Below are 55,115 nucleotides of genomic sequence, written 5' to 3' on the forward strand. Positions count from 1 at the left end.
GAACTGGAAGAGGCCATCGCGGCGGCCAACAGCCTGCCCACCGCCTTCCAGGCCAGCATCTTCGGCAACGACCTGCAGGCGGCGCTCCTCGCCGCCGAGCGGCTGGACGCCTCGGCCGTGATGGTGAACGACCACACGGCCTTCCGCACGGACTGGATGCCCTTCGCGGGGCGCCGCGAGTCGGGCCTCGGCATCGGCGGCATTCCCTGGACGATGCAGGACATGAGCAGCCAGAAGATGGTGGTGTTCCGGACGCGATAACCGTGTGCTGTCCCGCCATTTCCGCGGCCGCGTTCTTGCGGCGCGAGCATCACAATGACGCGCTCCCCCGGCGAACTCATGATGAAGATCCACACCATCTGCGCGTTTGTCCTGGCCGTCGCCCTGAGCGCGATCGCCCATCCGGCGCCCGCCCAGGAGGGCGGCTTCCCGAGCCGGCCGATCCGGCTGATCCTGCCCTTCGCACCCGGCGCCGCGGCCGATGCCGTCGCGCGCATCCTGGCCGAGCAGATGTCCGACCGGCTGCACCAGCCGGTGGTCGTCGACAACCGCGCGGGCGCCGGCGGCGCGCTGGGCGCCGAGGCCATCGCGGCCGCCGCGCCCGACGGCTACACCATCGGCATCGCGGCCGTGTCGACACACGTGGTGGGCCCCGGCTGCAATCCGCACCTCAGATACGACCCGGTCCGGAGCTTCACTCCGATCGCGATGGTGGCCGACATGCCCACCATCCTGGTCGGCCGCCCGGGACTGGCGGCGGACTTCGCCGCCTTTCGGGAAGCGGCACGCAACCGGGGTGCCCCCCACAACTACGGCATCCCCGGCAACTGCACGCTCGGGCATCTGGTGTTGGAGCATCTCAACCACGCCCTGGACGGGACACTGGTCGCCGTGCCCTACCGGGGCTCCGCGGCGACCGCCGCCGACATGGTGGCCGGCCGGGTGGACTTCATGAGCGACAGCCCGGCGCTGCTCGGCCCCTACATCGAGGCCGGCCGGATGCAGCCGCTGGCGGTGGCCTGGCCCGCGCGCCTGCCCGGCCTGCCGGACGTGCCGACCTACACCGAACTCGGCCTGCCGGCCCTGAACATCACGATCTGGTACGGCCTGGTCGGGCCGGCCGGCCTGCCGCGCACGGTGCTCGCGAAATACGAGGAGGCTGTCGCCCAGTGCATGGCCGATCCGGCGCTGCGGTCGCGCTTCGAGAAGGCCGGCGTCACGCCGGTGCAGCAGTCGACTCCGCAGGCCTTCGACGCCTTCCTGCGCGAACGCTACCGCCGCGAGTCGCAGTTCATCCGCGAGCGGCGGATGTCCAGCAGCAATTGAAATCAGAGCCTGAGAGTTTTCTTGGCATGGGCCAAAGACTCTCGGGCTCTCAGGCGGCTCGCGAGACGCGCAGGCGTGACGCGAGCTGGCTGGCCCGGACCATGTCGGCAGTAGCGAAGCCCTCGCTGAACTGCAGGATCACCGGATCGAGCAGCTGCGCGGCCTCCTCTTGCCGGCCGAGCTCGACGCACAGCTCGGCGAGGCTGGTCGCCGAGCGCAGGGTCCAGGCAAGCGCACCCTGGCGCCGGGCCATGTCCATCGCCTGCCGATGGCACTGTTCGGCCTCGCCGAGGGCCGCGCTGCCGCCCGTTGCGCGCAGAAGCTCGCCCTTCAGGCGCAAGGCCTCGGGCAGGTACCAGCGTTCACCGGTATGTCCGCACCATGCGAGCGCCTCGTCGACGACGGCATGCGCCTGCGGGCGCCGGCCGGCCAGCATCCATCCCCGCGCCAGGGCGCACAGGTAGAAGGAGCGTCGCAGCAGGAAGCCCGTGGCCTCCAGGCGGCCCTGCGCATCGGCCATCCGGTCCGCACCTTCTGCGTCGCCGCGCTCGGCCATCAGCATGCCTTCCAGGAAGTCGGCGCGCGAGCGCCAGACCTCCAGGGCATTGCGCTCCAGGTGCTCCCGCAGCTGGCGCAGATGGCGCCCGGCCGCGGCGAGATCGCCCATGCAGAAGGCGATCGGCAAGGCGGTGTTGCCCAACGCGCTGCAGAGGGACAGTGGATGGTGCGACTCGCGAGCGTCCTCCAGCGCCAGGGCGGCCATGCCTTCGGCCTGCTCGGCATGCCCCTGCAGCCACAGCACGTTCGCCAGGGTGCCCCGCGCCGCGCCGCGCTGGTCGAACTGGAAGCGCAGGATGTGCGACTGCCGTGCCGGCCCCGCGTAGCGCGGCAGGGCCTGCTCGAGGCGCTGCCGCGCGCTGGGGTGGCGGCCGAAGTAGTGCAGCACGGTGGCGATCAGCCGCTCGGCGCTGAGCTGGTCGACGCTGTCGCCGTGGCGCCGCGCCACGGTCCGCAACCGGCGCAGGTAGCCGAGCGCCGCGCGGTAGTTGCCGGCGAAGACCAGGTACACCGGCAGTGCCCACAGCATCCGCAACTGGTAGCGGACGTCGCCGGCGCCGTCGGCGATGGCCAGCGCTTCCTTCAGCAGAACTTCGGCCTTCGGCTGCGGGCCCTGGGTGTAGAGCAGTGCCGGCCCGAGGGCCGCGCACAGCTTCATGCGGCCCGTCGCTTCCAGCGGAGGGCCCTGCCGCTCGGAGGCCAGGGCCCGCTCGACGTTCAAGCGGCACTCGTCGAGCAGGGAGAGCTGGGTCCACAGCGGAATGGCCGCGATCGTGAGCTGGATGCCGAGTTCGACCCGGCCCTCGACCGAAAAGGCCCAGGCCAGCGCGCTGCGGACGTCGTCGATGTGCCGTCCATGGTCATCGGCCCAGTCGGCGCTGCGCCGCCGGTCGGATTCGAGCTCCGCACCGGCGAGCACGTCCAGCAGGTGCTGTGCGTGGCGCCGGCGCAGGTCGGTCAGCTCGCCGCTTTCGGAGAGCTTCTGCGCCGCGTAGGCGCGCATGGTGTCCAGCAGCCGGTAGCGGACGGCGGCGCCGCTCACGTCGGCAGAGACGAGTGACTTGGCGACCAGGCCTTCGAGGGCGAGCGCCATGTCGGCATCGCCGCCGGCCACCGCCTCGGCCGAGGCCAGGGTGAAGGTGCCGGCGAAGACCGAGAGCCGGCGCAGCACCGTGCGCTCGCCTTCCTGCAGCAGCTCGTGGCTCCAGTCGAGCGCCGCGGCCAGGCTGCGGTGCCGGGAGGAGGCGCCGCGCCGGTCCAGCGCGAGGAGACGGAAGCGGTTGTCCAGCAGGGCCGACAGCTCCCGGAGCGTGAACGCATCGGCCCGCGTGGCGGTCAGCTCGATGGCCAGCGGGATGCCTTCGAGCTTCCTGCAGATGTCGGCCACCAGCGGGGCCTCGGCGTCCGACATGCTGAAGCTCTCCAGGCAGGCCGAGGCGCGCTCGACGAAAAGCTCCACCGCCGGGAAGGCCAGTGCATCGCTGGCCGTCAGGCCATCCGATGGCGGCGGAGCGCCCAGCGCCGCGAGGCGGTGCACCGTCTCCGCGCGCGCGCGCAGCGGCTCGCGGGTGGTCGTGAGCACCAGGACGCCGGGCGCCGCGGCCAGGATCTGCTCGATCCATGCGGCGGTGGCGTGCAGCACGTGCTCGCAGCTGTCCAGCACGATCAGCATGCGGCGGTCGCGCAGCGCGCCGAGGAGGATGGGCAGCGCGTCCCGGGAATGGATCGCCACGCCGAGCGCCTTGGCGATGGCCACGGGCACGAAGCGCGCGTCGAGCAGGGGCGCGAGGTCGACGAAGTGCGCGCCGTGCTCGCAGGTCGCGCTCAGGGCCTCTGCCACCGCGACGGCAACGGTGGTCTTGCCGATGCCGCCCGGCCCCACGATGGACACGAAGCGTCGCTGCGGCAGCATGGCGGCCAGGGCCGACACGACCTCGCCGCGGCCGAACACGCGGGCCGCCCCATAGGGCAGGTTGCATTCGCCCGGTGCCAGCCCGTGCGCGCCGCTCTCGCCTGCATCCATGCGCAGGACCGGCGCCACGAAACGGTAGCCGCGCCCCGGGATGTTGACCACGTAGCGCTGGCCCCCCCGGCCGTCGCCCAGCGCGCGCCGCAGGGCCGCCACGGTGACCTTGAGGTTGCTCTCCTCGACGACCGTGCGCGGCCAGGCGCGCGCCATCAGCTCCTTCTTGGGCACCAGCTCGCCGGGACGCTCGACCAGCGCGTTCAAAATCTCCAGCGCCCGGCTGCCCACGCGCACCGGTGCGCTGCCCTCCAGCAGCAACTGCTGCGCAGGCAGGAGGCGAAAGGGGCCGAACAGGTAGGCCTGTTCGACAGGACCGCTCGACGGCTCGGCCATGTCCGCTGCATCCCCGGGGAGTGGTGATTCACACAGGCCGCCGATGATGCCATGCGGGGGCCGGCGGAGCGAGCGCGAATCGCGGCCCGCGCACGCCGAAGCGAACCTCCAGGGCAGGCGGACGCCGGCGCCTCCGCCCATGCCCTCAGTTGGCCGACATCTTGCGCTCGCGGATGAACTGCGATTCCTTGCGGAAGCGTTCGCCCAGGTAAGCGCCGAACTGCCGCGACGACGAGTTCTGCACCGCCACCATGCCCACCTTCTCGAAGCGCGCCTGCAGCGCCGGGTCCGCCATGCCCTGGGCGACGGCGGCCTCGTACTTCGCGAGCACCGCGCCCGGCAGGCCGGCCGGCCCGACCAGGCCGTACCAGATCGTGATGTTCAAGGCCGGCAGGCCCAGTTCGGCGTAGGTCGGCACGTCTTTCAGGCCCGGCAGACGCGTCGGCCAGGCCACGGCGAGCGGCTTCATCCTGCCCGCGTCGATGTAGGGCCTGAGCAGTGCCGCGCTGTCGCTCATGAAGTCCAGCGTGCCGGCCACCAGGTCGGTCGCGGCCGGGGCCGAGCCGCGGTAGGGCACGTGCACCAGGTGGCCGCCCAGTTCCTGGTTGATGTGCTCCAGCACCACGTGGCCGAGCGAGCAGTTGCCGGGCGTGCCGTAGTTGCTCGCATCGCCACGCTTGCGCGCGGCATCGCGGAAAGCATTGAAATCGGCGGCGAGCCCCGGCCGGCCGACCAGGATGTTGGGCATGTCGGCCACCATCGCGATGGGCGTGAAGCTCCTGACCGGGTCGTACCTGAGGTTCGGGTTGCAGGACGGGTTGACCACGTGCGTCGACACCGAGGCGACGCCGATGGTGTAGCCGTCGGGCGCCGCGGCGGCGACGGCCTCGGCGCCGACCGCGCCACCGGCGCCCGCCCTGTTGTCGACGATCACGGGCTGCCGCAGCTTGTGCGAGAGCTGGTCCGCCACGATGCGCGCCACGATGTCTGCAGGGCCGCCGGGCGCGAAGGGCACGATCATCTTGATCGGCTTGGTCGGAAAGTCGCGTTCCTGCGCCAGCGCGGGGCATGCGGCGATGCACAGCGCCATCGCCAGGGCGCTCCATGTCTTGATCTTCATCTTCATGTCTCCATCAATTCGAACGAGGGGCCGCCGCGCTGCCGGGAACGGCGAACTCGGCCAGCAGGTGCGAGAGCACGTCGAAGTGCGCTGGCCATGGGGTGCCACGCCATGCAGGCAGCATGTAGCTGCCGGCCGTGAGGCCGAGCGCGCGCGCCTCGCCGGCCCGGTCGAGCACCTCGCGCGGCAGCTGGTCGGCGTCGCGCCAGCGGGCGATGCCCATCTCCCTGCACAGGTCGACCAGGCCGAAATGCACGCCGCCGACACCCTCCACGCGCGCGATCTGCGGCACCTCGCGCATCAGGCTGAGCGATTCGATCATCGCGACGATGCGCGCCGATGGCGCCTGCGCGCGCAGGCCCCGGGCCAGCGCTTCCACCTCGACCGCGTCGGCGCAGCCCGGCACGAGGAAGCGACCCACGCCGTGCCTGGCGAGTTGGCGCATCAGGGGCAGTTGGTCGGCCGGCACCCGGGCCACCAGTTCCGCGCCCCGCGCCTGCACGAAGCCGATGGCCCAGCCGATGGTGTCGTCGGACAGCAGGCCGCCTTCCAGGTCGAGCTGGAAGGTCTTCCAGCCCCGGCCCATCAGCTGGTCGATGAGCTTCGGCGCCCAGGCGACCGGGTTGATCCATTGCTCGGGCATGGCGCTCAGTGGTTGCTGGTCGAATACCTGGCCAGGCCCACCGGCCGGCCGGCCTGCGGGTCGATGCCCTGGCGGCCATGCGCGTTCTCGTAGACCAGCATCTCCTTCTTCATCGGGCGCGAGGGAAAGTCCTGCAGCCACAGGCGGTAGAGCATCCGGCCCTGGGCCGGGTCGGGATGGTTCTCGAAGGAGGTGCGGGCATGCAGCAGCTCGTAGTTGTTCATCCACAGAATGTCGCCGGGCTCGAGCTGGAACTCCGCCCGCACCTCGGGCCGGTTGGCCACCTCGTCGAAGAAGTCCAGCGCCTCGAGCTCGCGCTCCGTCAGCGGCACCTGCAGGTCGCGCTTGGCGACCTCGATGATCTCGCGCACGTAGCGGCAGCTGACCAGGCCCTGCACCTCGGAGAAAACGGGCACGTCGTAGGGCGTGATCTCGTCGGCACCCGGAGCCGCCTCGCCGCGGCGGTGGTAGGGGAAGCCGCGCACCAGGACTTCCAGCAGGTCGGGCCGCTCGCGCCGGATGATCGAATGGATCCGGAGGGCGCTGGCCAGCGCGCTCTCGCCGCCCGAGACGGCCTTGCGCACGCACAGGAGCGCGATGATCTCGGCCGAATCGGTGTGCAGCTCCAGCTGCCGGTCGCTGGTGTAGCCGCGCGCGCTCTTGCGGTCGCGCACCGCGACGTGGCCCAGCACGTCGCCGCCGGAGCTCTGCGACACGGCATTGCCGAAATGCATGCCCAGGCCGAAGTAGATGATCTCGAGGTCGGCATCGCTGTAGGGGCCGACCGGCAGGCCCTGCATCAGCACCGCGCCGTCGCCGCCGCGCAGGCGCTGCAGGGTCTGGGCGAGCTCGGCGTCGAGTGCGGGGGTGGAGAAGTCCTCGCGCGTGACCTGGTCGAAGCGGCGGCCCTGGGCCTTGACGCGCGCCAGGCATCCGGCGATGTCGCGCAGCGCTGCTTCACTGAGCCGCTGGCCGAAGCGCTCGCGGCTGAAGTCGGCGGCGCCCCAGCCGTCCGGGTGCTTTTTCTGCGACCATCCGATCGAGGAATTCTTCTCCAGCAACAACGTCATCTGCATCTCCTGAGTGGGTTGAGTTCGTTGCAGGCATTGGACGAATTCGCCTCGAAGTCGGTCAATCCATCCTTTTTCACACCCCCATTCCTGCCGGAAATGAAGGTCTCGAACAAGCGCCGCCTGCCGCCGATCGCGAACATCGAGGCCTTCCTGAGCGTGATGCGGCTGCGCAGCATCACGGCGGCGTCGGAGGATCTGTTCCTCACGCAGGGCGCGGTGAGCAAGCAGGTGCAGGAACTCGAGAAGTTCGTGGGCTCGCGCCTGTTCAACCGCAGTCCGCAGGGCCTGCAGCCCACCGCCTTCGGGCAGGCCTTGTACGAGCGGCTGTCGCCGCTGGTCGGCGCGCTGGCGGACGCCTTCGTCGAAGCGCGCGCGCAGACGCGCAGCATGCTCAACATCTCGGTGCCGCCAAGCTTCGGCATGGAGATCCTGGCGCCGCACCTGGGCGCGTTTCTCGAGGCCCATCCCTCGCACCAGGTCAACCTGATCACGCGGGTGGGCGATGTGGACCTGGACGCAGAAGGCCTCGATGCGGCCGTGATCTCCGGCACCAGCCGCTCGAATGCCTACGCCTCGGAGCGGCTGTTCACGCCGGCGCTCTATCCCTACGTCGCGCCGTCGCTGCTGGCGGCGGGCGCCCCGCCCGGGCCCGAGACGCTCATGCAATGCAAGCTGATCGGCGTCGCCAACATGGCCGATGCCTGGCCCGCGTACTTCGCCTCGCTCGGGCTGGCCTTCTCGCCCGAGCGGGTGGCGAGCATCCATTCGCTGCTGAGCACCAGCGCGCAGGCCGTGATCAGCGGCTACGGCGTCGCGCTGCTGCCCAAGTACGTGGCCGACCAGCACGTGCGGGCCGGCACCATCGTGCGCGTCAGCGAGCAGCCCTACATGGGGACGAAGCCCTACCACCTGCTCGCGCGCAGGCAGGTGGCCACGAGCGAGGACTTCCGGCAGTTCCACGACTGGCTGGTCGGGCTGCTCGAAGGCATGGGCTACGCGCCCTGACGGCCTTCGCTTTCAACCCGAGAGCTTGTCGAGCAGGCTGTACCACGCCACGCCCGCCGCCACGTAGAAGCGCTGCAGGCCGTGCAGCGGAATGGGCTGGATCGGCGTGATCGGGAACGCACAGGGCTGGGCGCGATCGCCGCAGAGCAGTGCCGCCAGGTCACGGCCCATGGCGGTGGCCAGCGCGATGCCCCGGCCGTTGTAGCCCAGGGCCATCGTGATGCCGGGCGCGGGCTGGTGCAGGTGCGGCATGAAGTCGCGCGTCACCGCGATCCGGCCGGCCCATCGGTAGTCGAAGCGGGTGCCGCGCAGCTGTGGGAACAGCAGCTCGACCGCGCGCTCCAGGTGCGCGAAGTCGGCCGCACCGCGCGGGTCGGCGAAGTGGCCGCGTCCGCCGAGCAGCAGCCGGCCCTGCGCATCCTTGCGGAAGTACAGCAGCAGACGCTGCGAGGTCGCGGCCGCCTCGCCGCCCGGCAGGATGTTCTCGCCCAGCGCGCCCAGCGGCGGCGTCGCGACGATGGCGCTGTTGGCCGCGAGCACGGTCCTCGCCAGGCCCGGCCACAGGCCGTCCGTGTAGCCGTTGGTGGCCAGCACCACCTGTTGCGCATGGACCGCGGCGCCGCCGGCGGTGCGGGCCGTCCAGTGCGCACCCTGGCGGTCGAGCTTCGTCACCGGCGTATCGCCGTGAAGGGCGGCACCCGCCGCCTGCGCCGCGGCCGCGAGCCCGCGCGCGAAGGACAGCGGCTGCAGGGTGCCCGCACGGCCGTCGAGCCAGCCACCCTCGAAGGCGCCGGTGCCGACGCGGGCGGCCGCCGCCGCCTTGTCGAGCAGCTCGACGCGCACGCCGCGCCGCGCCCATTGCGAGGCCCTCGCGTGCATGGCCTCGACGGCGCGTTCGGAGTAGCCGAGCTGGAGCCAGCCCGCCCGCTGCGGATGGCAGTCGATGCGGTGGCGGTCGATGAGGTCGAACACCAGGTCCGCCGAGCGCGACACGGCATCGATCAGCGGCTCGGCGCGCGCGGCGCCGTAGAGGCGCACGAGTTCGTCCGGGTCGTGCTTGAGCGTGGGATTGACCTGCCCGCCGTTGCGGCCCGAGGCACCCCAGCCCGGCTGCCGCGCGTCGAGCACGCAGACCGAGGCGCCGCGCTGCGCCAGGTGCAGGGCGGTGGACAGGCCGGTGTAGCCGGCGCCGATCACCAGCACGTCGGCCTTCACCGACCCTGCCAGCACGGGCGCGTGCGTCCCGGGGATCGCAGTCGCGGCCCACAACGACGGCACGCCTTGCCGCGGCGACGCCGTGTCGGCGCGCAGCCGTGGGCGGATCTGCAGGCCCTCGTCCGTGGGCCCGCCGCCAGCCGGGATCCCGATCACGCCGCCGTCTCCGTGACGACCGTGGCAGCGCCGCCGCGGGCTTGCGCATGACGGCGCATTCGCCGCGCCAGGTCCGCGGCCGCACCGGCCAGGCCGTTGCGCATGAACAGCACGACGACGATGAACAGGAGGCCCATGGCCACCGTCACCGAGTCGTTCAGGGTTCGGAACCAGGCGATGCCGGTCAGATCGCCGATCCAGGCGCCGATGTCGCCCAGCTTGCTTTCGAGCGTGACGATGACCAGCGCGCCGATCACCGGCCCGGCATGGCTGCCGAGGCCGCCGACCAGCGTCATCAGGATGACCGTGCCGGACATGGACCAGTGCACGTCGGTCAGCGTCTCGAAGCCGAGCACCAGCACCTTCAGCGAGCCCGCCAGCCCCGAGAAGGCGGCCGACAGCACGAAGGCCAGCAGCTTGAAGCGGTCGGTGTCGTAGCCCAGCGAGATCGCGCGGGGCTCGTTCTCCTTGATGGCGTTGAGGATCTCGCCGAAGGGCGAGTGCACCACGCGCACGATCAGCGCGAAGGCGGCCACGACGATGGCCAGCACCGTGTAGTAGAGCACTCGATCGTCGTCGAGCGGGAGGATGCCGAACAGGCTGCCGCGCGGGATGCCCTGCAGGCCGTCCTCACCGCCGGTGAAGCGCGCCTGCAGGAAGACGAAGTACAGCATCTGCGCGAGCGCCAGCGTGATCATGGCGAAGTAGATGCCCTCGCGCCGGATCGCGAGCAGGCCCATGCCCAGGCCGAGCAGCGCGCCGGTGGCGGTGCCCAGCACCAGGCCGAGCTCGGGCGTCACGCCCCAGGCCTTCATGGCATGCCCGGCCACGTAGCCGGCGCCGCCGAAGAGCGCCGCATGGCCGAAGGACAGGAGCCCGGCATGCCCCACGAGAAGATTGAAGGCGCTGGCGAAGAGCGCGAAGCACATCACCTTCATCACGAACACCGGGTAGGCACCCGCGAACGGCGCCAGCGCGAGCGCGGCGACGGCCAGGGTGGCCAGAAGCCTGTTGTTGTTCATCGTCCTCGCTCCTACTTCTTTCTGCCGAACAAGCCTGCCGGACGCAGCAGCAGGACGATGGCCATGACCACGAACACCACCGTCGAAGAGGCCTCCGGGTAGTACACCTTCGTCAGCGCCTCGATGACGCCCAGCGACAGGCCGGTGACGATCGAGCCCGCGATGGAGCCCATGCCGCCGATGACCACCACCGCGAACACCACGATGATCAGGTTCTGCCCCATCAACGGCGAGACCTGGATGACGGGTGCGGCCAGAACGCCCGCGAAGGCCGCAAGGGCCACTCCCGCCGCATAGGTCAGCGTGATCATCAAAGGCACGTTGACGCCGAAGGCCATGACCAGGCGCGGGTTCTCCGTGCCGGCGCGCAGGTAGGCTCCGAGCCGCGTGCGCTCGATCAGGTACCAGGTGCCCAGGCATGCAGCCAGCGACGCGCCCACCACCCAGGCCCGGTACGCGGGCAGCGCCATGAAGCCCAGCGGCACGGCGCCGCCCAGCCCCTCCGGCGTCGGGTACGGCAGGCCGGAGACGCCGTAGCGGGCTCGCAGCAGGCCTTCGACGACCATCGTGATGCCGAGCGTGAGCAGCAGGCCGTAGAGATGGTCGAGCTGGTAGACGAAGCGCAGCATGCCCCGTTCGAGCGCGGCGCCGATCAGGCCGACGCACAAGGGCGCCAGGGCCAGCATCCACCAGTAGCCGAGCCCGAGTTCTTCGAGCCCGATCCAGGTCAGCACCGCGCCCAGCATGAACATGGCGCCGTGGGCGAAATTGACGACGTTGAGCAGGCCGAAGATGACCGCCAGCCCCAGGCTCAGCGTCGCATAGAAAGAACCGTTGACCAGCCCGAGCAGCAGCTGCGACAGCAAAGCCGGCGACGACACGCCGAAGAAAGTCATGATGGTGAGTCCCCCTCAGATGCCGAGAAGCGTGTCGAGCTCGGGCTTGTTGGCGGCCAGGTCGCGCGCCTCGAAGTGCTTGACGATCGTGCCGTGCTCCATCACGTAGAAGCGGTCGGCGAGCGGCGCCGCGAAGCGGAAGTTCTGCTCCACCATCACGACGGTGTAGCCGCGCTGCTTGAGCATGAGGATCATCCGCGCGAGCGCCTGCACGATGACCGGCGCCAGGCCTTCCGAGATCTCGTCGAGCAGCAGCAGGTTGGCGCCGGTGCGCAGGATGCGCGCGACGGCCAGCATCTGCTGCTCGCCGCCCGACAGCCGCGTGCCCTGGCTGTGGCGGCGCTCGGCGAGGTTGGGGAACAGTTCGTAGATCTCTTCCACGCTCATGCCAGCACCGCCGGCCTTGAGCACCGGCGGAAGCAGCAGGTTTTCCTCGCACGACAGGCTGGAGAAGATGCCGCGCTCCTCGGGGCAGTAGCCGACGCCCAGTGGCGCGATGCGATGCACCGGCAGGTGCACCACCTCGTGGCCGTGGATGCGCACCGATCCCTTGCGCGCACCGGTCAGGCCCATGATGGCGCGCAGCGTCGTCGTGCGCCCTGCCCCGTTGCGGCCCAGGAGCGTGACCACCTCGCCGCGGTTCACCCGCAGATCGACGTCGTGCAGGATGTGCGACTCGCCGTACCAGGCCTGCAGCCTGGAAAGCTCGAGCGCAGGCGCCTGCGCGTTGGCCGCGGTGATGGCGGGCGGCGTGGCGGGCCTCTCAATGCGCATGGTCGAGTCCCGTCTCCACCGAGCCCATGTAGGCCTCGATGACGCGCGGATCGCTGGACACCGCCGCGTACGGTCCCTCGGCGAGGATCGCTCCGCGCTGCAGGACGGTGATGCAGTCGGCGATGGTCGACACCACGCCCATGTTGTGTTCGACCAGCAGGGTCGTGCGGCCTGCCGACACCTTCTTGATCAGCTGCGCGACTCTTTCCACGTCCTCGTGGCCCATGCCCTGCGTCGGCTCGTCGAGCAGCATGACCTCGGGCTCCATGGCCAGCGTGGTCGCGATCTCCAGCGCGCGCTTGCGGCCGTAGGGCAGCTCGACGGTGGGCACCTGTGCGAACTCGGCCAGGCCCACCTGGTCGAGCAGCGCCATCGCACGCTCGTCGAGCACCGACAGCGAGCGGGCGCTGCGCCAGAAGTGCATCGACTGCCCCAGCCGGCGCTGCAGCCCGATGCGGACGTTGTGCATGGCCGTGAGATGCGGAAAGACGGCGGAGATCTGGAACGAGCGCACCATGCCCATGCGGGCGACGCGGGCCGGCTTCGCCCGCGTGATGTCGACGCCGTTGAAGCGGATCGATCCCGCGCTGGGCGCCAGGAACTTCGTCAGCAGGTTGAAGCAGGTGGTCTTGCCCGCGCCGTTGGGACCGATCAGCGCATGGATCGATCCCCGGCGCACGCGCAGGTCGACCTGGTCGACGGCCTTGAAGCCGGCGAAGGCCTTGGTCAGGCCCTCGGTGACCAGGACGTGGTCGGAGTCAGGGGTCATGGGAGTGCTGCTTCGTGGGCCGGCGCTGCGATGCTCAGCGCGATGCGGTCTTGAAGACCTTGCACTGGCTGTCCTTCTGCGGCAGGAAGACCTCCTCGCCCGGCAGCGTCTTCTCGAGCGCGTAGAGATCCCACGGCCCTTTCGACTCCTGCGGCGTCTTCACACGGAAGTAGTAGTAGTCGTGGATCATGCGGCCGTCGGCGCGCAGCTTCGCGTTGCGCACCACGTCGTCCTTGATCGGGATCTCGTGCATCTTCCTGACGACGGTCCTGGCGTCGTCGGACTTGGTGGCCGCCACGGCCTTGAGGTAGTGGTAAACCGACGAGTACACGCCCGCATGGGTCAGCGAGGGCGGGCCCTTCTTGTAGACGTCCATGAAGCGCTTGCCGAAGCGGCGCGTGCCGTCGTCGATGTCCCAGTAGAAGCTCTCGGGAAAGCGCAGGCCCTTGGCCTGGTCGAGGCCGACGCCCTTGATCTCGTACACGGTCGGGAAGAAGGCTGCGAGCGACTGCGCATTGCCCAGTTGGAACTCCTTGGCCGACTTGATGGCGTTGGCCGAATCGGCGCCCGAGTTGACGAAGGCGACGACGTCCGCCTTGGACTGCTGCGCGGCGATGACCTGGGACGACATGTCGCTGCTGTTGAGCGGATGCTTGGCCTCCCCCAGCACCTTGGCGCCCAGGGCCTCCAGCTGCTTGCGGGCCTCGGCCGCGGCGGCGTTGCCATAGGCGTAGTCGACGGTGACGAAGTACCAGGACTGGCCCGGCTTGGCGATGCCCTTCACCGCCGCGGCGGTCTGGGAATAGGTGTCCCACATCCATTGCACCGAGCGCTCGGGCTGGCAGTCCTCGCTGGTCAGGCGCACCGGCCCACCGGCGAAGAGGGCCGCCTTGTCCTTCTGCACCGCGAGGTTCTGCATGGCCAGGGCCACGGCGGAGTTCACCATGTCCGCATAGGCGTCGACCTTGTTGACGTCGGCCCACTCGCGCGCCTTGGCCAGCGCGAGGTCGGTCTTGTTCTGGTGGTCGGCCGACAGCAGCTCGATCTTGAGGCCCTTGCATTCGTTGGCCAGGCAGTCGTCGATGGCGAGCTGCGCCGCGACCACCGAGCCCTGCCCGGAGAACTGCGAGAAGGAGCCGCTCATGTCGGTGAGCACGCCGATGCGGACCACGTTGTCGGAGATCTGCGCGCCGGCCGCGCCGGCGAGGCCCGCCACGGTGAGGGCCAGTGCCGTGCGCGTCAGGCCCATCTTCTTGTTCGACTTCATAGCGATTACCTCGTGGTGTGAGTGGAAGGGAAAGGGGTGGAGGAAACGGGGAGCGACAGGCCGTCGCGGCGGTCCGCCTCGCGCAGGCTCTCGGCGCGCTGCGAGGGGTCGCCGTAGCCGCCGCCGCCGCCCATGTAGACCTTGACGCGATCGCCCTCGGCCAGGCTGACGATGGACTTGGACGGGATGCGTTCGGTGACGCCGCCACGCGTGATTTCGCAATAGCCGCGCCCGCCGTCCTGCCCGCCGAAGATGCCGCGCGGCGCGTAGCGGTGGCGGTCCGAGTAGATGGCGAAGGACACGCCGTCGCGCAGCACCTTGTATTCGCGGCTGAAGCCGGCGCCGCCGCGGTACCTGCCCTGGCCGAAGGAATCGGCTTCGAGCGCGTAGCGTTCGAGGCGGAAGAAGTCGTACTCCATGTCGAGCGCCTCCACCGGCGTGTTGGCGCAGTTCGACAGCGGCGAGTCGACCGCGTCGCAGCCGTCGGCGCGGTCGGAGGCGCCGTAGCCGCCGCCGAAGATTTCGAGGTAGACGCTGTAGCCTTCGTCGCGCTGCAGCGAGAAGCAGGCCGCGGTCAGCGTGTCGAAGCCGGTGGCGATGACCTTGTCGGGCACCACAGGGGCCAGCGCACGCATGATCGCGTTGAAGACGCGGTAGTTCGCCTCCAGGCGCGCGCGCACCGGCGACGGCGGCGCCGGGTTGAGGATGGAGCCGTAGGGCGCCGAGACGCTCACCGCGCGCAGGATGCCGTCGTTGAACGGAATGTCCGGCGAGGTGAGGATCGACTTCACGCAGGTGACGGCCGCCGACACCGTGCACGAGAAAGGCGAGTTGAGGTTGCGCTTGACCTGCGCGCTGCTGCCTTCGAAGTCGACGCCGACCTGGTCGCCGTCGATGGTCACCTTCACCTTGATGAGCAAGGGCTCCTCGCCGATGCCGTCGTCGTCGATCATGTCCTCGCCCACGTAGACGCCGTCGGGCACCAGCGCGACGGCGGCGCGGAAGCGGCGCTCGGAGTAGTCGACCATCTCGGCCATCACCTCGCAGACCTCGCTGCGGCCGTACTTGTCGCACAGCTGCGTGAGCCGCGCGGCGGCGATCGCGTTGGCCGCGAACATCGCGTTCATGTCGCCGATGGTCAGGTCGGGCACGCGGATGTTGGCGCGCACCAGATGCTCCAGCGGCCCGCCGTTCCAGTCGCGCGACACCGACCAGCGCGTGGGCGGCAGGCGCAGGCCTTCCTGGTAGATGTCGGAGGCGCCCGGGTCCAGGCCCGGTGCGCCGCCGCCGAAATCGATCTGGTGCGCGACGCTGGCCGAGAAGCCGACCAGCACCCCCTGGTGGAAGATGGGGCAGAAGATGTAGACGTCCGGCAGGTGCTGGCCGCCCGAGTAGGGGTCGTTGGTGATCAGGAAGTCGTCGGGCGTGATGGTCTCGGCGGGATGGCGCTCCAGGCACTTCTTGAGCGTGATGCCGATGGGGCCGAGCTGGATCGGGATCAGCTCGGCCTGCGCGACGATGTCGCCTTTCAGGTTGGCGATGGCCGCGGAGCCGTCGCTGGCCTCGCGCAGGATGGTCGAGTAGGCCGAGCGGATCAGCTTGACGCCCATCTCCCGCGCTGCGGCGAGGATGCTCTGGCTGATGATGGCGTTGTCGAAGGGACTGACCGGCATGTTCACGCTCCGTGGGCAAGAATCAGGTTGGATTGGGCGTCGACGCTGGCGGCCCAGCCCGCGGGGACGACGACCGTCGTCGTGTAGTCCTCGAGCACGGCAGGGCCGGGCAGCGCGCTCGGCGCGGACGCCAGCGAAGCCACGGTCTGGCGACGGCAGGCGGACCAGCCCTTGCCGTCGTAGAGCGGGCTCTCGTGAGCGCCGCTCCTGCGTGAGTCGGCAGGCGCGGCGGCCACCGCAGACACGAACTCGGTCGGCAGGGTCGCGCCGGCGCGCAGCGCCACCACCTCGATGGGGCGGCCGCTCTTGTCCGCGTGGAAGTAGATGCGCTCGTGGGCCTCGATGAAGCGTGCCTCCAGACCCGGGCGGTCGACCGCGGCGAGCGATTCGTCGTCCAGCGCCAGCGGCACCTCGAAGGCCTGGCCCACGTAGCGCATCTCGACGGCGTAGCTGAAGACCAGGCCGGCGCCGAAGCCCATGTCGCGGAACTGCTGCGCCAGGTCGGCGCGCATCGCCGCGAAGCGCTCGCGCAGCCGGCCGCAGGTGGCATCGTCGACCTGCGCGCGGTCGGTCATGGTCTCGTACTTGATGAAGTCCGAAGCCAGCAGGCCGTAGGCGGAGGTCACGCCGGGATTGGGTGGTGCCACCACCTTGCGGATGCCCAGCTCCTCGGCGATCTGCGCGGCCTGCATCGGACCGGCGCCGCCGAAGGGCACGAGCACGTAGTCGCGGGGATCGCGCCCGCGCTGCGTCGACACCAGCTGGATCGCACGCACGATGTTGGCGTTGGCCAGCCGCACGGCGTTGTGGGCGACGGCCTCCACCGGTAGCCCGAAGTGCGCGGCGAGCGCCTTGAAGGACACGTAGGCGGCGTCCACGTCGATGTGCATCTGGCCGCCGAGGAAGGCCTCGGGCCGCACGGTGCCCAGGACCACGTGCGCATCGGTGATGGTCGGGCGCGTGCCGCCGCGGCCGTAGCAGGCCGGGCCCGGGCTGGCGCCCGCGCTCTCGGGGCCGACGCGCAGCATGCCGCCGTCGTCGATCCAGATCAGGCTGCCGCCGCCGGCACCCACCGTCACGATGTCGAGCACCGGCGTGCGCACGGGCAGGCCGTCGATTTCGGTTTCGGGGGCCAGGGTGGGATTGCCGTCCTGCACCAGGCACACGTCGGAGCTGGTGCCGCCCATGTCGAAGGTGATGACGTTCGCGTAGCCGGAGCGGAGCACCTGCCGCACCGCGCCCACCACGCCCGCGGCGGGGCCGGAGAACAGCGCGCTGATCGCGTTCTCGCGCATGGCATCGGCCGGCAGCCGGCCGCCGTTGGATTGCATCACCGAGAAACGGCCGGCGAAGCCATGCTGCGCCATCGATTCCGTGAGGCGCCCGAGGTAGCCGGCGATGACCGGCTGCACGAAGGCGGACAGCGCGGCCGTGCTGCCGCGCTCGTATTCGCGGAACTCGCGCGCCACCTGGTGCGAGCAGGTCACGACCACGCCGGGCAGCGCTTCAGCGAGGAGTGCGCCGAGACGCTGCTCGTGCGCCGGGTTCTTGTAGGCATTGATCAGGCAGATCGCGACGGCGTCGTAGCCGCCGTCCCGCAGCCGCGGCAGGACCTCGGCCACGAACAGCGCTTCGTCGAGCGCCTGCTCCACCGTGCCGTCGGACAGCACGCGCTCGGCCGCCTCGAAGCAGTCGCGGCGCTGCACCGGCGGCTCGGGCTTGCGGTAGTGCAGGTCGTAGATGCGCTTGCGGTCGTGCCGCTGCAGAAACAGGATGTCGCGGAAGCCGTGGGTCGCGATGAACGCGACGTGGCCGCCCTTGCGTTCGAGCACCGCGTTGGTCGCGACGGTCGAGCCATGCGCGAAGTCCTCGACCGCGCTGAAGTCGATGCCCGCCTCGCGCATCGCGTTCATCACCCCGATGTCGGGCGAATGGGGCGTGCTGGGCACCTTGATGACGCGGACCTTGCCGCCGTCCAGTGCGACGAGGTCCGTGAAGGTCCCGCCGACTTCAACTCCTACTTTCACGATGAGCCTTCCTTGTGATGGGCCGGGTGCTGGGACGGCAGGCAGGCCGTGGCCGCTGGCTGCCGTACGCTGGAAACCAAATCGCTGTACGATGATTCGTGTTCGATCTGCGCGTGCAATCAGTTTATTTAGATGAATCTAATCAGTAAACGATTGAAGTGATCGATATACGATTAAAAGGTAACGAGCACCGTTGAAGGAGACTTGATGAAGGAAGACAACGAGGCGCGCGGCACGCCGATGTTCAACCAGTCGATCGAGAAGGGGCTGGCCATCCTGGCGGCCTTCGGCCCCAATGGCCGCACGATGAGCATCGGCCAGATCGCCGAGGCGGTCGGCATCACGCGCAGCTCGGCGCAGCGCGTGGTCTTCACGCTGGAAACGCTGGGCTACCTGGCCAAGGACCCATACACCCGCCGCTACGAGCTGGCCAACAAGGTCATGGAAATCGGGTGCAACTACCTCGAGACCAACCCGCTGATCGACTCGGCCAACCCCGTGCTGTCGGCCGCGAACAGCGCCTGCGACGAGACGGTGTCGCTCATCGAGCCCTGCGGCCTGCAGATGGTGTACGTCGCCACCTTCACGAGCCGCAAGCCCATCGTGGCGCACATGACGATCGGCAGCCGCATGCCGATGTACTGCACCGCCGCCGGCCGCGCCTACCTCTCGGGGCTGGAGGATGACGAGGTGATGAAGATCCTGCAGAGCGAGGACCGCAAGCGCATCACGGTGCACACGAGGACCGAGATCGACGAGATCTTCCCGATCATCCAGGAAGCGAGGGCACGCGGCTTCGCGACGAATTTCGAGGAGTACTACCTCGGCCACATGAACGTCGGCGCGCCGGTGTTCAACGCCGAAGGCCGGGCCATCGCCGCGGTCAACCTCATCGCGCCGACCAGCCGGTGGTCGGCCGAGGAGCTGACGGGGAAGCTCGGCCCGATGGTGCTCGACTGCGCACGCGCGATCACGAACGCAGGCCGCGGCCGCCGTTGAAGGGCGCGCCGCCTCACTGCACGGGTGGCGCCGTTCTCGCGCGCCGCGCGAGCCACCAGCCATAGGAGTCGGGCCAGGCCGTGAACTTGGGGTCGTGCCCGAGTTCGAGCGCCGCGTGCAGCGGCCAGTGCGGGTTGAACAAGGCCTCGCGCGCGATCGCCACGAAGTCGGTGCGGCCTTCGCGGACGATGCTGTTGGCGAAGCCGGCGCTGCGGATCAGCCCGACGGCCATCGTCTTGATGCCGGTCTCGGCACGCACACGCTCCGCGAACGGAACCTGGAAGCCTTCGCCCTGCGTGGCGGTCGCCAGGGTGCCGCGCGGTCCCAGGCCGCGCGACGAGCAGTCGATCACGTCGATGCCGCGCGCGCCGAGCTCGCGCGAGAGCACCACCGTGTCCTCCAGGGTCCATCCCCCAGGCAGGTCGTCGATGCAGGACAGACGGTAGAAGATCGGCAGGTGCGCCGGCCATTCGGAGCGGACGGCCTCTGCAATGTCCAGCGCGAAACGCATGCGGCCTGCCAGGTCGCCCCCGTACTCGTCCTCGCGCAGGTTCGAGAGGGGCGACAGGAAGCTGTGGATCAGGTAGCCATGCGCGCCATGGATGTTCAGGGCCTGGAAGCCCGCCCGCGCCAGGCGCCGCGCGCCCTGCGCGAAGGCGTCGACGATGCGGCGGATCGCGTCGCGCGTCAGCGGCTCGGGCGTCGCCCAGCCGGGGTTGGCGGGAACGGCAGAAGGCCCGACGACGGTCCAGGGCTCCTCGCCGCGCGCCGCATCGGCCGGGCCCAGCGACTGGTAGCCGTCCCAGGGCTTCTGCACGCTGGCCTTGCGCCCCGCATGGATGAGCTGCGCGCCCGCAACGGCGCCCTGGCGTGCGATCTCTTCCGCCACGACCTTCAGCGCTTCCATCTGTTCGTCGTTCCAGATGCCGAGGTCGCTGTGGGTGGCCCGGCCCTGTGCCTCCACGGCCAGCGCCTCGGTGAAGACCAGGCCCGCACCGCCCACCGCCAGCTTGGTCAGGTGGCTCTGGTGCCAGTGGTTCGGCTTGCCGTCGCGGTCCGCGCGGTACTGCTGCATCGGCGAGATCACGATGCGGTTGGGGACCTCGATGCTTCTCACGCGAAGCGGGGTGAACAGGGGCGGCGCGGCCGCACTGTCCTGGAGGGTGTGGGGGTTCGATGTCGTTGCCAGCATGCGCGGTCCGCCTGTTACCTTGAAAAGCGGCGAGTCTATGGAGATCAATTTGATCTGTAAACGATCGCAATGATCGATATTCGATTAAAAAGTAACACCAAAAGATGCTCGGGCGCGTCGCAGGGCTCCCTATACTGGCCCGCGCGCCCCTTGTCGGAGATACCCATGCCCACCGATACCCCCCGCACCACGCTCCAGATCCGCTCCCTCGTCAAGCGCAGCGGCGAACTCGAGCTTTCGCTGGCCGAAGAGCCGATTCCCGAGCCGAAAGCCGATGAAGTCATCGTGCGCGTCGAGGCCGCGCCGATGAATCCATCGGATCTGGGCTTGCTGTTCGGCGCGGCCGACATGAAGACGGCCCAGGCCTCCGGCACGCCCGACCGGCCGGTCATCCGCGCCCAGATCCCCGAAGCTGCCATGAAGGCCATGGCCGGCCGGCTCGACCAGTCCATGCCGGTAGGCAACGAAGGCGCCGGCGTGGTGGTGGCGGCCGGCGCCTCGCCCGCGGCGCAGGCGCTGCTGGGCCAGACCGTCGCGGCGATCGGTGGCGCGATGTACGCGCAGTACCGCTGCATCCCCGCGGCCCAGTGCATGCCGCTGCCCGAGGGCACGACGCCGGCCGAGGGTGCCTCGGCGTTCGTCAATCCGCTCACCGCGCTCGGCATGGTCACGACCATGAAGCGCGAAGGCCACAAGGCGCTGGTGCACACGGCCGCGGCGTCCAACCTCGGCCAGATGCTCAACCGCATCTGCATGAAGGATGGCATCGCGCTGGTGAACATCGTGCGCAGGCAGGAGCAGGCGGACATCCTGCGTGCGATGGGCGCGCAATACGTCTGCGACCAGAGCGCGCCGACCTTCATGGAAGACCTGACCGAGGCCCTGGTCGCGACCGGCGCCACGCTGGCCTTCGATGCCATCGGCGGCGGCAGGCTGGCCGGCCAGATCCTCAACGCCATGGAGGCGGCCTTGAACCGCACCGCCACCGAATACAGCCGCTACGGCTCCACCACGCACAAGCAGGTCTACATCTACGGCGGCCTGGACCGCGGCCCGACCGAGTTCACGCGCGGCTTCGGCATGGCCTGGGGCATGGGCGGCTGGCTGCTCTTCCCCTTCCTGATGAAGATCGGGCCGGAGGAGGCCGCGAAGCTCAAGGCGCGCGTGGCGGCCGAGCTGAAGACCACGTTCGCCAGCCGCTACACCAAGGAGGTGTCGATGCACGAGGCCCTGCGGCTGGACGAGATCGCGGTCTACGCGAAGCAGGCGACCGGGGAGAAGTACCTGCTCAATCCGAATCGCGGCTGAGCGCCTTTCGCCGCAGCGCGCGGATGGGCGACACTGGGGGCGTGATGTCCCCCGCTGCCCCTCCGCCTTCCGGCGCCCTGCCTGTCCCGCCGCTGCGCCGCCCGACGCTGCGCTTCCTGCTGTCCCATCCCGCCCACTTCATCGCCCTGGGCTGCGGCGCCGGCCTGGCGCCGCGCGCGCCCGGCACCGTGGGGACGCTGTGGGCCTGGGCCGGCTTCGTGCTCCTGCAGCGCTGGCTGCCGCCCGCCGCCATCGGCTGGATCATCCTGGCCTCGCTGCCGATCGGCTGGTGGGCCTGCACCGTGACGGCGCGCCACATGGCCATCGCCGACCCGGGCAGCATCGTCTGGGACGAGGTGATCGGCTTCTGGCTGGTGCTGTGGCTGGTGATGCCGGCCGGGCTGTGGGCCCAGCTCGCGGCCTTCGTGCTGTTCCGCGTCTTCGATGCGGTCAAGCCGGGGCCGGTGGCCTGGGCCGACCAGCTCTTCAAGCAGCGCGGCGCCACGCCCACGGCATTTTCATGGCGGGCCGCGGGCTTCGGCATCCTGTTCGACGACCTGGTGGCGGCCTTCTGCACATTGATCGTGATCGCGCTGGTGCGCGCCTGGTGAATCCCATGAACGACATTGACGCATCCGACACGCCCGCACTGGTGGAACAGCTCGCGCAGGTGCTGCAGGACAAAGGCTGGATGATGGCCACCGCCGAGAGCTGCACCGGCGGGCTGATCGCGGGGGCCTGCACCGATCTGTCTGGCTCCAGCAACTGGTTCGAGCGCGGCTTCGTGACCTATTCGAACGAGGCCAAGACCGAGCTGCTGGGCGTCGACGCGTCGCTGATCGGGGGCCACGGCGCCGTCAGCGAGCCGGTCGCACGCGCGATGGCCGAGGGCGCGGTCGCGCGCTCGCGGGCCCAGGTGGCGGTGGCGGTGACGGGCGTCGCCGGCCCGACCGGGGGCAGCGCGGAGAAGCCGGTGGGCACGGTGTGGTTCGGCTGGTCGGTCGGCGGTCAGGCGCGCACCGAGCGCAGGCGCTTCGATGGCGGGCGGGCAGAGGTCCGGGCCGCGACGGTGCATCACGCGCTGCAGATGCTTCTGAAACTGTTGCGGCAGGCGTAGGAACGGGCCAGCGCCCCGATCCGCCAAGCCGAAGCCCCGCTAGCTGGCGTCGGGTCGCCCCCGCGACACCCCGCCTCCGCTACCATCGCCGCCCATGCGCAACGAAGACACCATCCAGCGTCTCTACCAGGCCTTCGCCAGTCTCGACGCCGACACCATGGCGAGCTGCTACGCGCCGGACGCGCGCTTCGACGACGAGGCCTTCTCGCTGCGCGGCGCGCGCGAGGTCGGCGGCATGTGGAAGATGCTGTGCGAAGCGACGCGCGCCAAGGGCGCCGACGTCTGGAAGCTGAGCTGGCGCGACGTGCAGGCCGAGGGCAGCACCGGCCGCGCCCACTGGGATGCGCACTACCGCTTCAGCGCCACCGGCCGCATCGTCGACAACTCGATCGACTCCGAATTCCGCTTCACGCCCGAGGGCCTGATCGCCGAGCAGCGCGACCGCTTCGACTTCTGGACCTGGTCGCGCCAGGCGCTGGGCACGCCCGGCCTGCTGCTGGGCTGGACGCCGATGCTGCGCAACAAGGTGCGCGCCGGCGCGGCGAAGAACCTGGCCACCTACCTCGCGAACCAACCATGACGATCACCATCACCAACAACCCCGAGAAGCACCGCTACGAGGCCCATCTGGACGGGCAGCTCGCCGGCTTCTGCGAATACAACCTGCTCAGCAACGCGGTGATGTTCACCCACACCGAGGTGCTGCCGGCCTTCGAAGGCCAGGGCGTGGGCTCGCAGCTCGCGCGGCACGTGCTGGAAGAGGCGCGGGCCCAGGCCATGCCGGTCATCCCGGCCTGCCTGTTCATCGCCGGGTACATCCGCAAGCACCGCGAGTACCTGGACGTGGTGCAGCCGGCCAGCCTGCGCGCCTTTCACATCAACTGAGACGCGCCGTCCGCTTCACTTGCCAGGTTCGACGGCGCCCACCGGCGCCGGCAGCCAGGCAAAGGCCGCGCAGCCGGCCACCAGCAGCAGCGCGATCCCGCCCAGCACGACGGCGTAGGGCTCCATGCCGTGCGCCTGCGCCACCGAGGCCGCGACGCCGGTGAGCCACTGCATCAGCGCCACGCCGAGGAACATGGCCATGGTGAACACCGCCATCGCGCGGCCGGTGAGCGCGGCCGGATAGGCGCCGCGCACGTCGGCGTACTGCCAGACGATGAAGCCCGACAGCAGGCCGATCACGATGGCGCAGCCGACGTCGATCCAGGCCGCGTGAAAGAGGCCGATCGCGGCGAACAAGGCCGCGTAGATCCCGCAGCAGGTCAGGATGCGGCGGCGGCGCACCGGCCCGCCGCGGTCCAGCCTGCCGAAGAGCGGCGGCCCGAGCAGCGAGATGACGGATACCGCGAGTGCGACGTTGCCGCTCTGCACCAGCGAGTAGCCATGCCGCTCCATGAGCAGCGGCCCCAGCCACAGGCCGCGCAGCGAGATGAAGGCGGCATAGGTCACAGCGCCCAGCACCATGATGCCCAGGGTGTGCGGCATCGCGAACAGCGCGCCGAAGCGGCGCAGCGCCGCGATGGGGGACTCCCGCGGCGTGGCGGCGCCTTCGCTCGCCGGCTCCCGCACCATGGCCAGGATGCTGAGCCAGGCCAGCGCCGACGCCGCCGCCAGCGCCCAGAACCCCGTTCGCCACGAGTAGGCGTCCACCAGCCACGCCAGCGGCGTGCCGGTCACCAGCATGCCCACTCCGCCGATGCCGAGCACCAGCCCCGAGACCGAAGCGAAGCTGGTCGCCGGGAAATGCCGCGCGATGAAGACGGTGCAGACCAGGAAAGCCGGCGCGCAGCCGATGCCGATCAGCACCTGGCCCGCGATCACCAGCCCGAAGCTGGTCGACAGTGCGGAAATCACCCCGCCAGCGATCGCCAGCGGAAAGGCGGTGAGCACCGTGCGCCGCACGCCGTGCAGGTCGATGCCGATGCCCATGAAGAGCTGCATGGCGCCGAAGGCGAAATGGAAGGCGCCGGAGAACAGGCCCAGCGCCTGCGCCGAGAGCCGGAACTCGGCCTGCAGCGGCCCGGCCATGATCGCGCCCACCGTGCGGTAGGCCTGGCTCAGCGCGAACGCGGTGCACAGCGCGAGCACCATGGCCCAGGCGCTGCGGGCCGTCAGTGCCGGGGCCGCCTCAGCCTGCACCGTGGCACTTCTTGTACTTTTTCCCGCTGCCGCAGGGGCAGGGGTCGTTGCGGCCCGGCGTCGCTTCCTTGCGCACGGTCTCGACCCGCGGGCCCATGCTGCGCCAGAGACGGCGCAGGTCGTACACGCCCCAGATCGCGTCGCCGAAATCGTCCACCCGCTGCTGGCTCACGCTGGGCGGGCCGTCCTCGCTGTACATCGAGAGGGTGGGCTTGCCGCGGTCGTCCTCGGTGAGGGCGACGATCGCGTCCAGCGCCTCGTCGAGCATGGCGGCGGCCTCCTTGTCGCGCGGCGGGGTCCACTCGTCGGGCCAGTTCTCCACCGCGTACATGAAGCCCAGCGCCCACACCTGGCCGAAGGAGGGAATGTCCTCGCCAGCCATCTCGGCGCGCTCCTCCTCGGGCAGGGCCGCGACGGCGCCGCGTGTGTCCAGCACCTCGGGCTGCCAGGCGCGCTCGTCGTCGAGCGACTGCACCTCGGCGTCCAGGCCCTCTTCGGTCTCGCGCCAGCGCCGCTTCCAGCGCCAGACGAATTCCATGTGCCGGGTCGGCACGAAGTTCTCGCCCAGCAGCACCGGCCAGTACTCGGACGGCTCGATCGTCCGGCGCGTGCACACCAGCGCCGCCATGAAGCCTTCGCAGAACTCCCACTGCGGGATCTCCTCGTCCTGCTCGCGCATGGCGTCGAGGGCCTGGTCGAGGGCGTCGAAGTCGTCGGGGCCCAACGGCTGAAGGGCGGGATCGGAGATGGAGGGGATGTCGTTGTTCATGGCGCCATGAGGTCCATCCCGGCGCTGCCGGGGGCCGGTCATTATGCCGAGGGCGGCGCGCCGGCCCTGTCATCCCGCGCCCCGACGCGGCGCCTATGATGCGGACTTGCTCGGCAGCGCGGCGCCCCGCCATGAATTCGATCCTTCCGTCCCGCTACTACGCCTTCGTCCTCTGCGTGATCGGCCTCCTGGCCAGCGTGGCAGCCGCCCTGGCGGCCCCGCATCTCTGGACGCCCTGGGCCTTCGCGGCGATGTTCGCCGTGCTCAGCGGCACCGGCGTGCACGACCTGCGGCAGGCGCGCCACGCCATCCTGCGCAACTACCCCGTCATCGGCCACCTGCGCTTCCTGCTGGAGTACATCCGGCCGGAAATCCGCCAGTACTTCATCGAGAGCGACCGCGAGGCGGCGCCCTTCTCGCGCGCGCAGCGCTCGCTGGTGTACCAGCGCGCCAAGGGCGAGCCCGACAACCGGCCCTTCGGCACCCAGCTCGACGTGGGCATCGCCGGCTACGAGTGGATCAACCACTCGATGCGCCCAACCCGCCTGGACGGCCACGATTTCCGCATCGTGATCGGCGGCACGCCCAACCCGGCCTCGCCGGCCGGGCAGGTCTGCACCCACCCCTACGAGGCGAGCGTCTTCAACATCTCGGCGATGAGCTTCGGCGCGCTGTCGGCCAACGCGATCCTGGCGCTGAACCTGGGCGCCAGGCACGGCGGCTTCGCGCACGACACCGGCGAGGGCTCGATCTCCGCCCACCACCGGGTGCACGGCGGCGACCTGATCTGGGAGATCGGCAGCGGCTACTTCGGCTGCCGCAACGCGGACGGCAGCTTCAGCGAGGAGCGCTTCATCGCCAACGCGCGCGACCCGCAGGTGAAGATGATCGAGATCAAGCTCAGCCAGGGCGCCAAGCCGGGCCACGGCGGCGTGCTGCCGGCGGCCAAGGTCACGCCCGAGATCGCGGCGGCGCGCGGCGTGCCGGTGAGCGTGGACTGCATCTCGCCGTCCTCGCACAGTGCCTTCTCGACGCCGGTGGAGATGATGCATTTCATCGCGCGGCTGCGCGTGCTCTCCGGCGGCAAGCCGGTGGGCTTCAAGTTCTGCCTGGGTCATCCCTGGGAGTGGTTCGCCATCGTCAAGGCGATGCAGCTGACCGGGCTCACGCCCGACTTCATCGTGGTCGACGGCGCCGAGGGCGGCACCGGCGCGGCGCCGGTGGAGTTCAGCGACCACGTGGGCGCGCCGCTGCAGGAGGGCCTGCTGCTGGTGCACAACACGCTGATCGGCGTGGGCCTGCGCGAGCGCGTCAAGATCGGCTGCGCCGGCAAGGTGATCACCGCCTTCGACCTGGCGCGGATGATGGCCCTGGGCGCCGACTGGTGCAATGCGGCGCGCGGCTTCATGATGGCGCTGGGCTGCATCCAGGCGCAGGCCTGCCACACCGGCCACTGCCCCACCGGCGTCACCACGCAGGACCCGGTGCGCCAGCAGGCGCTGGTGGTGCCGACCAAGGCCGAGCGGGTGCGCAACTTCCACCACAGCACGCTGCACGCGCTCAAGGAACTGGTGCAGGCCGCGGGCCTCGACCATCCCCAGCAGATCACCGCCCACCACATCGTGCGGCGCATCTCCGACACCGAGGTGCGCCTGCTCAGCAACCTGGTGCTGCAGGTGAAGCCCGGCGCGCTGCTGCATTCGCTGGAGGACCAGCACAACGTGTTCCGCACCTACTGGCCGCTGGCGAGCGCGCACAGCTTCCAGCCCGTCATGGGCACCGACACCGCCCTCGCCGCATGATCACGGCGAAACGCGGTTCGCGCGTGCAGGCGCGCAAGGGACAGGCATCGGCGCCGGCGCCCCTGGAGGCGAACGCGCCGCCGCTGGAACCGGGCGACTACGCGGAGTTCCTGCGCACCATGCTGCCGCAGCAGCAGAAGGCGGTGGCCAGCCACCGGCTCGGCCATGAGCGGGTGTGGCTCAAGAAGGCCGGCCCGCCGCACGGCAAGCTCGGCTACCACCTGATGGCCGCCGTCGCCGGCCTGCTGCGGCTGGACGTGCTGACCCCCGTGCCCAACCCGGGCGGCGAAGCGGGCATCGCCACCGAGGCGCGGCGCCTGCGGGCCCTGGGCGCCATGGGCCTGCGCGTGCCGGCGGTGCTGGCCCAGCAGCCCGAGGGCCTGCTGATCTCCGACCTTGGCGAGAGCGGCCGCCCGCCGGTGGTGCTGCAGGAACGGCTGGACCAGGCCGCGGCCCAGGGCCCGAGCGCGCTGCTGTCGGTGTGGCGCGAGGGGCTGGAGGCCATCGCCATCGTGCATGCGCACGGCGCCTACCTGAGCCAGGCCTTCGACCGCAACCTGGTGCAGTGCCCGGACGGCGTGATCGGCTACATCGACTTCGAGGACGACCCGGGCGAAACCCTGCCCCTGGCCGAATGCCAGGTGCGGGACTGGCTCAGCTACCTGCACTCGACCGCGATGCTGGTGCGCGCCGCGTCCGCCCAGGCCGCGGGTGCCCATTGGCACGCGGTGCTGGCCGATGCCGCCGACGAGGTGCGCGAGCGCCTCGCCCTGGCGGCGAAGCGCATGCGCTGGCTGCGGCACCTGCCCGCCGGCCGGCGCTGGGGACGCGACACGCAGCGCTCACGCGCGGTGGCGCGGCTGCTGTGGCGCTGGTACGGCCGCAGCGGTGCGCAGGCGCAGCCGACGCGGCGCTAGCGCGAACCGCAGGTCATCCGCCCGGCACGCCGACCTCGACGCCCAGCGCCGCCAGCGGCCTGCGCATCTCCAGCAGCGCCCGGTCCTTGCTGAACAGCCGCGCCCGGTGCGCGACCGCCAGGTCGACGAAGACCTGGTCGTCCGGGTCGGCGCACAGGCAGGGCGCGCGCGGCGCATCCGCCACCGGCTGCACGCGCCGGTCGAAGGCGGCCAGCACCGCCCCGGCCTCGCGGCCGTTGCGTGCCAGGCGCGCGGCGACCAGCGGATAGCCCAGCACGCGCGCGAACTCCTCGCGCATCGCGGCCGTCGCGATCCATTGCACCTCGCCGGCTTCCAGCGCCGCCGCCAGCGCGGCGCAGCCCGGGTCGTCGAACACCAGCAGGTCGAGGGCGATGTTGGTGTCGATGACGATGGGCATGGATGGTGGTGCCGGCTTCGGCACCGATTGAACCAGACGACAGCCAAAGCATCGTGTGTGTCTTTGGCATCACACCAACGTTCTAATGATTTCAAGCGAGGCTTGACCTTTCTCTGCTGCTCGCCAACGATCCGCCCCCACCAAGAACAAGCCCGAAGGGCTAAGGGGAAATCATGGCGAGCTTGTCAGCTCCAGCCGTGGCGCGTTCGCGCCATGCGCCTTCATTTCATCGTTCTCACTTCATTGCACGTCACGCGGTCGGGCTTTGCTGCGGACTGCTGCTGATCGTTGCGTTGTGGCTTGGGCTCGCGTTGCGCGGCGGGTCACCTCCTGCTCTTCGCATCGTCCCTGGCCTCGATGAACCGCTGGTCGCCACCGCTGCGACATCGGCGCAGGAAGACGCAGCGCTCGATGCAGCGCTGCTGAACTTTCGCCGGGCGCCACCCGAGGCTGACTTTCCCGCGCCTGCCGAGCCCTTGATCGCCTTTGCCGATGCCCACCCGCACTCGGGCTGGCGCGCTGCGGTGCTGACCAATCTCGGCATTGGCTACTACCGCGCCGGCTACTTCTCCAAGGCGCTGTCGGCCTGGGAGCAAGCTTGGCAGGCCGGCCGCGACGCTCGCGATCCCGCAGCCAAGGCGCTGGCCGATCGCGCCGTCGGCGAACTCGCCCGCATGCGCGCACGCCTGGGCCATGCCGAGGCGTTGCAGGCGCTGCTGGACGACATCGGCAAGCGCCCATTGAGTGGCCCGGCCACCGAACTCTTCTCCGGTGCCCGCGAAGGCCTATGGACCTTCCGCAACGACCATGGCAAGGCTTATCTCTGCGGCCCCATGGCTTTGCGCAGCCTCTTGAGCGAGATGAAGGCTCCCGCTTCCAGCCTGGAGCTCATGAGCGCCCAGCGCTCCGGCCCCCGAGGCTTCGACCTCGCCCAGCTCTCCGCGTTGGCCGACCAGGCATCGCTGCCGCACCGCCTCATTCATCGCGCCGTCGGCGAACCCATCCCCGTGCCCTCCGTCGTCCACTGGAAGCTGAACCACTACGCCGCCATCGTCCAGGAGCAGGGCGGCCGCTACCTCGTGAAGGACCCCACCTTCGCCAGCGGCGACGCCTGGCTCACCCGCGCTGCCATCGACGCCGAGGCCAGCGGCTACTTCCTCGTGCCTGAGGCCACGGGTTCCGATTCATGGCGCAGCGTCAGCCTGGACGAGGCCCATGGGCTTCGCAGGCCTCTTCAGGCACGAGCGCAGCGGGTTCGATCTGGCGGTGTATCGGGCTTATGACCAACAGCGGGGGAGATGGCTCAACCGGGATCCGATGAGGGAAGACGGTGGGCTGAACCTGTATGGGTACGTCGATGGAAATCCGCTGAAGTACACGGATCGCCAAGGCCTCTTCGCCCACGTCATCGGCCCTGCGGTGCCGATCCTGGGCATCGGCTGCGCGCTCACGCCCGGGTGCCGGGATGCGATGGCCGATGCGATACGCAGTTGCGGTGGCGCGGCGGGGAGGCTCAAGGATTGGCTGTTGTCCGAAGAGGCAGAAAACTCCGGCCTCAAAATTCATGAAGGGCAGCAAGGCAAACATGTTCCTGGACACAACAACTATCAGCCCGGCAAGAGCGAACTAACCGATCCAGATCCTCAGGCGTTGCTCGATCAGGGCGCAGGCACAGGTCAGCAAATCGGCAGCACGCCAATCGGGCAACCAGGCTCGAAGGAGCGCGTTGACTTTGGCAAGAATATCGGGAGTTACGTCGATCCTGTGACTGGCGAAAGGTCGCCAACCAGCGTCGGCATCATTCACCACGGATCACGTGGTTCTCATATCGTTCCGGCGAGGCCAAAACAATGAACGCAGCTGAATTGAGAGTTCGGGTGTTGTTAACCCTTCAGGTTGCGTTGCTGGGCATGGTGACAGCCAATATGCGGTCGGTCGTGGTTTCCTGGACCGACAAGATTGTTCGAATACGTGTCGTATTCGACGATAGAGTTCTGGCCGAGGACGCAGAACTCGCAAGCGAGATCGAAAGCGAGGTGATCTCGCATCTGCCGCATCACTCTGTGCGTTGCCAGGCTGAAGCTTGCTTGACCTCCCAGGAGATGCGGATAAGTCCTGGAGAGGTATTGGTGTTTCGGCGCGCCGAAGCGAAGTAGGTGGGGAGACCGCGCGACGTTGCAGAGCAAATAGAAGACTGCCGCGATAGCGCTAGATAAGTGCTTGATCCGATTGACTTGGGTAGTGCTTCGCGCAGGGCGTTGTCGATCCCGGCAACGCCTGCTACTACGTCACGGACCACCTGGGCAGCGTCCGTCAGTTGGTTGATGCGCAGGGCGCCGTGCAGGATCGTTTGAGGTCGGCTGCCAGCAGCGTCACGCCGTGCTCGAACATCGCCGCGCCAAGCTCGCTCAGAACCCCCGCAGGTCCTCCACCGGCATCGCGAGCTTCGCGCCGGTGATGCGCTCCAGCGTGCGCGTCATCACCTCAATGTCGTTGTCGAAGGCGCCATGGGCCGGGCGCTCCAGCACCGGCTGGCCGCCGGCGTCCAGCGCCACCTCGATGCGCGGGCCCTGCACGCGCTGGGTACGAGTCTCCAGCTTCGAGGCCTCTGCCGCCTGGCGCCAGAGCGCGAGCGCCTCGCCGGTGTCGGAGGAGCCGTCCCAGCCCGAGTAGGCCGGATCGTTGATGCGGTCCAGGCCGAGGATGGGCGTGTGCAGGTCGGCCTCCAGCGCGTTGGAGACCAGGTACAGCAGTGACTTGCGGTAGATCGGCCCCACCGTGTCCGCGCGCTCGACAGCGTCGGACAGGACGTCCAGGTGGAGGCGCGCCATCAGCGCGGCATCGCCCGCGTAGTGCCGGTTGGCGAAGGCCACGGAGCAGGCCGGCGCATACAGGCTGACCGAGGCGATGCGGCCGCCCAGCCCGCCGTCGCGCCTCGTGCGCTGCCGCTCGGCCAGCGCGCCGAGCAGGTGACCGATGGCGATCGAGCCGGCCGAGTGGCCGACCAGGTGCAGCTCGAACTTCTCGCCCCAGTTCGCGGCGAGCGCCTGCAGCGCATCCAGCAGCAGGTCACCGCCGCGCCGCACGGCGAAGGCCAGTTCGGCGTTCTCCTTCATCTCGCTCCACAGCGGCCGCGCGAGCGGACGGCCCACGCTCTTCTCGACGAGCAGGTCGGTCTTCTCGGTGACCCATTCGCCGATGCCCGCGCCGGCGCGGGCATCGGCGCGGAAGGCATCGGCGATGAGATTGCCGATCGTTTCGAACAGCCCGGTCTTCCACACCAGGAACAGCGGATAGCAGCCATTGCCGATGAAGTAGCGGCCCATGGCACTGGCGCGCTTGATCGCCTCCTCCTCGCTGTTGAGGCCGCCATGGACGTAGAGCACCAGGCGCTGGGTGGCCGTCTGCTGCTGGCGGAACCAGGTGTCGGGCAGCACGCAGGCCTGCTGCTGGAGCTTGCGCGGCTGCTCGTCCTCGGTGAGGTAGCGGCTGACGCGGCCGTCGTTGCCCAGCACCACGCTGTGCTGGTAGGCCAGGCCCGTGTCCCACCACTTGCTGCGGTCGGTGCCCGAGAGCGCGGCGGAGGCGCCGGCGCCGCCCACCGCCAGCCGGCCGGCGACCACGCCGGGCACGCCCAGCGCGACCACCCAGGCGTCCATCGCGTTGGCCAGCCAGTCCAGGTAGCCGAGCACCGCGAAGCCGCCCGCGCCCCAGCCCTTGCCCCAGGAGTTCTGCAGGATGAAGCCCTGCGCGTTGAAGCCGATCAGCGCGAAGGCATGGCCGCCGGTCTGGGAACGGCGGCCGTCGAAGGCGATGAGGGGCAGGTCGGGATGGCTCTTCGGCGCCGGGGCCATCGGCACCGCGTCCCAGCCGGCATGGGTGAAGGCGGAGACGAAGACAGCGCGGTGCTGCGCGATCGCCGCCTGCAGGTCGGTGATGGAGCTGATGTCGACGCGGTAGTACACGCCCAGCGTGTTCTGCGAGGCGCGCGCCGCGAAGCCGTAGGTGGCCGGGTTCGACTTCTCGGGCAGGTAGGGCCAGTCCTGCTCCAGGCAGACGCCGTGGTTGAACCAGCCCTTGAGCGCGCCGCGACAGCTCGAGCCCTCGTAGTTCTCGCCCTCGTACTCGTCGTGCCGGCGCGCCAGCGTGTAGAGCATGCGCGGGCTCACCGATTCGAGCTGGGCCGGCAGGCCGGACTTGACCCAGCGCAGGTAGTTGATGACGCAGGACAGGCCGAAGCCGGTGCAGGCGCCCTCGCGGCCCTGGTCCAGGATCAGGCCGGCGCGCGTGTAGGCCGGCAGGTACTGGCGCACTTCCTCCGTCGGCGGGAACTCGTCGGGCAGGCTGATCGCGCTGGGCAGGAAGACGCGGTCGCGCAGGTCGGCCGTGTCCTTGCGGGTGCGGGAGACGGCGGCGCGCTCGGTCGGCGTCGGCTCGGCGGCTGCCGCCGCGGCGGCCGCGCCGCGCCGCGCGGCACCGGCGCGTGCGGGCGGCCAGACCGTGGCGGCCCGGTCGAACACGTCCTTGAAGCGGTCGAGGCCATGCGCGCCGCCGTTCACCAGCTTGCGCGCCTGGGCCAGGTCGCCGCCGCGGATGGCCTGCCGGAATTTCGCCGCCTTGTCCGCGAGGTAGAGCGCCAGCAGCACCGCCGCCACCTCGGGTGCATTGGCGCGGTCCGGCGCCGCGGCGAGCGGCACGCCGATGCGCTCGCCGTAGCGGGTGTAGTTGTCCTTGCCGGTCAGCTGCACGAAACCGCGGCCGCGGTAGCGCTCGCCGTCGCCGGCCTGGCTGTTGCCGAGGGCGGTGCGCTTGTCGTACAGGCTGAAGGGCGGGCCGCCCGGCGGCGTGTTGAACTTGGAGGGCGCTTCGGCGATCGGCACGAAGCCCTCGGTCTCCGCGCGGATGGTGCCCAGGGCGCCGAGGATCATGGCGCGGTCGGTGAGCTGGGCCACGCCGAGCGCCGCCTCGATGTAGGGCAGGTAGCGCGCGATGTTGGCCGGCTTGGTGGCGGGAAAGAGCCGGCTGACGTTGCTCACGTTGAGAGTCAGCTCGAACTGGGCGGTGTCGATCGCGACCAGGTCCAGCAGCTGCTGGCAGCGCGGGCCCACCACGCCGTCGGCGATCAGGCCGACGCCGGCCTGCCAGCGGCGGATCGCAGCGTCGAAGCCCTCGTCGATGGGCGTGCCGGCGGCCTGCAGCGAGGGAAAGGGCGCCGCGTCCGCGCCCAGCACCCTGGCGAGGGCCTGGCGCAGCCTGTCGACGTCCTCGCCCGCGCTTCCCTTGCTCATCAGGATCTGCATGGCGGCTCCTCGGGCGGCGGCCGCCCAGCGCGACGGATGTTCCTGCGTGCGTCCGGCGCTGTCCATCTGCCGAAACGGCTAGTCCGTCGGCCGGTGCGCGAAACCCTGTTCGCGGCGCGCCTTGCCGCGATGCTGTCGCAAGGCCTGCCTAGCATCCGGCGCTGGCGCGGCCCTTGCATGGGCTGCAGGTGATCCTTGTTCCCAGGAGCTGCGATCCATGAAACCCGTCTCCGAACTGCTCAAGCGCCGGAACTCGGCCGTCTGGCGCATCGAGCCCGGTGCCACGATGTTCGATGCGCTGGAGGCGCTCGCCCGCCACGAGGTGGGTGCGCTGATGGTGATGTCGCACGACCAGCTGGTCGGCGTGATCTCCGAGCGCGACTATACCCGCAAGGTGGCGCTGCAGGGGCGCAATTCGAAGGAGGTGCTGGTGGCCGAGCTGATGACGCCCGACGTGACGACCGTCAGCCCGACGACACGCACCCGCGAATGCATGGCGCTGATGAGCCAGAAGCGCATCCGCCACCTGCCGGTGGTGGACGGCAAGCGGGTGGTGGGCATGATCTCCATCCGCGACCTGATGGACGACATCATCGCGGACCACGAGCAGACCATCGAGCAGCTGCGCAGCTACATCCAGGGCTGAGAGCCTGAGCGTCTTTCGCCCGAGCCGCGCCGAGCCAGGCCTCGTCACTGCCATCCGTAGCGCCGGCCATACCAGCCCTTGGCCGCCTGCACCACGCCCATGTACCCCACCAGGATGATCACCAGCCAGGGAAAGTAGGACAGCGGCAGCGCCTGCAGCTTGAAGGCATGCGCCAGCGGCCCCATCGGCAGCCAGATGCCCACGGCCACGATGGCCGCGCACATGCCCAGGAGCGGCCAGGCGGCGCGGCTTTGCACGAAGGGAATGCGGCGGGTGCGGATCAGGTGCACGATCAGCGTCTGCGACAGCAGGCCCTCGATGAACCACCCGGACTGGAAGAGCGTCTGCATCGCCTCGGTCCGCGCGCCGAAGACGAACCACATCAGCCCATAGGTCGCGATGTCGAAGACCGAGCTGATCGGCCCGAAGAACACCATGAAGCGCCCCAGGTCGGCGGGATTCCAGCGCTGCGGCAGCCGCAGGAATTCCTCGTCCACCCGGTCGAAGGGGATGGCGATCTGCGAGAGGTCGTACAGCAGGTTCTGCACCAGCAGGTGCAGCGGGAGCATCGGCAGGAAGGGCAGGAAGGCGCTGGCCGCCAGCACCGAGAACACGTTGCCGAAGTTGGAGCTGGCGGTCATCTTGATGTACTTGAGCATGTTGGCGAAGGTGCGGCGGCCCTCCATCACGCCCTGCTCCAGCACCATCAGGCTCTTCTCGAGCAGGATGATGTCGGCCGACTCCTTGGCCACGTCCACCGCGCCGTGCACGGAGATGCCGATGTCGGCGGCGCGCAGCGCCGGCGCGTCGTTGATGCCGTCACCCAGGAAGCCGACCACGTGGCCGTTGGCATGCAGGGCGCGCACGATGCGCTCCTTGTGGGCGGGCGTGAGCTTGGCGAAGACCTGGTGAAACGCCACGGCCTGCTGCAGACCCGCATCGTCCATGCGCTCGACCTGGTGCCCCAGGATCAATTCGCCAGCCTCGATGCCGACCTGCGCGCAGACGCTGCGCGTGACGCGCTCGTTGTCGCCGGTCAGCACCTTCACCGCCACGCCATGCCCGGCCAGCGCCCGCAGCGCGGGCACGGTGGATTCCTTGGGCGGATCGAGGAAGGCGACGTAGCCCGCCAGCGTGAGGCCGGCCTCGTCAGCCACGCCGTAGGCGGCGCGGCGCGCATCGCCCGCCAGCCTGCGGCTGGCCACCGCGACCACACGCAGGCCCTGGTCGTTGAGTTCGGCAGCCACCTGGTGGATGCGCGCCAGCAGCGCCGCATCGAGCGGCAGCACGGCCTCGCCGCGCTCGACCCAGGCGCAGGCGGAGAGGATCTCCTCCAGCGCGCCCTTGCAGATCAGCAGGTGGCTGTCGTCGCCGTTGCCCACCACCACCGACATGCGGCGGCGCGTGAAGTCGAAGGGCACCTCGTCGATCTTGCGCCAGCCGGCGTGCAGCCGCGCCGCCTCGCGCAGTTCGCCGTGCCCGAGCACCGCCTCGTCGAGCAGGTTCTTCAGCCCGGTCTGGTGGAAGCTGTTGAGCCAGGCCAGCTCCAGCACGTGCCCGGCCTGCTCGCCCCAGGCATTGGTGTGGCGCTCGAGCACGATGCGATCCTGCGTGAGCGTGCCGGTCTTGTCGGTGCACAGCACGTCCATGGCGCCGAAGTGGTGGATCGCCTCCAGCCGCTTGACGATGACCCGGCGGCGCGACATCGCGACCGCGCCCTTGGCCAGGGTGGCGGTCACGATCATCGGCAGCATCTCGGGCGTGAGGCCGACCGCGATCGCCAGCGCGAACAGCGTCGCCTCCCACCAGTCGCCCTTGGTGAAGCCGTTGATCAGCAGCACCAGCGGCGCCATGGCCAGCATGAAGCGGATCAGCAGCCAGCTCACGCGGTTGATGCCGGCCTGGAAGTCGCTGGTGGTGCCGCGCCCGGTCGCGCCGATGCGCTGCGCCAGCGCGCCGAAGAAGGTGCGCGCGCCGATGTGCACCACGACCGCGGTCGCGCTGCCGCTGACCACGTTGGTGCCCATGAAGAGCAGGTTGTCGCGCTCCAGCAGGCCGGGCTCGGCGTGGCCGCGCTGCACGGCGAACTTCTCCACCGGCATCGCCTCGCCGGTCAGCGCCGACTGGCTGATGAACAGGTCCTTGGCGCCGAGCAGCCGGCAATCGGCCGGGATCATGTCGCCCGCGGACAGCGCGACCACGTCGCCCGGCACCAGCTCGCGCATGGGCAGTTCCACGCGCACGGCGCCGGCCGGCGCGGGCCGCAGCACGGTGGTGGTGTTGCCGACCATTGCCTTGAGCCGGTCGGCCGCCAGGTTGGAGCGCGACTCCTGCAGGAAGCGCAGCACGGTGGACAGCAGCACCATGCTGCCGATCACCACCGTGGCCTTGAGGTCCTCGGTGACCCACGAGATCAGCGCCAACGCGCTCAGCAGCAGGTTGAAGGGGTTGCGGTAGCACTGCCAGAGGTGGGCCCACCAGGGCAGGGCCTGCTCGTGGCGGACCTCGTTGGCGCCGACGCGCTTGCGCAGGGCCAGGGCCTGCTCCTCGCCGAGGCCCTGCGGCGTGCTCTGCAGGCGCAGGAGCAGTTCGTCGGGCGCGGCGTTCGAGGCGGCGTTCAGCGCCTCGGTCGTCTCGGCCGGCAGGGCGACGGAAGTCCCGGCCACGGGCCGGGGGCCGAGCAGCGCCTGCCAGCGCTCGAAGTGGCGCAGCATCCGGCGGCTGCGCAGGAAACCTTGGAGAAGAGTTTGAAGGATGAGGCGATGCATGAGGAGCTCCTTCGGCCGCAAGCGCGAAGGAGCCCTCGTCCGCCTAGCCGGAAGAGGCTCCCTGCAGCGCGGCGCGTTGCATTGGATTCACGGGTTCAGGAGAAGGCGCGGCACGGCGCCAGCAAGGGTCGGGATCCATGGCGGCCTCCTGTTCCTGGAATGTGGGCATCGATGGGAAGCCGCGCGCTCAGCGCTGCTGCGGCAGGCGCAGGGGCGGTTGCTGCGAGAGCAGGAAATGGCGGATGCGCCGGCAGGGCCACAGGCCCGACTGGTCCAGCGACTGGGCCTGGTCCAGCGCCTGCTCGGTGTCGGCGGGCCGGGGCGCGTCGACCCGCTCAGGCGTGTGGGCGGTCGGATGAAGGTTCGTCCGTTGGCACATGACAAGGCTCCTTGTGGGTCAAGGGCCTCGCAGCGCGGGCAGGCTGCAGGCGCGCCGCTCGATGTGCGCAACGCCGCAGCGGACGCGCATCGACCGACGGGAAAGTCAGCGAAGTGAAGGGGATCGGGAGGGAGAGAGCCGCTTGCCGGAAAGAACAACAAGCGTCACGCTGCGGCGGCTTCGGCGCGCAGCGCGGGGAACCTGCGCTACTGGGGTGCCGAGTGAGCCGCACCTGCCGAGGCGCGCATCACATCACTGAATCGACTGGCACTGTCCACGCACGAGGCTCCGAAGTGAAGATGCGCGATTGTTGCAAAGCAACATGGCACGGTCAATCGAGGACACGCGTTGTCCATGGCCCCTGTGTGCTTTATGCAACCGGCCGGCTGCGTGCAGAGCCCGCGACCATGTCAAACCGAAATAGACGGCATTCGATCGGCCCGTTCCACATCGGCACGCGGCGCGATTCCTTCAGCCGCATGCGCCTGGGCAGCTGCAGGTCGGGCGTGAGCACCCAGGCGGTCCAGCCGGCGAAGTTCTTCTTCCAGTGGGTGGCCAGCTGCTGGAAGAACTCGCCGCCGTCCTCGGTCTGCGCCTGTTCGCGGCGGCCGCGCGTCACGCCGCCGACCTCGATGCGCTCGCCATAGGGCGGGTTGAGCACGATCACGCCCGACTCGGCCGGCGGCATGCGCTGCAGGGCGTCCCCGCCGCGGAACTGCACGGCGGCCGCGACGCCGGCGCGCTCGGCATTGCGCTGGGCGAAGTCGACCATGCGGTGCGACACGTCGGAGCCGAAGATGGGCACCGCTCCCGCTGCAGCGGGCCGGGCCGCAGCCTGCGCCTCGGCCTTGAGGGCGGACCACACGTGCGGCTGGAAGGGCAGCAGCTTCTCGAAGCCGAAGCGCCGCGCGCCGCCGGGCGCGATGCCCTGGGCCAGCTGCGCTGCCTCGATGGCGATGGTGCCGCTGCCGCAGCAGGGGTCGTAGAGCGGCGCGGCCGCGACCTCGCCCGTCTCGGGGTTCCACCAGCCGCTGGCGGCCAGCATGGCGGCGGCCAGGGTCTCCTTCAGCGGGGCATCGCCCTTGTCCTGGCGCCAGCCGCGCTTGAACAGCGGCTCGCCGGAGGTGTCGATGTAGAGGGTGCAGTGCGTGGCATCCAGGTGCGCGAAGACGCGGGCGTCGGGCCATCGGGTTTCGATGCTGGGCCGCACGCCGCCGGCGCGCTCGCGGAAGCGGTCGACGATGGCGTCCTTGATGCGCAGGGTCGCGAAGTTGAGGCTCTTGAGCGGGCTGTGCTGCGCCGTGGTCTCGATCTTGAAGGTGTTCTTCGGCGTGAACCAGATCTCCCAGGCCACGCCACCCGCGATGGCGTAGAGATCGTGCTCGCCGCGGTAGGGCGCATGGGCCAGCTCGACCAGCACGCGCTGCGCGAGCCGGCAGTGCAGGTTGAGCTGCAGCGCGTCGCGCCAGTCGGCGCGCACCCGCACGCCGCCGCGCAGGCTGAGAAGGTCCTGGCCGGCGCGGCCGGTCAGTGCGTGCACCTCCTGGGCGAGGAAGTCCTCGACGCCGGCGGCGCAGGGCAGGAAAAGGGAAAGCTCGTTCATGGGGATGGGCGGGCAGTATCCCATGCAGGGCCACGCGCCTTCAGGCACGGCAGGCATAGCGCCTTCGCGCGATGGCCGCCGCGCAGGCCCGGTGCGAAAATCCCCGCGTCGCATCGCCGAAGGGCATCCATGACCACCAGCGTGCTGATCGTCGAAGACGAACCCGAGTTCCTGCGCCGCTTCTCGGACGCGGTGCTGGCCGACCCGGCGCTGGCCCTGGTCGGCGCCGTCGCCACCGGGCGCGCCGGCATCGCGATGCTCGACGCCCAGCCGCCCGACGTGATGCTGGTCGACCTCGGCCTGCCCGACATCGACGGCGTGGAGGTGATCCGCCATGCGGCGCGACGCCATCCGCAGTGCGACGTGCTGGTGGTCACCATGTTCGGCGACGACCAGCACGTGGTGGACTCCATCGAGGCCGGCGCCACCGGCTACCTGTTGAAGGACGCGGGCGCGCAGCGCATCGCGGCCAGCATCCACGAGCTGCGTGCGGGCGGCTCGCCGATCAGCCCCAGCATCGCGCGGCGGGTGCTCTCGCGCTTTCGCATCAGCGCCGCGCCGCAGCCCGCGCCGGCCAAGGACGCCGCGCCCTCGCCGCTGACGGAGCGCGAGACCGAGATCCTGCGCCTCGCGGCCAAGGGCCTGAGCTTCGAGACCATCGGGGAGCTGACCGGCATCTCGCCGCACACGGTGGTGGCGCACGTCAAGAAGATCTACCGCAAGCTGGCCGTGCATTCGCGCGGCGAAGCGGTCTACGAAGCGAGCCAGATGGGGCTGCTGTGATGCGCGCCGCGCGCCGGCCCGGCGCGCTGGCCGCCGGCCTGCTGCTGCTGCTGATGATGCTGCTGGCCTGCCTCGCGCCCGGCGTGCAGGCCGCGGTGCAGGCGCCGCGACAGGCCCAGGTGTTCGCGGCCCCCGGGGTGGCACGCAGTCCGCCCCCGCCCGGCGCCGCCTGGCAGCCGGTCACGCTGCCCGACGATGCCGGCTATTCGCGCCCGCCCCTGGCCCTGGCGCCGGCCTGGTACCGCGTCGGCTTCGACTACCCGGACGACCCGGCGCGCCAGACCGCCTGGGCCGTCTACGTGCCCTACTTCTACGACGGCGGCGAGATCTGGCTCAACGGCAGCCTGATCGGCAGCGTGGCGGAAAGCAGCCCCGCGATGCACGCGCGCACCTACCGGCCGCAGACGGCGCTGCTGCCGCCTTCGCTGCTGCGCCCGGGCCCCAACGAGCTGGCGATCCGCGCCGCGCCCTCGAAGGAGTACCCGCTGCGTTTCCCTCAACTGAGCGTCGGTCCGGTGGACGAGATCCAGCCGCTGCACAACCGCCGCCTGTTCTGGGTGCGCACCGTGCCCGAGCTGACGGTGCTGGTGTCCTTCCTGGCGGCGGGCTTCGTTGCCTTCATCTGGTGGCGGCGCCCGGTCGAGATGCTCTACGGCCTGTTCGGGCTGGCGGCGGCGCTGTGGGCGGTGCGCACCATGACTTTCCTGATCGACAGCATGCCGATCGAGCCCTGGCACTGGTGGCGCGTGCTCTACCAGTGCGCCACCGGCGGCTTCGTGATCGTGATGGCGGTGTTCACGCTGCATTACGCGGGCGTCCGCCGACCCTGGCTGGACCGGGCCCTGATCGGCTATGGGCTGGTGGGCCCGCTGTGGTTCGCCCTCGGCGGCTTCGCGGCCGAGCCGGCCATCTCCCGCTGGTGGCTGGGCGGCATGATGGGCGTGGGCCTGCTGATCATCGCCATCGCGTTCGTCTACGCGCGGCGCCGCGGCACGCTGATCGCGGCCGCGCTCTTCGCGGTGATGGCCTTCGCGGTGCTGGTGGGCATCCATGACTATCTGCTGACGTGGAACCCGGGCGTGCTGGCGCGCTTCTTCCCGGAATGGACCGGGCACCGCATCCACCTGCTGCACTACGGCTCCAACACCCTGCTGCTGGCGATGGGCGCACTGCTGGTCGCGCGCTTCCTGCGCACCCTGCGCTCGCTGGAGGAGCTCAACCGCACGCTGGAGATCCGCGTGGCCGACCGCGAGCGCGCGCTGGCCGACAACTACGCGCGGCTCGCCGCGCTGGAACGCGAGAACGCGGCGTCGGAGGAGCGCCAGCTGATCATGCGCGACCTGCACGACGGCCTGGGCTCGCAGCTCTTCACCTTGCTGTCGCGGGTGGAACGCGGCGACATGGACGAGCAGCAGATCGCCGGCGCCCTGCGCGCCTGCATTGCCGACATGCGGCTCGCGCTTGACGCCCTGGCCTCCGGCGAGCACGACCTGGGCGCCGCGCTGGGCAACTTCATGTTCCGTTGGGAAGGGCAGCTGCTCGCGGCCGGCGTGCGCCCGGGCTGGGACGTCGCGCTGCCCGAGGACGGCATGACCCTGTCACCACACGCCGCTTTGCAGCTGCTGCGGGTGGCGCAGGAGGCGCTGACCAACGTGCTCAAGCACGCGCAGGCCAGCCGGGTGCAGGTGCGGCTGCAGCGCGCCGGCGACATGCTGGAGATGGCGATCGAGGACGATGGCCGCGGCCTTCCCGAGCCCCGTCGGGAAGGCCACGGCCTGGGCAACATGCGGGCCCGGGCCCGCCGCCTGGGCGGCACGCTGGAGCTGCGGCCCGGCGCCAAGGGCGGCAGCTGCGTGCTGCTGCGCCTGCCGATGACGGCGAGCGCCGTGCCGGCCTGAGCCACGGCACGGCACGGCACGGCGTCCTCCCGCGAACGCGGGATGCCTGACGCAAAGGCGGAATTTTCTGCGCCGCGCTTCCCTTCTAGATTTGCATTCACGGACGCCTCGCGCGTCTTGTGTTTGAAGCCAGGAAGGACGCGCCATGCAGACCCAGCCCCAGACCCGAATCCGCTCTCGCCCCGTCTTCCCCCGCCGCCCTGCCGGTGGGCCCGCCAGCACGCCGCGCCTGCTGCTCGGGTCGGTGGCAGCGGCCGCCGTTCTGCTGGCGGCGCTGGCCCTGCTCGGCTACTGGCAGGCGGGGGCCGGCGCGGTCGCCGCGGCGCGGCCGGTGGCCGTGCCGGCCGCCACCAGCATCCCATCCCCGGTTCCCGCCGCCAGCGAGGTCCTGGGCGCCCCGATGCCGGTACCGGACGAGCCGGTAGCCACTTTCTGAATGAACCATGGGAAACACGACCATGACGCCGAGCCAGAACCCCGAGACCCGCGACGCCCCCTGGGCGGTGGTGCCCTGCCTGCTGCTGTCCGTGCTGGGCCTGGGCCTGCTGCTGATCTCGCACTGGAGCATGGCCTGACCCGCTGAGAACGTTGCCCGCCGGGGCCCGTGCGCCCCGGCAACGCGGTCGGCGGGCGCCGGATGACACGCCGTGGCCTTATGCTCCGGCCATGCCTGCCGAGCCGCCGAAATCCGAGGCCGTTCCTCCCCCCCGCGTCGCCGCCCGGCGCTACGGCGGGGTCGCGATGACGCTGCACTGGCTGCTCGCGCTGATGATCGTCACCTCCTTCAGCGTCGGGCTCTACATGTCGGGCCTGCCCTTCTCGCCGCTGCGCCTGAAGCTCTTCAACTGGCACAAATGGGCCGGCATCACCATCCTGGGCCTGACGGCACTGCGGCTGCTGTGGCGGCTGTCGCATCCGCCGCCGCCGCTGCCGCCCTGCATCGTGGAGGCCATGCCGGGCTGGCAGCTGGTGGCGCACCGCGGTACGCATCTGCTGCTGTATGTGCTGTTCTTCGCGGTGCCGCTGGCCGGCTGGGCCTACAGCTCGGCGCTGGGCTTCCCGATCGTCTGGTTGGGCCTGGTGCCGCTGCCGGACTTCATGCCGGTCGACAAGGAATTCGCCGAGGCGGTGCTCAAGCCGCTGCACCAGGGCAGCGCCTTCACGCTGGCGGCCGTGGCCCTGCTGCATGCGGTGGCGGCGCTGAAGCATCACTTCGTGGACCACGACGGCCTGCTGGACCGCATGTGGCCGTTCTCACACCAGGGACATCGCCGATGAGCCTTCTTCGCCCTGCATGGCGCGCGCTGTGCGCCGCCGCCCTTCTCGCCGCCGCGGGGACCGCGGGCGCCGCCGGCCCGGAGCCCATGGCCCGGCTGGTTCCGGGCCAGGGGCAGATCGGCTTCGTCACCAAGCAGATGGGCGTGCCGGTGGAGGGCGAGTTCCGGAAGTTCGATGCCCAGATCGCCTTCGACCCCAAGAAACCCGAAGGCGGCACGGTGGCGCTGCAGATCGACATGGCCAGCGCCACGCTGGGCGTGCCGCAGAGCGACGCCGAGCTGCCCAAGCCGCCATGGTTCGACACCGCGCGCTTTCCGAAGGCCAGCTTCCAGTCCAATGCGATCAAGAGCCTGGGCGGCGGGCGCTTCGAGGTCGCGGGCAGGTTGACGATCAAGGGCCACTCGCAGGAACTCGTGGTGCCGGTGGCGATCACGCAATCGGCGGACCGCTCGACCGCCACCGGAAGCTTTACGATCCAGCGCCTCGCCTTCAAGGTCGGCGAGGGCGAGTGGACCGACACCTCGATGGTCGGCGACGAAGTGCAGGTGCGCTTCAAGCTGGTCCTGACCGGGCTGCGCCCCCTTTGAATCCGCCATGCACGCATCCACCGCCATGCCCAAGCCCGCCATGATGATCAAGCTCGTTGCCACCGCCGCGCTCGCGGCCGCCGCGTCCCTGGCTGCCGCGCAGACCGCGCCGGAGATGGCCGCCCAGCCTGCGGGCGGGCCGGTCAAGGGCGCCAGCTACGTGGTCGACCCCACCCACACCTTCGTGATGTACGAGATGGGCCACTACGGCACCACCACCAACCGCGGCCGCTTCAGCACCAAGGACGGCACCATCAAGATCGACGGCAGCGGCAAGGGCGGCAAGATCGACATCACGATGGACATCAGTTCCATCAACACCGGCGTGGACCTGCTGAACCGCCATGTGCTGAGCCGCGACTTCCTCAACGTCGCCGAGTTTCCGGTGGCGCGCTTCGTGGCCGACAAGATCGACTTCAGCGGCGACAAGGTGACCGAGGTCGACGGCGCACTGACGCTGATGGGCCAGACCAAGCCCATCAAGCTCAAGGCCAACCGCTTCGGCTGCTACCTGAGCCCGTTGATCAAGCGCCAGGTCTGTGGCGGCGACTTCGAGGCCACGGTGGCGCGCAGCGACTGGGGCATCACCTGGGGCATTCCCTTCGGCTTCGAGGACCGGGTGCGGCTCCTGGTGCAGGTGGAGGCGGTGAACATCACGGGCGGGAGCTGACCGGCCCAGTCACGCCGGGCCTTCCGGCTACAGCAGACTCTCGGGCGCCAGCGGCGCCAGGATCTCCAGCATCAGGCGGTCCCAGAGCGTCGAATCCGGCTCGCTGGTCAGCACCTGCTCGACCCCGCCCTCGTCACTCACCCATTCGATGCGCTCGGTGCCCGGCGCAAAGCGCACCCTGTAGGCGCCCTGCTGCTTGAGCACATCGATGAGCTTGAGCACCTGCTGCGCCATCTCGCGGCTGAAGATGATCAAACCGATCTCGGTGTTGTGCACGTCCGAGCGCGGATCGAAGTTCATCGAGCCGACGAAGAGGACCCGGCCATCGATCACCGCCGACTTGGCATGCAGGCGCCCGATCTGCGTGCCGAACAGGCCCAGGCGCACGCTGCGGCGGGTGCGCTGCGAGCTCAGCTCGTGGATCTCTGCGCCGAGCTTGAGCATGTCGGGCCGGTAGCGCCGGTAGCCGGTGTGCACCACCGGCTCGTCGGTGGCGGCCAGGGAGTTGGTGACCACGCTGATCTTCATGCCGCGGCCGCGCACCTCGCGCATGGCGTCCAGGCCGCCCTTGCCGGGGATCAGGTACGGCGAGACGATGGTCACGTCGGAACGCCCGCGGCGGATCTGCTCGATGACGTTGTAGCGGACGCTGTCGACGTCCAGCAGGGGAATGCCGCCATAGCTGGCCTGCTTGCCGATCACACGGTCCGGTGAATCGGCATAGGCCTCGGCACGGGTCCAGATCAGGTCCAGCTTGCCGGCCTTGATGTCTTCCACGATCGGGCTGTAACCCAGAAGGTCGTTGGGCGGCGGCGGGCGCGGCGCGGGTGTGGTGGCGGGGCTCGTGAGTTCGTCGAAGCGGCGCTGACGCTGCTCGCGCGGCGCCGTGGTGGCGACCACGGTCTCGAGGGGCCGCACGTACTCGCTGTTCCAGTACTGGTCGAACAGGCTGGCCAGCCGGGGGATCAGCGCGCCGGCCACGAAGGTGTCGAGGTCGATGAAGTTGGCGCCGGCCGTCTGCGTGAAGTACTCGTTGCCGATGTTGCGCCCGCCGGCCACCGCCATCGCGCCGTCGGCGATGAAGAGCTTGTTGTGCATGCGGCGGTTGACGCGGGCGAAGTCGAACAGCGACGCGGAGAAGCGCCCGAGCATGCTGCCGCGGCCGGCCGGGAAGGGATTGAAGAGGCGCAGTTCCAGGTTGGGCGTGGCGGCCAGCGCGAGCAGCAGTTCGTCCTCGCCCGAGGTGTAGAGGTCGTCCATCAGCAGGCGCACGCGCACGCCGCGCAGGGCGGCGTCGCGCAGGGTGCGCATGAGGTAGCGGCCGGTCTCGTCGTTGTGGATCTGGTAGTACTGCACGTCCAGCGTGCGCTCGGCACGGCGCGCCAGTTCGAGGCGCGTGTCGAGTGCGAAGTCGCCGCCCGGCATCAGGCGAAAACCGCTGAGGTCGGGGTCGGGCTGCGAGGACTGGGCGATGCGGCCCAGCGGCGTGTCCGTGGACAGCGGCATGGCCTTGGACGGCGTGCGCTCGAACTCGGCGGGCAGCATGGCGCAGCCGCTGGCAAGGAAAAGCACCGCCATCAGGGCCAAGCCCAGACGCATCCACTGCGGCCACGGGCTCGGCGCCTTCATCGCTAGAGGGCCTTGCGCAGGTTGGCAGGCGCGATGCGCAGCGCCTCGCGGTACTTGGCCACCGTGCGGCGCGCGCACTCGATGCCCTGCTCCTTGAGCATCTCGGAGACCTGGCTGTCCGACAGCGGCTTCTTCGCGTCCTCGGCACTGACGAACTGCTTGATCAGCGCCCGCACCGCGGTGCTGGAGGCGTTGCCGCCGGTCTCGGTGCCCAGGGCCGAGCCGAAGAAGTACTTGAGCTCGACCGTGCCATAGGGCGTGGACATGTACTTGGCGGTGGTCACGCGGCTGATGGTGGATTCGTGCAGGCCCAATTCGTCGGCGATCTCGCGCAGCACCAGTGGGCGCATGGCCAGCTCGCCGTGGACGAAGTAGTTCTTCTGCCGCTCCACGATGGCGTTGGAGACGCGCAGGATGGTGTCGAAGCGCTGCTGGATGTTCTTGATGAACCAGCGCGCCTCCTGCAATCGCTGCGACAGCGCCTGGCTGCCCTCGCCCTTGTGGGACTTCAGCGCGCCGGCATAGATGTCGTGCACGCGCAGCCGCGGCATGATCTCCGGGTTGAGCGTGACGCGAAACTTGGCATTGCCACCCTGGCCCACGCGGGTGACGATCACGTCCGGAATGACCACGTTGCGCTCGACGTCGACGAAGCGGCGCCCGGGCTTGGGCTCCAGCCTGGCGATCATCTGAAGGGCAGCGCGCACCTCGTCCTCGTTGCTGCGGGTGAGGGTGGCCAGGCGCTTGAAGTCGCGCTTGGCAAGCAGTTCCATCGGCTGCTTGCAGATGGCCAGGGCGGTGCGGCGCACCTGCGCCTCTTCCTCGGTCTCGTCCTCGTGCCGCTGCGCGCGCAGCTGGATCGTGAGGCACTCGGCCAGACTGCGCGCGCCGACGCCGGCCGGCTCCAGGCTCTGCAGCAGGCCCAGCGCGACCTGGAAGTGGTGCACCAGCTCGTCGAACTGGTCGTTGTCGTCGCCCGCGAGGCCCGAGGCCAGGGCCGGCAGCGAGTCCTCCAGGTAGCCGTCGTCGTTGAGCGACTCGATCAGGAAGCGCAGCGCGGCCCGGTCGTTCTCCTCCAGGCGCAGGGCCAGGGCCTGGCGGTGCAGGAAGGACTGCAGCGACTCCTGGCTGCTGGCGAGTTCGGTGGCATCGGGGCGGTCATCGTCGCCCTGGCTGCTGTTGCTGCGCGCGGGGGCGTCGCCACCCCATTCGCTGTCGTCGGGGGCGAGGTCGACCGAGCCATCGCCTTCCCAGTCGGGCTCGCTGTCGGGAGCTTCGGCAGCCGTTGCGGCCTCGCCTTCGCCGGTCGCGGCCGATGCGCTCTCCACGGACGTCGAAGCCGGACCGGGCGCGAACTCGCTCTCGGCCTCGGACTGGCGGTCGTCGTCGCGCACCGGGGCATCGGCGGCCTCCAGGCCGAACTCCTCGCGCGGCGCCTCGTCGGTGGCGCGCTCCAGGAAGGGGTTCTCGTCGAGCATCTGCTCGACTTCCTGGCTCAGCTCGAGCGTGGACAGCTGGAGCAGCCGGATCGACTGCTGCAGTTGCGGCGTGAGCGCGAGGTGCTGCGAGACGCGCAGCGAGAGCCCTTGCTTCATGTGCGTCGGCCTCTACATCCGGAAGTGCTCGCCCAGGTAGACGCGCCGTACCTCGGCGTTGTCGACGATCTCCGATGGCGTGCCTTGTGCCAGCACATGCCCGTCGCTGATGATGAACGCGTGATCGCAGATGCCCAGCGTCTCACGCACGTTGTGGTCCGTGATGAGCACGCCGATGCCGCGCTCCTTCAGGAAATTGATGATCCGCTGGATCTCGATCACAGCGATCGGGTCGATGCCGGCGAAGGGCTCGTCCAGCAAGATGAAGCGCGGCTGCGTGGCCAGCGCGCGCGCGATCTCGACGCGGCGGCGCTCGCCACCCGACAGCGCCAGCGCCGGCGAGTCGCGCAGGTGGTCCACGCGCAGGTCGTGCAGCAGCTCGCCCAGGCGCTCCTCGATGCGCTGCCTGGGCAGCGGCTGGGGCCGGCCGTCGCCGTTGGGCTCGCGCTGCAGCTCGAGCACAGCGCGCACGTTCTCCTCGACCGTGAGCTTGCGGAAGATCGAGGCCTCCTGCGGCAGGTAGCTCAGGCCCATGCGCGAGCGGCGGTGGATCGGCATGTGCGCGATGGGCTCGCCGTCGATGCTGATCTCGCCGGCATCGGCGCGCACGAGGCCGACGATCATGTAGAAGGAGGTGGTCTTGCCCGCGCCGTTGGGCCCCAGCAGGCCGACCACCTCGCCCTTCTCGACGGCCAGCGAGACGTCCTTGACGACCTTGCGGCTTCCGTAGCTCTTCTGCAGGCCGCGCGCCTCGAGGCGGCTGCCCCGCGCGGCGATGCTGCCGTTGACCATGCCCGTGTCCTCCGTCACTGCCGCGATTCCCCGCCGAGGGTGGTGGTCGAGCGCAGGCCCGGACCGGAAGCCGGCGTCGCAGGCGCCGGAGCGGCCGGCACCGCTGCCTTGGCGCCGCCTGCGGCCGGCGCGGAGGCAGCCGACTTGGGCGTCAGGATCGCCCGCACCCGCCCGCCGGCCGGCGCCGCGACGCCCGCGTTGGGCGGCAGCGAAGAGCCGTTGACGGTGAAGGTGTCGTTGCTCTGGTCATAGACGATCAGCGGCCCGCTGCTCTCGTCGTTGACGGTGGCGCCATAGAGGCGGCGCATCACGGCGCGACGGATGAACTTCACGTTGTCGGCACGGCTGTCGTATTCGATGACTTCCGACTCGCCCTCGATCCACTCGTCGGTGCCAGCGTCGCGCTTCTGCTTGTAGTAGGCCAGCTTGCCGGGCGCGGCGGTGACCACGCCGTACTGGTAGCCCTCGGGGTCCTGCCGCACGTCGATGCGCGTGCCGCGAATGATGATCGTGCCCTTGGTCACCACCACGTTGCCGGTGAAGACGCTGGCCTGCTTGAGGTCGTCGTAGCGCATCGCGTCGGCCTCGATGTTCATCGGCTTGGTGCGGTCGGCCTTCTCGGCCTGCGCCAACGACGCCAGGCCGGCCAGCGACAAGGCGAATACGAAAGCACGACAGAGATGGCGAAAAGCGAGCGGAGAAAGTAACGAATTCATAAAGGCACGAAACTTGCTGGCGGATTGTATGCGGCCTCATGGACCCGGACTTCGGCGCCCGGATGAAAAAGCCCGCCGAGGCGGGCTTCCGGGGGAGCGGGGGGCGGCGCCTCAGGCGCTCTTGCGTGCCTCGCCGACCAGGTAGTCGGTGATCTGCAGGGCGCGTTCCATGCTGCGCGCCATTTCGCCGTCCACGTACCAGCGCCCCGCGATGCCCAGCGAGGGCACGCCGGCCACCTGGTAGGCGTCCTGCAGCTGCTTGGCGCGCTGGATCTTGCTGGCCACGCTGAAGGACTTGTACTGCTCGGTGAACTTGTCCTTGTCCAGGCCGTTGGCCGCGGCCCAGTCGATGATCTGCTGGTCGCCCGACAGGTTCTGGCGCTGCTGGTGGATGGCGTTGAACACCCGGCGCTGGTATTCGTCGACCTTGCCCATGGCTTCCAGGGCGTAGTAGAGCTTCTGCTGCGGCTGGAAGCTGGCCTGGAAAGCGACCGGCACGCGCCGGAAGGACACGTGCGGCGGCAGCTTGCGGATCCAGCCCTCGAGCGTCGGTTCGAAGGCATTGCAGTGCGGGCAGCTGTACCAGAAGAACTCGATCACCTCGACCTTGCCGGCCGGTGCGTCGACCGGCACGCGCTTTTCGAGCACCGCGTAATCGCTGCCGGCCTTGGGGACCTGGGCCTGCGCGTGCGCGGGGGAGACGAAGGGAAGCAGACCCAGCGAGCTGGCTGCCAGCGAAAAATCACGACGTTTCATGCGAATGGTTCTCCTGTGCGGCTGACAGAGCCGGTGCGGCGGCCGGAGTTCCCGGAACGCCGCGGTGGACGAAAAAGCTCAGCGCTGCACGCGCACGAGGGCCGATTCGAGGCCGTTGCCGTCGAGCCGCTCCTTGAGCCGGTCGGCGTCTTCCTTCTTGTTGAATGGGCCTGCCCGCACCCGGAACACGGTGCGGCCGGCCTGCTCGCGCTCGGTGATCCGGGCCTCCACGCCCATCAGCGAGAGCTTGGCGCGCTGGGCTTCCGCGTCTTCGGTGCTGCGGAAGGCGCCGGCCTGCACGAAGTACATGAAGGGGTCGCTGCTGCTGGGCGCCGCGGCGGCGGTCTGGGTGCTGCTGCCGCCGGCACGGGCACGGGCCAGGTCGCCGATCGGGTCGCTCGACGGCGGGAGCGCATTGGCTTCCGCCGGCACGGGCGGGCGCGCCGCACGCGGCTGCTGCGACGGCTGGCCGGGCGTCGGCTGCACCACCACCGGCGCCGGTGCGGTCTGCGGGGCAGCCGGCGCAGTGGCAGAGGGCTGTGCCGGCGCGGCGGGCACGGGTGGCGGCTCCGGTGGGCGCACGGCGCCGGCCTTGCCGGCCAGGGGTGCATTGGGATTCCAGTCGCGGTTCTTGCGCGCCTCGGCCTCGTCCTGCTCGGCACCGCCGCGCTGGGTCTTGGTCATGAAGGGGATCGGCACCTTGGTCACGTAGACCGCGATGCCCAGCGCCACGCCCAGCCCCAGCACCAGGCCGACGATCAGGCCGATGACGATGTTGCCGCTTTGTCTTTTAGTCATGGTGAGGGTCTGCAATCACATCTTGCGCGGCGCGCTCACGCCGAGAATCGCGAGGCCATTGTGCAGCACCTGGGCAGTGGCCGCGACCAGCGCCAGGCGGGCCCGCTTCACGGGCTCGTCGTCCACCAGGATGCGCTCGGCATCGTAGTAGCTGTGGTAGGCCGAGGCCAGCTCGCGCAGGTAGAAGGTGACGTCGTGCGGCGCGAAGTCCTTGGCGGCGGCGGCGAGCATGTCGGGATACTTGGCCAGCATCAGCAGCAGGGGCTGGGCAGCCGGGCTGGACAGCGGCGACAGGTCGGCCTGCCCCAGCGCGGACACATCGCCGCCCCAGGCGGCCAGCACCGAGCAGATGCGCGCATGGGCGTACTGCACGTAGTAGACCGGGTTGTCGTTGTTCTGCGCGAGCGCCAGGTCGACGTCGAAGGTGTACTCGGTGTCGGGCTTGCGGCTCAGCAGGAAGAAACGCACGGCGTCAGTGCTGGTCCATTCGATCAGGTCGCGCAGCGTGACGTAGCTGCCGGCGCGCTTGCTGATCTTGACCTCCTCGCCGCCGCGCATCACGCGCACCATGGTGTGCAGCACGTAGTCGGGGTAGCCGGCAGGAATCCCAACGCCTGCCGCCTGCAAGCCTGCACGCACGCGGGCGATGGTGCCGTGGTGGTCGGTGCCCTGGAGGTTCACCACCTTGTGGAAGCCGCGCTCCCACTTGGCGATGTGATAGGCGACGTCGGGCACGAAGTAGGTGTAGCTGCCGTCGCCCTTGCGCATGACGCGGTCCTTGTCGTCACCGTAGTCGGTCGACTTGAGCCACAAGGCACCGTCCTGCTCGTAGGTCTTGCCCGCTGCCACCAACTTCTTCACCGTGGCCTCGACCCGGCCGCTGGTGTAGAGGCTGGACTCCAGGTAGTAGTTGTCGAAGCGCACCTGGAAGGCCTTCAGGTCCAGGTCCTGCTCATGGCGCAGGTAGGCCACGGCGAACTGGCGGATCGAATCGAGGTCGTCGACGTCGCCGCTGGCGGTGTATTCGCGATCGTCCGAGCGCACCGTCTTCTTCGCCTTGAAGTCCTCGGCGATGTCGGCGATGTACTCGCCGTTGTAGGCCTGCTCGGGCCATTGCGGATCGCCCGGCTTGAAGCCCTTGGCGCGCAGCTGGGTGCTGGTGGCCAGGGTCTGGATCTGCACGCCGGCATCGTTGTAATAGAACTCCCGATACACCTGCGCGCCCTGCGTGGCGAGCAGGTTGCAGATGGCGTCGCCCAGTGCCGCCTGCCGGCCATGGCCCACGTGCAGCGGACCCGTGGGGTTGGCCGACACGAACTCGACCAGCACGCGCTCGCCACCCTGTTGGCCGGCCTCGCGGCCGAAGGCCTCGCCCGCGGCCAGCACCTCGCGCACGACCTGCTGCTTGGCGGCGGTCTTGAGGCGGATGTTCAGGAAGCCGGGGCCTGCGATCTCCACCGCGTCGACCCATTGCTGGAAGGCGCGGGTCGCGCGCAGCGCGGCGCTGATGTCCTCGGCCAGCTCGCGCGGCTTGCGCGAGAGCGGCTTGGCGAGCTGCATGGCGGCCGTGCAGGCCAGGTCGCCATGCGCCGCCACCTTGGGCGATTCGAAGGCCGCCTTGGCGCCATAGCCGGGCGAAAGGGTTTCGAGCGTGTTCGCGAGCGCCGCGAGCAGATCCTGTTTGACCAATAGCATCGCGGGATTTTACCGGGGGCAAACCCGCCCCTCGTCCGCCTCGGTCATCCGCCGGTCAGGGGCGGCCGTTAGCATGGGCGGCCCCTGTCGGGGCTCCTGCCACAACCCACCTCGAGGACACCCACACCATGAAGAAGTTTCTCCCTCTGATGGCCATGGCGGCCTGTCTTTGCGTCGGCGCCGCGCATGCGCAGGACAAGGCCCCCACGGCCCAGCAAAGCAAGATGGCCACGTGCAACAAGGACGCCGGCGACAAGAAGGGCGACGAGCGCAAGGCCTTCATGAAAACCTGCCTCTCGGCCAAGCCCGTGACGCAGCAGGACAAGATGAAGACCTGCAACGCCGACCCCAAGGCCAAGGCGCTGAAAGGCGACGAACGCAAGGCCTTCATGAAGGAATGCCTCAGCGCCAAGCCGGCGGCTTGAAGGCCCGGACCTTCCCGATCAGCCCCGCGGGCGTCGTCCTGACGGGGCTTTTTTGCGGCGCTACCTCAGGACGCTGAACAGGTTGTTGAAGTCGTCGGTCCACGGCGCAACGCCATAGACCGGGTCGGGCGTGGTGGCCGCTCCGCGAAAGGGCTCGCGCTGCAGCGCCCGCGGGTCGCGCGCCACCAGCATCCAGATGCTGCGCTCCACGTCGATGGCCTCGGGGTTGTCCTCCACCAGCGCGGCGTGCAGGCCGCGCGCCTGGGCGATGGTGCTCACCACCGTGTCGAGCTTGAGGTAGCGGTTGGACACGTGGAAGGCGATCACGCCTTCGGGCTTCAGGTGGCGCAGGTAGATGTCCAGCGCCTGCACTGTCAGCAGATGAGCCGGCACCGAGTCGCCCGAGAAGGCATCCACCGCCAGCACGTCGAAGCCCTGCGGCGCCTCGCGCTCGAGCGCCAGCCGCGCGTCGCCCAGCACGCGCTCGATGCGCGCGTCGCTGTCACGCAGGTAGCTGAACTCGCTGTCGGCCAGGTCGAAGACGCGCTGGTTGATCTCGTAGAAGCGGTACACGTCGCCGGGCCGCCCATAGGCGGCCAGCGTGCCGGCGCCCAGGCCGATGATGCCGACGTGGCGCGGGCCGGCCGGCGCGGCCTCGATCGCGCGCCCGACGCCGGAGCTCTTGCTGTAGTAGGAACCCGGCCAGCGCCGGTTCTCCGCCGCGAGGTACTGCTCGCCGTGCAGGGTCATGCCGTGGTGGAGGCGGCGCACCCGGTCGTTCTCCTCGGTGCCGGAGTCGGACACCATCATCGCACCGTAAAAGTTGCGGTCCAGGCGCCGCGCGCGCGCATCGTCGCGCACCTGCTCGGACAGGTACCAGCCGCAACCGGCGGCCAGCGCCAGCCCCGTCAGCACGCCGATGCGGCGATGCCGCCACACCGCGAGCGCGGCCAGCGCGCACAGTACCAGGCCGATCCCCAGCTCGTAGAAGGCCGGCAGCACGTAGGGCGCGCCCAGCCCCACCAGCACGCCGCCGAGCGCGCCGCCCAGGGAGAGCATCAGGTAGAAGCGCGTCAGGTACTCCGGGCCGGGCCGCAGGCGTGCCGTTTCGCCGTGCAGGCACAGGCACAGCAGGAACAGGCCGCCGACGAAGATCGGCAGCCCCGTGCGCAAGGCGCTGCCGATGCTGTCCTGCAGGGCGTAGGCGCCCAGCACCAGCATGACGGCGGCCAGCGGCAGCACGATGGGGCGCCGGTACCAGCGGTCGCTGTCGAAGCTGAGGATGAAGGACAGCAGGTACACCGACAGCGGCAGCACCCACAGGAAGGGCACCGGCGCCACGTTCTGCGTGACATGGTTGGTGACGGCCAGCAGCAGCCAGGTCCCCAGCGCGGGCAAAGCGAGCCACAGCAGCTGATCGATGCGGCGCGGCTTCGGGCTCGGGGCGACGGCCGCGTCGGTGGCCGTCGCCGATGCGGCGCCGGGCCAGCGCCGGGCCACGTAGACGGTGGTGGCCCCGCACAGCAGCACGAACAGCACGAAGCCCGCCGACCAGGCCCAGGCCTGCTGCGGCACGGTGCTGCGCGGCTCGATCAGCACGGGGTAGCAGAGCAGCGCCGCCAGCGAGGCGAGGTTGGACAGCGAGAAGTAGCGGTACACCTGGGCACCCCAGGGCGTGCGCGTGACCCAGGACTGCACCAGCGGCCCGGTGGTGGACAGCAGGAAGTACGGCAGCCCGATGGTGGCGATCAGCAGTCCGAGGATGCGCAGCGTCGGCTCCTCGTTGCCGGCGGGCTTCCAGGACGGATCCGCCAGCACCGGCAGGAAGGCGAGGCTCGCCAGCAGCAGCGTGCCGTGCACCCATGCCTGCGTACGCGCCGCCAACCTGCGGGCCACCCAGTCCGCATAGGCATAGCCGGCCAGCAGCGCGAGCTGGAAGAACACCATGCAGACCGACCACACCGCCGCCGAGCCGCCGAACCAGGGCAGGATCTGCTTGGCGATCAGCGGCTGGACCAGGAACAGCAGGAAGGCGCTGGTGAAGATGGTGCCGGCGAACAGCGCTTTCACGGCCACCGGCTGCATGGCCTGTCAGCCCTTGGCACCGAAGCCGCGCGCCAGGAACACGGCCACCAGGGGAATCAGCGCGATCAGGTGGGCCTGGATCATCACCAGCTTGCGCGTCTTGCGGATCTCCGCCTCGGCCGGCAGCGTGCCGGTGGCGCGCACGGCCTTGCGCCAGCGGAAGTA

At 69.9% G+C, this 55,115-nt stretch carries 52 protein-coding genes (2 of these 52 only partly in view); 23 read left to right on the top strand and 29 right to left on the bottom strand.

Annotated features, from left to right (window positions below):
• Both A8M77_RS10295 and A8M77_RS10300 read left to right on the top strand, forming a co-directional pair.
• Window positions 1-261: the 3' end of an aldehyde dehydrogenase family protein gene (locus A8M77_RS10295; RefSeq protein WP_086921462.1), read on the top strand. 1,119 nt of this gene lie to the left of the window's left edge; the window shows 261 of its 1,380 coding nt (coding positions 1,120-1,380); the start codon falls outside the window, past its left edge; it ends in the stop codon at window positions 259-261.
• A gap of 54 nt (window positions 262-315) precedes the next feature.
• Window positions 316-1,326, top strand: a complete 1,011-nt coding sequence (locus A8M77_RS10300; protein ID WP_086921463.1) for a tripartite tricarboxylate transporter substrate-binding protein — start codon at window positions 316-318, stop codon at window positions 1,324-1,326.
• Between the two features lie 49 nt (window positions 1,327-1,375).
• On the opposite strand, the gene A8M77_RS10305 is transcribed toward A8M77_RS10300, so the two are convergent.
• From A8M77_RS10305 to A8M77_RS10320, 4 genes are all read right to left on the bottom strand, one after another.
• A complete protein-coding gene (locus A8M77_RS10305; RefSeq protein WP_158100908.1) occupies window positions 1,376-4,243 on the bottom strand; it encodes an ATP-binding protein in 2,868 nt (955 codons plus the stop codon).
• Window positions 4,244-4,388: 145 nt separating this feature from the next.
• Entirely contained in the window at window positions 4,389-5,363 is a 975-nt protein-coding gene (locus A8M77_RS10310; protein WP_158100909.1) for a tripartite tricarboxylate transporter substrate-binding protein, read from the bottom strand.
• A 13-nt stretch (window positions 5,364-5,376) separates the two neighbouring features.
• Window positions 5,377-6,006 carry an aldolase/citrate lyase family protein gene (locus A8M77_RS10315; RefSeq protein ID WP_086921466.1) on the bottom strand — a complete coding sequence of 210 codons (630 nt, stop codon included), beginning with the start codon at window positions 6,004-6,006 and terminating at the stop codon, window positions 5,377-5,379.
• A 5-nt stretch (window positions 6,007-6,011) separates the two neighbouring features.
• Window positions 6,012-7,076, bottom strand: coding sequence for a TauD/TfdA family dioxygenase (locus tag A8M77_RS10320; RefSeq protein WP_158100910.1), 1,065 nt, complete (start codon window positions 7,074-7,076; stop codon window positions 6,012-6,014).
• Window positions 7,077-7,175: 99 nt separating this feature from the next.
• Between A8M77_RS10320 and A8M77_RS10325 the strand changes: the two genes are divergently transcribed.
• Complete coding sequence (locus A8M77_RS10325; protein ID WP_143694576.1) at window positions 7,176-8,084, top strand: LysR substrate-binding domain-containing protein; 909 nt, start codon at window positions 7,176-7,178, stop codon at window positions 8,082-8,084.
• A gap of 12 nt (window positions 8,085-8,096) precedes the next feature.
• Here the strand turns inward: A8M77_RS10325 and A8M77_RS10330 are convergent, their stop codons facing one another.
• From A8M77_RS10330 to A8M77_RS10365, 8 genes are read right to left on the bottom strand one after another with little or no spacing between them, the layout of a single operon-like run.
• Window positions 8,097-9,395, bottom strand: coding sequence for an NAD(P)/FAD-dependent oxidoreductase (locus A8M77_RS10330; RefSeq protein WP_086921533.1), 1,299 nt, complete (start codon window positions 9,393-9,395; stop codon window positions 8,097-8,099).
• Between the two features lie 56 nt (window positions 9,396-9,451).
• A complete protein-coding gene (locus A8M77_RS10335) occupies window positions 9,452-10,477 on the bottom strand; it encodes a branched-chain amino acid ABC transporter permease (RefSeq protein WP_086921469.1) in 1,026 nt (341 codons plus the stop codon).
• A gap of 11 nt (window positions 10,478-10,488) precedes the next feature.
• Complete coding sequence (locus tag A8M77_RS10340) at window positions 10,489-11,373, bottom strand: branched-chain amino acid ABC transporter permease (RefSeq protein WP_086921470.1); 885 nt, start codon at window positions 11,371-11,373, stop codon at window positions 10,489-10,491.
• A 15-nt stretch (window positions 11,374-11,388) separates the two neighbouring features.
• Window positions 11,389-12,147, bottom strand: coding sequence for an ABC transporter ATP-binding protein (locus A8M77_RS10345; protein WP_086921471.1), 759 nt, complete (start codon window positions 12,145-12,147; stop codon window positions 11,389-11,391).
• Window positions 12,137-12,916, bottom strand: a complete 780-nt coding sequence (locus A8M77_RS10350; protein WP_086921472.1) for an ABC transporter ATP-binding protein — start codon at window positions 12,914-12,916, stop codon at window positions 12,137-12,139. The genes A8M77_RS10345 and A8M77_RS10350 overlap by 11 nt, the downstream gene beginning before the upstream one ends.
• 34 nt (window positions 12,917-12,950) lie before the next feature.
• Complete coding sequence (locus tag A8M77_RS10355) at window positions 12,951-14,183, bottom strand: ABC transporter substrate-binding protein (RefSeq protein ID WP_086921473.1); 1,233 nt, start codon at window positions 14,181-14,183, stop codon at window positions 12,951-12,953.
• A gap of 5 nt (window positions 14,184-14,188) precedes the next feature.
• On the bottom strand, window positions 14,189-15,856 hold the full coding sequence (locus A8M77_RS10360; protein ID WP_086921474.1) for a hydantoinase B/oxoprolinase family protein: 1,668 nt from the start codon (window positions 15,854-15,856) through the stop codon (window positions 14,189-14,191).
• Between the two features lie 2 nt (window positions 15,857-15,858).
• Complete coding sequence (locus A8M77_RS10365; RefSeq protein ID WP_086921475.1) at window positions 15,859-17,883, bottom strand: hydantoinase/oxoprolinase family protein; 2,025 nt, start codon at window positions 17,881-17,883, stop codon at window positions 15,859-15,861.
• Window positions 17,884-18,090: 207 nt separating this feature from the next.
• Here A8M77_RS10365 and A8M77_RS10370 point away from each other — a divergent pair, with 207 nt between their 5' ends.
• Window positions 18,091-18,882 carry an IclR family transcriptional regulator gene (locus tag A8M77_RS10370; RefSeq protein WP_086921476.1) on the top strand — a complete coding sequence of 264 codons (792 nt, stop codon included), beginning with the start codon at window positions 18,091-18,093 and terminating at the stop codon, window positions 18,880-18,882.
• 13 nt (window positions 18,883-18,895) lie between these two features.
• Here A8M77_RS10370 and A8M77_RS10375 read toward each other — a convergent pair whose 3' ends face one another.
• Complete coding sequence (locus A8M77_RS10375; RefSeq protein ID WP_086921477.1) at window positions 18,896-20,074, bottom strand: NADH:flavin oxidoreductase/NADH oxidase; 1,179 nt, start codon at window positions 20,072-20,074, stop codon at window positions 18,896-18,898.
• A 165-nt stretch (window positions 20,075-20,239) separates the two neighbouring features.
• Between A8M77_RS10375 and A8M77_RS10380 the strand changes: the two genes are divergently transcribed.
• From A8M77_RS10380 to A8M77_RS10400, 5 genes are all read left to right on the top strand, one after another.
• Window positions 20,240-21,382: a zinc-binding dehydrogenase gene (locus A8M77_RS10380; RefSeq protein ID WP_086921478.1), complete on the top strand. Its 1,143-nt coding sequence runs from the start codon at window positions 20,240-20,242 to the stop codon at window positions 21,380-21,382.
• Between the two features lie 44 nt (window positions 21,383-21,426).
• Complete coding sequence (locus tag A8M77_RS10385; RefSeq protein WP_086921534.1) at window positions 21,427-21,993, top strand: phosphatidylglycerophosphatase A family protein; 567 nt, start codon at window positions 21,427-21,429, stop codon at window positions 21,991-21,993.
• A 5-nt stretch (window positions 21,994-21,998) separates the two neighbouring features.
• Window positions 21,999-22,499 carry a CinA family protein gene (locus A8M77_RS10390; RefSeq protein WP_086921479.1) on the top strand — a complete coding sequence of 167 codons (501 nt, stop codon included), beginning with the start codon at window positions 21,999-22,001 and terminating at the stop codon, window positions 22,497-22,499.
• A gap of 94 nt (window positions 22,500-22,593) precedes the next feature.
• Window positions 22,594-23,079: a nuclear transport factor 2 family protein gene (locus A8M77_RS10395; RefSeq protein WP_086921480.1), complete on the top strand. Its 486-nt coding sequence runs from the start codon at window positions 22,594-22,596 to the stop codon at window positions 23,077-23,079.
• Window positions 23,076-23,384 carry a GNAT family N-acetyltransferase gene (locus A8M77_RS10400; RefSeq protein ID WP_086921481.1) on the top strand — a complete coding sequence of 103 codons (309 nt, stop codon included), beginning with the start codon at window positions 23,076-23,078 and terminating at the stop codon, window positions 23,382-23,384. The genes A8M77_RS10395 and A8M77_RS10400 overlap by 4 nt, the downstream gene beginning before the upstream one ends.
• A gap of 15 nt (window positions 23,385-23,399) precedes the next feature.
• Here the strand turns inward: A8M77_RS10400 and A8M77_RS10405 are convergent, their stop codons facing one another.
• Complete coding sequence (locus tag A8M77_RS10405; RefSeq protein WP_086921535.1) at window positions 23,400-24,593, bottom strand: MFS transporter; 1,194 nt, start codon at window positions 24,591-24,593, stop codon at window positions 23,400-23,402.
• A gap of 37 nt (window positions 24,594-24,630) precedes the next feature.
• Window positions 24,631-25,410: a YecA/YgfB family protein gene (locus A8M77_RS10410; protein ID WP_086921482.1), complete on the bottom strand. Its 780-nt coding sequence runs from the start codon at window positions 25,408-25,410 to the stop codon at window positions 24,631-24,633.
• A gap of 131 nt (window positions 25,411-25,541) precedes the next feature.
• Between A8M77_RS10410 and A8M77_RS10415 the strand changes: the two genes are divergently transcribed.
• Together A8M77_RS10415 and A8M77_RS10420 are read left to right on the top strand one after the other, a co-directional pair.
• Window positions 25,542-27,212: an FMN-binding glutamate synthase family protein gene (locus A8M77_RS10415; protein ID WP_086921483.1), complete on the top strand. Its 1,671-nt coding sequence runs from the start codon at window positions 25,542-25,544 to the stop codon at window positions 27,210-27,212.
• Complete coding sequence (locus tag A8M77_RS10420; protein ID WP_086921484.1) at window positions 27,209-28,129, top strand: hypothetical protein; 921 nt, start codon at window positions 27,209-27,211, stop codon at window positions 28,127-28,129. The genes A8M77_RS10415 and A8M77_RS10420 overlap by 4 nt, the downstream gene beginning before the upstream one ends.
• A gap of 13 nt (window positions 28,130-28,142) precedes the next feature.
• Here A8M77_RS10420 and A8M77_RS10425 read toward each other — a convergent pair whose 3' ends face one another.
• A complete protein-coding gene (locus tag A8M77_RS10425; RefSeq protein ID WP_086921485.1) occupies window positions 28,143-28,547 on the bottom strand; it encodes a PIN domain-containing protein in 405 nt (134 codons plus the stop codon).
• A 293-nt stretch (window positions 28,548-28,840) separates the two neighbouring features.
• Here A8M77_RS10425 and A8M77_RS10430 point away from each other — a divergent pair, with 293 nt between their 5' ends.
• Genes A8M77_RS10430 through A8M77_RS10440 form a run of 3 tightly spaced genes read left to right on the top strand, consistent with a single transcriptional unit; the run spans window position 28,841 to window position 30,703 of the window.
• Window positions 28,841-29,830 carry a cysteine peptidase family C39 domain-containing protein gene (locus tag A8M77_RS10430; protein WP_143694577.1) on the top strand — a complete coding sequence of 330 codons (990 nt, stop codon included), beginning with the start codon at window positions 28,841-28,843 and terminating at the stop codon, window positions 29,828-29,830.
• Complete coding sequence (locus A8M77_RS36060; RefSeq protein WP_086921487.1) at window positions 29,763-30,401, top strand: polymorphic toxin type 50 domain-containing protein; 639 nt, start codon at window positions 29,763-29,765, stop codon at window positions 30,399-30,401. The genes A8M77_RS10430 and A8M77_RS36060 overlap by 68 nt, the downstream gene beginning before the upstream one ends.
• On the top strand, window positions 30,398-30,703 hold the full coding sequence (locus A8M77_RS10440) for a hypothetical protein (RefSeq protein ID WP_143694578.1): 306 nt from the start codon (window positions 30,398-30,400) through the stop codon (window positions 30,701-30,703). The genes A8M77_RS36060 and A8M77_RS10440 overlap by 4 nt, the downstream gene beginning before the upstream one ends.
• Before the next feature lie 252 nt (window positions 30,704-30,955).
• Here A8M77_RS10440 and A8M77_RS10445 read toward each other — a convergent pair whose 3' ends face one another.
• Window positions 30,956-33,847: a C1 family peptidase gene (locus tag A8M77_RS10445; protein WP_086921489.1), complete on the bottom strand. Its 2,892-nt coding sequence runs from the start codon at window positions 33,845-33,847 to the stop codon at window positions 30,956-30,958.
• A 217-nt stretch (window positions 33,848-34,064) separates the two neighbouring features.
• On the opposite strand from A8M77_RS10445, the gene A8M77_RS10450 reads away from it, so the two are divergent.
• A complete protein-coding gene (locus A8M77_RS10450) occupies window positions 34,065-34,493 on the top strand; it encodes a CBS domain-containing protein (protein ID WP_086921490.1) in 429 nt (142 codons plus the stop codon).
• Window positions 34,494-34,537: 44 nt separating this feature from the next.
• Here the strand turns inward: A8M77_RS10450 and mgtA are convergent, their stop codons facing one another.
• The 3 genes from mgtA to A8M77_RS10465 form a co-directional block, all read right to left on the bottom strand.
• On the bottom strand, window positions 34,538-37,261 hold the full coding sequence (gene mgtA, locus A8M77_RS10455) for a magnesium-translocating P-type ATPase (RefSeq protein WP_086921491.1): 2,724 nt from the start codon (window positions 37,259-37,261) through the stop codon (window positions 34,538-34,540).
• 187 nt (window positions 37,262-37,448) lie between these two features.
• On the bottom strand, window positions 37,449-37,640 hold the full coding sequence (locus A8M77_RS10460; protein WP_086921492.1) for a hypothetical protein: 192 nt from the start codon (window positions 37,638-37,640) through the stop codon (window positions 37,449-37,451).
• Between the two features lie 370 nt (window positions 37,641-38,010).
• Entirely contained in the window at window positions 38,011-39,243 is a 1,233-nt protein-coding gene (locus A8M77_RS10465; RefSeq protein ID WP_086921493.1) for a THUMP domain-containing class I SAM-dependent RNA methyltransferase, read from the bottom strand.
• A 129-nt stretch (window positions 39,244-39,372) separates the two neighbouring features.
• Between A8M77_RS10465 and A8M77_RS10470 the strand changes: the two genes are divergently transcribed.
• The 7 genes from A8M77_RS10470 (at window position 39,373) to A8M77_RS10495 (ending at window position 44,459) form a co-directional block, all read left to right on the top strand.
• A complete protein-coding gene (locus A8M77_RS10470; protein ID WP_086921494.1) occupies window positions 39,373-40,026 on the top strand; it encodes a response regulator in 654 nt (217 codons plus the stop codon).
• Window positions 40,026-41,924, top strand: a complete 1,899-nt coding sequence (locus tag A8M77_RS10475) for a sensor histidine kinase (protein ID WP_086921495.1) — start codon at window positions 40,026-40,028, stop codon at window positions 41,922-41,924. The genes A8M77_RS10470 and A8M77_RS10475 overlap by 1 nt, the downstream gene beginning before the upstream one ends.
• Before the next feature lie 145 nt (window positions 41,925-42,069).
• The gene (locus A8M77_RS10480; RefSeq protein WP_086921496.1) at window positions 42,070-42,360 is read left to right on the top strand and encodes a hypothetical protein; all 291 of its coding nucleotides are present in this window, start codon (window positions 42,070-42,072) and stop codon (window positions 42,358-42,360) included.
• 7 nt (window positions 42,361-42,367) lie between these two features.
• Window positions 42,368-42,499 carry a hypothetical protein gene (locus A8M77_RS37225; RefSeq protein ID WP_272947433.1) on the top strand — a complete coding sequence of 44 codons (132 nt, stop codon included), beginning with the start codon at window positions 42,368-42,370 and terminating at the stop codon, window positions 42,497-42,499.
• 91 nt (window positions 42,500-42,590) lie between these two features.
• Window positions 42,591-43,202 (top strand): cytochrome b, encoded by a 612-nt coding sequence (locus A8M77_RS10485; protein ID WP_086921497.1) that lies wholly within the window; start codon window positions 42,591-42,593, stop codon window positions 43,200-43,202.
• Window positions 43,199-43,789: a YceI family protein gene (locus A8M77_RS10490; RefSeq protein WP_086921498.1), complete on the top strand. Its 591-nt coding sequence runs from the start codon at window positions 43,199-43,201 to the stop codon at window positions 43,787-43,789. Before A8M77_RS10485 ends, A8M77_RS10490 begins: the two co-directional genes overlap by 4 nt.
• A 43-nt stretch (window positions 43,790-43,832) precedes the next feature.
• Entirely contained in the window at window positions 43,833-44,459 is a 627-nt protein-coding gene (locus A8M77_RS10495; protein ID WP_086921536.1) for a YceI family protein, read from the top strand.
• A 27-nt stretch (window positions 44,460-44,486) separates the two neighbouring features.
• On the opposite strand, the gene A8M77_RS10500 is transcribed toward A8M77_RS10495, so the two are convergent.
• The 7 genes from A8M77_RS10500 to argS form a co-directional block, all read right to left on the bottom strand.
• A complete protein-coding gene (locus tag A8M77_RS10500) occupies window positions 44,487-46,088 on the bottom strand; it encodes a phospholipase D family protein (protein ID WP_238136773.1) in 1,602 nt (533 codons plus the stop codon).
• A gap of 2 nt (window positions 46,089-46,090) precedes the next feature.
• Entirely contained in the window at window positions 46,091-47,683 is a 1,593-nt protein-coding gene (locus tag A8M77_RS10505; protein ID WP_086921499.1) for an RNA polymerase factor sigma-54, read from the bottom strand.
• A gap of 12 nt (window positions 47,684-47,695) precedes the next feature.
• Complete coding sequence (gene lptB, locus A8M77_RS10510; RefSeq protein ID WP_086921500.1) at window positions 47,696-48,475, bottom strand: LPS export ABC transporter ATP-binding protein; 780 nt, start codon at window positions 48,473-48,475, stop codon at window positions 47,696-47,698.
• A gap of 14 nt (window positions 48,476-48,489) precedes the next feature.
• Window positions 48,490-49,191 carry a lipopolysaccharide transport periplasmic protein LptA gene (lptA, locus tag A8M77_RS10515; RefSeq protein ID WP_086921501.1) on the bottom strand — a complete coding sequence of 234 codons (702 nt, stop codon included), beginning with the start codon at window positions 49,189-49,191 and terminating at the stop codon, window positions 48,490-48,492.
• A gap of 111 nt (window positions 49,192-49,302) precedes the next feature.
• Window positions 49,303-49,947 (bottom strand): thiol:disulfide interchange protein DsbA/DsbL, encoded by a 645-nt coding sequence (locus A8M77_RS10520; RefSeq protein WP_086921502.1) that lies wholly within the window; start codon window positions 49,945-49,947, stop codon window positions 49,303-49,305.
• 78 nt (window positions 49,948-50,025) lie between these two features.
• On the bottom strand, window positions 50,026-50,745 hold the full coding sequence (locus A8M77_RS10525) for an SPOR domain-containing protein (protein ID WP_086921503.1): 720 nt from the start codon (window positions 50,743-50,745) through the stop codon (window positions 50,026-50,028).
• Window positions 50,746-50,760: 15 nt separating this feature from the next.
• On the bottom strand, window positions 50,761-52,440 hold the full coding sequence (argS, locus tag A8M77_RS10530; RefSeq protein ID WP_086921504.1) for an arginine--tRNA ligase: 1,680 nt from the start codon (window positions 52,438-52,440) through the stop codon (window positions 50,761-50,763).
• A gap of 128 nt (window positions 52,441-52,568) precedes the next feature.
• Between argS and A8M77_RS10535 the strand changes: the two genes are divergently transcribed.
• Window positions 52,569-52,865: a PsiF family protein gene (locus A8M77_RS10535; RefSeq protein ID WP_086921505.1), complete on the top strand. Its 297-nt coding sequence runs from the start codon at window positions 52,569-52,571 to the stop codon at window positions 52,863-52,865.
• A gap of 60 nt (window positions 52,866-52,925) precedes the next feature.
• Here the strand turns inward: A8M77_RS10535 and A8M77_RS10540 are convergent, their stop codons facing one another.
• Both A8M77_RS10540 and A8M77_RS10545 read right to left on the bottom strand, forming a co-directional pair.
• Window positions 52,926-54,935, bottom strand: coding sequence for a spermidine synthase (locus A8M77_RS10540; RefSeq protein ID WP_238136774.1), 2,010 nt, complete (start codon window positions 54,933-54,935; stop codon window positions 52,926-52,928).
• 21 nt (window positions 54,936-54,956) lie between these two features.
• Window positions 54,957-55,115 carry the 3' portion of a DUF2214 family protein gene (locus A8M77_RS10545; protein ID WP_086921507.1) on the bottom strand. The gene runs 300 nt beyond the window's last position, so 159 of the gene's 459 nt are visible here — the last part of the coding sequence; the start codon falls outside the window, past its right edge; it ends in the stop codon at window positions 54,957-54,959.

This window comes from Variovorax sp. JS1663, from assembly GCF_002157355.1.
Lineage (GTDB): Bacteria > Pseudomonadota > Gammaproteobacteria > Burkholderiales > Burkholderiaceae_C > Variovorax.

Excerpts from the sequence above, each read along its gene's own strand:
- A8M77_RS10300 (WP_086921463.1), top strand. The coding sequence starts at position 316 with ATGACGCGCTCCCCCGGCGAACTCATGATGAAGATCCACACCATCTGC.
- A8M77_RS10305 (WP_158100908.1), bottom strand. The coding sequence starts at position 4,243 with ATGGCCGAGCCGTCGAGCGGTCCTGTCGAACAGGCCTACCTGTTCGGC.
- A8M77_RS10310 (WP_158100909.1), bottom strand. The coding sequence starts at position 5,363 with ATGAAGATCAAGACATGGAGCGCCCTGGCGATGGCGCTGTGCATCGCC.
- A8M77_RS10315 (WP_086921466.1), bottom strand. The coding sequence starts at position 6,006 with ATGCCCGAGCAATGGATCAACCCGGTCGCCTGGGCGCCGAAGCTCATC.
- A8M77_RS10320 (WP_158100910.1), bottom strand. The coding sequence starts at position 7,076 with ATGACGTTGTTGCTGGAGAAGAATTCCTCGATCGGATGGTCGCAGAAA.
- A8M77_RS10325 (WP_143694576.1), top strand. The coding sequence starts at position 7,176 with ATGAAGGTCTCGAACAAGCGCCGCCTGCCGCCGATCGCGAACATCGAG.
- A8M77_RS10335 (WP_086921469.1), bottom strand. The coding sequence starts at position 10,477 with ATGAACAACAACAGGCTTCTGGCCACCCTGGCCGTCGCCGCGCTCGCG.
- A8M77_RS10340 (WP_086921470.1), bottom strand. The coding sequence starts at position 11,373 with ATGACTTTCTTCGGCGTGTCGTCGCCGGCTTTGCTGTCGCAGCTGCTG.
- A8M77_RS10345 (WP_086921471.1), bottom strand. The coding sequence starts at position 12,147 with ATGCGCATTGAGAGGCCCGCCACGCCGCCCGCCATCACCGCGGCCAAC.
- A8M77_RS10350 (WP_086921472.1), bottom strand. The coding sequence starts at position 12,916 with ATGACCCCTGACTCCGACCACGTCCTGGTCACCGAGGGCCTGACCAAG.
- A8M77_RS10355 (WP_086921473.1), bottom strand. The coding sequence starts at position 14,183 with ATGAAGTCGAACAAGAAGATGGGCCTGACGCGCACGGCACTGGCCCTC.
- A8M77_RS10360 (WP_086921474.1), bottom strand. The coding sequence starts at position 15,856 with ATGCCGGTCAGTCCCTTCGACAACGCCATCATCAGCCAGAGCATCCTC.
- A8M77_RS10370 (WP_086921476.1), top strand. The coding sequence starts at position 18,091 with ATGAAGGAAGACAACGAGGCGCGCGGCACGCCGATGTTCAACCAGTCG.
- A8M77_RS10375 (WP_086921477.1), bottom strand. The coding sequence starts at position 20,074 with ATGCTGGCAACGACATCGAACCCCCACACCCTCCAGGACAGTGCGGCC.
- A8M77_RS10380 (WP_086921478.1), top strand. The coding sequence starts at position 20,240 with ATGCCCACCGATACCCCCCGCACCACGCTCCAGATCCGCTCCCTCGTC.
- A8M77_RS10385 (WP_086921534.1), top strand. The coding sequence starts at position 21,427 with ATGTCCCCCGCTGCCCCTCCGCCTTCCGGCGCCCTGCCTGTCCCGCCG.
- A8M77_RS10390 (WP_086921479.1), top strand. The coding sequence starts at position 21,999 with ATGAACGACATTGACGCATCCGACACGCCCGCACTGGTGGAACAGCTC.
- A8M77_RS10395 (WP_086921480.1), top strand. The coding sequence starts at position 22,594 with ATGCGCAACGAAGACACCATCCAGCGTCTCTACCAGGCCTTCGCCAGT.
- A8M77_RS10400 (WP_086921481.1), top strand. The coding sequence starts at position 23,076 with ATGACGATCACCATCACCAACAACCCCGAGAAGCACCGCTACGAGGCC.
- A8M77_RS10405 (WP_086921535.1), bottom strand. The coding sequence starts at position 24,593 with ATGGTGCTCGCGCTGTGCACCGCGTTCGCGCTGAGCCAGGCCTACCGC.
- A8M77_RS10410 (WP_086921482.1), bottom strand. The coding sequence starts at position 25,410 with ATGAACAACGACATCCCCTCCATCTCCGATCCCGCCCTTCAGCCGTTG.
- A8M77_RS10415 (WP_086921483.1), top strand. The coding sequence starts at position 25,542 with ATGAATTCGATCCTTCCGTCCCGCTACTACGCCTTCGTCCTCTGCGTG.
- A8M77_RS10420 (WP_086921484.1), top strand. The coding sequence starts at position 27,209 with ATGATCACGGCGAAACGCGGTTCGCGCGTGCAGGCGCGCAAGGGACAG.
- A8M77_RS10425 (WP_086921485.1), bottom strand. The coding sequence starts at position 28,547 with ATGCCCATCGTCATCGACACCAACATCGCCCTCGACCTGCTGGTGTTC.
- A8M77_RS36060 (WP_086921487.1), top strand. The coding sequence starts at position 29,763 with ATGGGCTTCGCAGGCCTCTTCAGGCACGAGCGCAGCGGGTTCGATCTG.
- A8M77_RS10440 (WP_143694578.1), top strand. The coding sequence starts at position 30,398 with ATGAACGCAGCTGAATTGAGAGTTCGGGTGTTGTTAACCCTTCAGGTT.
- A8M77_RS10445 (WP_086921489.1), bottom strand. The coding sequence starts at position 33,847 with ATGCAGATCCTGATGAGCAAGGGAAGCGCGGGCGAGGACGTCGACAGG.
- A8M77_RS10450 (WP_086921490.1), top strand. The coding sequence starts at position 34,065 with ATGAAACCCGTCTCCGAACTGCTCAAGCGCCGGAACTCGGCCGTCTGG.
- mgtA (WP_086921491.1), bottom strand. The coding sequence starts at position 37,261 with ATGCATCGCCTCATCCTTCAAACTCTTCTCCAAGGTTTCCTGCGCAGC.
- A8M77_RS10460 (WP_086921492.1), bottom strand. The coding sequence starts at position 37,640 with ATGTGCCAACGGACGAACCTTCATCCGACCGCCCACACGCCTGAGCGG.
- A8M77_RS10465 (WP_086921493.1), bottom strand. The coding sequence starts at position 39,243 with ATGAACGAGCTTTCCCTTTTCCTGCCCTGCGCCGCCGGCGTCGAGGAC.
- A8M77_RS10470 (WP_086921494.1), top strand. The coding sequence starts at position 39,373 with ATGACCACCAGCGTGCTGATCGTCGAAGACGAACCCGAGTTCCTGCGC.
- A8M77_RS10475 (WP_086921495.1), top strand. The coding sequence starts at position 40,026 with ATGCGCGCCGCGCGCCGGCCCGGCGCGCTGGCCGCCGGCCTGCTGCTG.
- A8M77_RS10480 (WP_086921496.1), top strand. The coding sequence starts at position 42,070 with ATGCAGACCCAGCCCCAGACCCGAATCCGCTCTCGCCCCGTCTTCCCC.
- A8M77_RS37225 (WP_272947433.1), top strand. The coding sequence starts at position 42,368 with ATGGGAAACACGACCATGACGCCGAGCCAGAACCCCGAGACCCGCGAC.
- A8M77_RS10485 (WP_086921497.1), top strand. The coding sequence starts at position 42,591 with ATGCCTGCCGAGCCGCCGAAATCCGAGGCCGTTCCTCCCCCCCGCGTC.
- A8M77_RS10490 (WP_086921498.1), top strand. The coding sequence starts at position 43,199 with ATGAGCCTTCTTCGCCCTGCATGGCGCGCGCTGTGCGCCGCCGCCCTT.
- A8M77_RS10495 (WP_086921536.1), top strand. The coding sequence starts at position 43,833 with ATGATCAAGCTCGTTGCCACCGCCGCGCTCGCGGCCGCCGCGTCCCTG.
- A8M77_RS10500 (WP_238136773.1), bottom strand. The coding sequence starts at position 46,088 with ATGAAGGCGCCGAGCCCGTGGCCGCAGTGGATGCGTCTGGGCTTGGCC.
- A8M77_RS10505 (WP_086921499.1), bottom strand. The coding sequence starts at position 47,683 with ATGAAGCAAGGGCTCTCGCTGCGCGTCTCGCAGCACCTCGCGCTCACG.
- lptB (WP_086921500.1), bottom strand. The coding sequence starts at position 48,475 with ATGGTCAACGGCAGCATCGCCGCGCGGGGCAGCCGCCTCGAGGCGCGC.
- lptA (WP_086921501.1), bottom strand. The coding sequence starts at position 49,191 with ATGAATTCGTTACTTTCTCCGCTCGCTTTTCGCCATCTCTGTCGTGCT.
- A8M77_RS10520 (WP_086921502.1), bottom strand. The coding sequence starts at position 49,947 with ATGAAACGTCGTGATTTTTCGCTGGCAGCCAGCTCGCTGGGTCTGCTT.
- A8M77_RS10525 (WP_086921503.1), bottom strand. The coding sequence starts at position 50,745 with ATGACTAAAAGACAAAGCGGCAACATCGTCATCGGCCTGATCGTCGGC.
- argS (WP_086921504.1), bottom strand. The coding sequence starts at position 52,440 with ATGCTATTGGTCAAACAGGATCTGCTCGCGGCGCTCGCGAACACGCTC.
- A8M77_RS10535 (WP_086921505.1), top strand. The coding sequence starts at position 52,569 with ATGAAGAAGTTTCTCCCTCTGATGGCCATGGCGGCCTGTCTTTGCGTC.